Below are 57,671 nucleotides of genomic sequence, written 5' to 3'. Positions count from 1 at the left end.
ATGCAGTGGACTTTATGGAAGGTGCGCTGAGCGGCGCCAACGTCCGCAATACGCCGAAGTTCGATGTGGCAGTCGTCTACGAGCGCCAGATCGATGTGGCTGCGGAGACCGAACGCCTGAACAAGGAGCTCGCCAAGTTGAGCAAAGGCCTCGAGGCCGCGGCGAAACAGCTTGGTAATGAAGCGTTTGTCGGAAAGGCTCCGGCACACGTCGTGGAAGGTTTGAAGAAGCAACAGGCAGAGACCCAGTTGCTGTACGACAAAGCCAAAGCGGCATTGGAAGCGCTGCAATAAGCTGACAACGCGGCGTCCTCCTTCGGCGTCTTACATCGCCCAAGGAGGACGCCATGGCAATTCAGAAAACGCCCCACACCCAGCCACAGCAGAATGTCGATGTTGCGCAGAGCGAATTGGCTGAAGACCAGGCGATTGAAGACCTTGGCCTGAGCGCCGAGGAAGAGCGGCGTTACGTCACTCGGGAAGCAGGGCAAATGGGAGGAGACCGGGCCCCACTGCACACCGATCAACGGCAGATTGAACGCCACTCCGTTCAGAGTTCACAGGCCCCTGTGGGCAAACTCAATACGCGTACCCCCGAGGGGAAGAACCAGGGGATCACCTCTCACTCCGCAAGTGAGGAGTCGGCGCGCCAACATAAAGTCACCGACAAACGCGAGGATGCCCAGGCGGGCGTCAATCGTTTCCGCAAGAGTGCCTGATATCAACAACCACAAGGAACAAAGGGCCGCTGAGAGGCGGCCCTTTACGTTCTACCGGCCACACGGAATCAACCACACCTCGGCGACCTGACCGCCTCGACCACCTCCGCCAGCTCCGGTAGGCCGGTTCCATGCGAGATCCAGATCTCCGTGTGCTGTTAGCGCCGGGTTGAGATCGTATTCGACAACTTCAGGATTGGTAGCGCGCAAACGATACGGCTGAAGCTCGGTGTCCCCGTTTGCAGTAAGACGCATAGGCAGGTGGTACTCCTCGCCAGCGTAGACGATGCGGAGACGATAGGGGCAGGCTGTCTGCAGATGATCGTAGTGCATCCGCAATGGTGTCTCGTAGAGAGTCTCTGCGTAGCTCAACCACGACAGCTTCCATCCATGCTCCAGAGTCTGGTCGGCGATCCCATCGATCGCGGTCTGGTAGAGCTCAGGGTCTTGTTCCCATCCTTTGCCACGCACCAGATGCGGCTCCGCCGCGGGATTGCCGAGATCATCGTAGAGCGTTCCAACCTGTAGGCTCACGGAGTGGGCGAGTTGGTGCAGACGCTGGATGCGCTCTTCTTCAGATGCCTGCTGCAATGCTTTGCTGATCTCGGACGTAATCCAGACACGGTCGTTGAGCGGTGTATCGGCGCGGTCGAGGTTGGCCCCGCGCTCCCAGTTGGAGGCTTGATAACGGGAGACACTTAGCTGCAGTCCAGCCTCGTGAAAGAGATCGTCCGCGAGTTGAAAGAGCTGCTGGTGCAATTCTGTTTCCGTTGCCGATGGCGAGCTGGACATAAGCACGGTGCGTGCGTGATTGGCGATCTCTTCACTGCGTCCGGAGCCTGTAAGCGCTGCATAGGCTTCCTGTTCCGCAGCAGCCTCCCGCTTACGCTTCTGCTGCACGTATGCATCGTAAACAGCACGATAGAGCAGCGACTTCCAGCGCCATCCACTCTGGGCCGGCTGCGATATATGGCGGAACTCCGCGAGCGTTTTGGGGATATGCGTATTGGTAAGGAGCGGACCGCTCCAATTCCGCTCCAGATCTTCGATAGCAGAGGTAGCCTGTTCTGCCCTCTGCGCACTCCAGGCATGCAGGAAGTAGCGAGCATATTGCGTAAGCGTCTGATGCGCGGAATATGAAGACGACCAACCCCACTGCGCCCACAGGAACTTGTTCACATCATCATTGACTCCCTCGGAGTACAGCATGAACCCGGAGTGCAGCGGAGCGAAGTGACGGTAGATCGCGGCGAAGCCCGCAGGCCGCGGGCAGATAGGTTCACGCCCTTCGGTCAGTGCGAAGATCGGGTCCCACTCCGGCACCGGAAACTGCGCGTGCATCGTATGTGCAATGTCAGGATAGAACTCGAGGGTGATTTCGCGGGGAATGCGCTGACGCTGTATCGGCAGACCATCACGCGACTGCGGTCCGAAGAAAACGCCAGTCAGCCATGATGGCTTCTGCCGCAGCAGGCGATAAAAGGTCTCATAGCGTTGGGCATCGAAACCCTGCCCGGAGATCCAGATAGTGGCGGCCGGATGATAGCGATGAAGGATCTCGGCCTCCCTTTGTACAAGAGGAAAGAGAAGCTCGGGAGGCGTACGGCCAGGATCACCGCCGGGGATGTGGAGCGAATCGACCAGAGGAAGCTGACGCACCAGGGCCTCAAAGTCCTTCAGCTCATCCTCCTGGTCCTGGGTACGGCCGTAGTCTTTTCTGAGCTCCGGATAGTAGAGGTCAAAACGCAGGCCATAGGCGGCACTCATGCGCGAAAGGCCGATCACAGTCTCAAGCGCCGGAGCAGGGTAGAGGGGGCTGGTGGGAGCATCGTCTGAGACCGGAGCGACCACCTGCATGGTGTTCATCCCGAAGACAGCCAGATCGCGCAATTGCCGTTCAAACTGCGGCAGCGTCCAGGCATCGTACGTGTTGTTCTTCATCCGGTAGCCGATCTGGTAGCCGCGTACGGGTTTCTCCGGTGCGGTGAAGAAGGCTTTCGTCGCAAAGAGCGTCGCGGTGTTGTTCGTTGCGAGTTGGCGCAGAAGCCAGCCGATGCCGAAGAGCTCGCCCCGAGCATCATTCCCGGCAATCACCAGAAAAGGAGTATCGTGCCAGCGAAGCGGCGCAATCAGATAGCCTTCCGCAGCCGATGAGGGATGGAGCTGCGAGAGAGTTCCCTGCCATGAGTTCTGCAAATCGGCTGGCAGAAGTGCGGGAACCTGTTGCCGCGTCGCGATGAGGAGTAGCGGGGCGGCCGGGCGTGAAGGCGCTTGCTCAACAAACTTGAGAGGCACGCTGGTGTGTCTGGCGGCCTCCTCATGCAGCATCTCGATGGCCTTCGCCTCGACCGGCGTCTGCGGGCGGGCGAAAACGACAGTGCGGACCTGCGCCCACGCGCAGCCGGCACACACCGAAAGACAGGCGACAAGCAAAGTGATTCGTCTCATGCGCTTTTTGAGTATCCCATGAACAATTGTCGATATAAAAAATGCAAATTGTCGACAAATAATTATTGCTTTGTGACTAAACGGCGAGTTACCGTGCGTCTATGCTGCACAATTCAACGGAAATCGATCACTTTTAGTGTTTATTTCGCTGAGCCGGATGACACCGATCACCGGAATGGAGCGGCTTATCTATGGGGGTCGAATGCAACTACGAAATCGCATAAAGCTGGTGTTCCTCGCGCTGTGCTGCAGCCTGGCCGGCGCTACTGCTCTTGCGCAGTCTTCCTCAGGTTCCATTGGAGGCACGGTGACCGATGCGTCAGGGGCCGTGATTCCGAATGCCTCGGTAACTGCCATCAACCGCGATACCAATGTCGCGACCAAATCGACGACGAATCAGGAAGGTGTTTACTCCATCCGCTTCCTGCAGATCGGTTCGTATCAGGTCGTTGTCGAAGCACAGGGCTTCAATCGCTACCAGGTCGGCCCGTTCACACTGGAGACCAATCAACAACTCAAAGTGGACGGCCGTTTGACCGTCGGAGATACCTTGCAGGTGCAGGTGACGACCGAGGTTCCGCTGCTGAATGCGGAGAACGGAACCGTCAATGCCGTAGTGGACGCCACCACCGTCGACAACATTCCGGTGAACGGACGCAACTTTACCCAGTTGACGCAATTCATGCCCGGTATCGCTTTGACCAACCAGAACCAGTGGAACGGCGCTACCGGCAGCCCGAATAACTCCGGTGTCCGCCAGCAGAGCGTAGCCACGGCGCCGAGCATCAACGGCAACCGTATGATCACGAACAATTACACGCTTGACGGGATTCAGTTCTTCGACAGCGGCGCCAACTTTTCCAACGCCTTCGGCCTGCCTGGCTATAACCCTAGCCCTGACGCCATTCAACAGGTAACGGTAGTCAGCACTAATCCCGCGGCCGAGTTCGGCTTCGGTACTGGCGGCCAGATTCTGACCGTTCTGAAGAGCGGCAGCAACCGCTTCCACGGCAGCGTGTATGACTACCTGCAGAACTGGAACCAGGACGCCAACACCTGGAGCAACAAGCGTGTCACTCCCGGCACCACGCCGACGGCGCGTACCAAGTACACCCAGCAGACCTTCGGTGCCTCTCTTGGCGGACGCATTGTGCGCGACCGGCTGTTCTTCTTCGGCGACTATGCCGGATATCGCAAACCCAGCTCTTCGATTCCGATCTACAGCGTTGCTCCAGCAGCCTTCAGAACCGGTGATTTCTCTTCACTGCTTGGCACGTCCTACGGCCAGCTCTACGACTCGCAGAACAACTACGCTGCATTTACCAACAACAAGCTACCGGTCAATAATCCGGTAGCCGCATATCTCTTTGCTCATCCTGAGTTGTATCCGCTGCCGAACCGCGCCTCCACCGCTCCGGACGGCGTCTATCAGAACTACACCGGAACCGCGATCAAGGCGCTGGACCGCAACGATCAGGGCGATCTGAAGGTCGATTACAAGATCGGCGAGAAGGACGCTGTCTTTGCTCGTGTTTCGTATGGCCGCGCACGTTCGGGAAGTAACAACCAGGGCATGGGCGTAGTGTTTCCGCTGATCTCCGAGTTTCCATTTGCCAGCTATGCGGCTGCTTATACCCACACCTTCTCACCGGCGATTGTGAATGAGTTCCGCGGCGGTTTCACGCGGATGGCCTACAACAGCTACAACATCGACTACACCGGCGTCTTCGGCACCAAAGGCGACAGCCTTGTCGGCATTGCGACCTCGTTCGTGCAGACGATCCCCGGCTTCACACAACAGTCGTTCACCGGAACACAGTCGGCATCGAGCCCGACGACCTCGCTGGGCACAACCGGCAGCGGACGCCTGGCGCTGAACAACAACTTCGAATACGACGACACACTCTCCATCCAGCACGGCAGGCATCTGTTCAAGGCTGGCCTGCAGTGGGTGTGGTACCAGAACAACTTCCAGGCGAACCCCGCGGGAGCGCTGGGCAACTTTAACTACAACGGTCTCTACACAGGCAATCCGCGCATCGGCAAACCGAATGGCTATGACTACGCTGATTTCGTGCTTGGCTACAGCTCAGGATCGTCCATCAGCGTCGGCACCCTTGGACGCCGCGGCGGACGCCAGTGGCGCTCTGCCTACTTCTTCCAGGATGACTGGCGCATCACTGACAAATTGACCTTGAACCTGGGTCTGCGCTATGAGTACGACACCCCATTCCACGAAGTGCAGAACCGTATGGCTAAGGTCGATATCGCCACCGGCCAGCTTCGTCTCGCGGGACAGAACGGAAATAACCGCGCTCTATACAACCCGTTCTACGGCCAGTTCGATCCGCGCTTCGGCTTCGCCTGGCAGCTTAACAACCGTACGGTGCTTCGCGGCGGATTTGCAAGCACCACCTTCATGGACTTCAACCAGTTCGTGAGCCACCTCACCAATCGCCCCTATGTGAACACTGCGGCCGCAACGGCAACCGTGCCAACGACCACCTCGGGTGGCACTGTCGTCAATCCCGCGAGCGGCTTCGCCAATGCCTCGGCAGTCAACACAGCTACCAACTACACCACCTGGCGTGACGACCTGCGGCCCTCATTCGTGCCGTCCTTCGATCTCGCCATGGAGTACCAGATCAGCAACACGCAGACCGTGATGGTTGCCTACGTCGGCAATATCGGAAACCGCCTGCTGAACCTGCGCAACATCAACCAGTTGAAGCAGACCAACACGGGTACGACGACAGAAGTAGCTCCGTACTTCTCGCTGGCAGGACAGACGGGAACCGTTACTCTGTTCGATCACGAAGGTATGCAGAACTACAACGCCGCCGAGGCGATCTATCGTAAGCGCGCCAGCCGCGGCGTTACCTTCACCCTGAACTACACCTACTCGAAGAACCTGACGAATGCACAGGGTTATGCCGCACCGTCGAATATCTCCGGCGGCGCCAACTATCCGCAGAATGCCTATGATCTGCGTGCTGAATACGGCCCGGCGGGATTCGACATCCGCAACAACCTGACCTCGACCTGGGTCGTCGAAATGCCCTTCGGCCGTGGACAACACTTCGGCCGCAACATGAACCGCATGCTGGATCTCGCGGTTGGTGGATGGAAGGTTGCGGGCAATGCAACGCTGTACTCGGGTTTCCCGATCACGGTTCAGGCAAACAATATGGCGGGCACGAACCAGTCGACCGGACGCGCCAACCACTACCGCGCATTGAAGCGGACGAATGCCCGCTTCCTCCCGCCGAACACCGGCGCCGGTTTCTATGGCTGGTGGGGTAATGATCCGTCGGCAACGCCCTGCACCACCCCGGGTGTTGATAACGGTGTCTGCGCGTATGGTGTTCCTGCACTGGGAACCTACGGCAACGCGGGTATCGGATCGGAGCGCTCGCCCGGCTTCCGCGGAATCGATGCGGCGGGATTCAAGACCTTCCCGATCTACGAGACACATGAGCTGCAGTTCCGTGTCGACGCATATAACGTCGGCAATATCTCCAGCTACAACAACCCGGGCCGCAGTGCTTCGTCACCGGCATCGTTCGGTTTCATCCAGAGCACCCGGTCGCAGCAGCGGCAGATTCAATTCGCATTGAAATACCGCTTCTAAAACAGAGGTGGTCTCCTGACGGCGGCTGCTTTCGCAGCCGCCATTTTTTGTTCTATTTGACCTCGGTCGCGGTCAGCTCCAGTTGCATCGTGCGCTTGGAAGCGACATCGTCAGACGAGAAGAGTGTGATGGGCTTGCCAAGGGGAGCAAAGATTGGAGAGCTCCAGGAATTCTGCCGGACTACTCTGGGGAAAACGCTGTTTTCAGCGTTCGCGCTGGAATCGATGCTTGTGAATTCAGCCTTGATGAAACAGTAAAGTTTTCCATCTTCCACGCGGTCTCCCCGGATATCGATATTCACGCCGACGTCGATGTACGTGATCTGCGTTGTGGCTGGCTTCGCCGTCTCATAACTGAAGGGAATCGGCACCTTACTGCCGGTGCGGATCGATGAAGTTCCCGCGGTCTCCTTCGGACCGCCAGCCAGATACGTCGAGTACTCACGGCTGTTGATCACCTTTCCACCCTCGAGCTCCTTCACGACAAACTTCAAGAGATGGCGCGTCGCTGGCCCGGCTGGAGCTGTGTCCTTGGCCGCTGCCTCCTGAGCAGACGCGGCACAGCATAGGGTAAGAACTGCAGCAAGAAACAAGGTGCATCGTTTCAGTCGGCGAATCATCGGGTCTCCTCAGATAGTGGTGCAATGTGAATTTCAGCAATCTCGATCGGCTCTTCCTGCCGTTGCTTGAGATCGGCTGCGGCTTGGGCTACACGCGGATCTGACAAAGCGACGGCAGCACGACGTTCCGCGCCTTCTACAGGCGAGGGAAAGACATCGAGCTTGGGAAGCTTCTCATCAGTGGCGCTGGCGATAACTGGGCCTGGCTCGGGACGGTCTTTCCTGACATGGCGGGAAAGCGCGGATGGCGACGGCAACGGCTTCATCGGCAAAGGCACAGGAGTGCCTGCTATTGGCGATTGCACAATTGCAATCGCCGGCTTTTGCTCCAGCGGCTTCGGCGATCGCATCGTCCAGGTCACAACACCCGCGGCACAGGCCGCGGTTGCTCCAACTAGCCACACCCACATAGTCCGGCGGTTCCGCTGCGAGGCAACACGATGCAGGATGCGTTCTTCGAATCCGTGAAGAGGCTCGATGTTCGCTTCACAGTGAAGCAGATCGTCCAGATCTTCCATCACGCCCTTCTCCTTTCCAATCGCTTCCGAAGCTCTTCCCTGGCCCGCTGCGCGCGCGTTCTCACGGTGCCTTCGGGAATGCCGAGCATCCCGGCGACCTCGCGTGAAGTCAGCCCCTCAATCGCCGTCAGCAATAGAGGCTGCCGCAGCTCTTCCGGCAAGCCATCGATCAGGCGATGAAGCCGTCGCTGTTCACTCCATCCGGCGGCGAGCTCCTCCTGAGATACCGTTCCTGCGGGGAAATCCTCATGCTCGGCAAAAGCCCGCGTATCTTTGCGCGGCAGACGGTCGAGCGCCGATCGATACGCAGCCCGAGCCAGATACGCACGTGCATCCTGCGGATTGGGGCGAGTTCGATAGGCCTTAAGAAAGACATCCTGCACCGCGTCTTCCGCATCCTGCTGATTTCTCACCACCGCATAGGCGACGCGATACAGCAATCGCGCATGTTCCTGGACAAGCCCGGCGAAGACTGCATCCCACTCGTTCTTGCGCACCAGGACCAAGTCTTCCATAAGTTCGCGACGCATTCCGAGTTGCAGGGCGGGCGAACCCATTCGTTGTCCTTTCTACATTCATAGACCGTGAAGGCAGAAGAAGTGTTCGGATTAAAGCATTTTCTCTGTCGCTGGGTATCCCGGAAGGGGCGCGCAGCGGCGTTTTCATTGGGAAGCCTACACACCTACAGGGAAAATGCTCTATTTTCACCAACGCAAACAGAAAGGCCGCCCTGCCGGGCGGCCTTCGTGTCTTACCTGTGCGGAAAGGCTTACTCAGCCTCAACCGTCTCCGGCTCTTCCGCGGGAGCGGCGCTGGAGATAACATCTTCCGGCTTGTCGCTCTTGATGACGACCTTGACGTGGGCCGAAACCTCACGGTGCAGCTTGATCGGCACGTGGAACTCACCGATGGTCTTCAGCGGCTCGTCCAGAGCGATCTTGCGGCGATCAACGGTGAAGCCCTGCGCTTCGAGAGCGTGTGCAATGTCAGAGGAGGTAACCGAACCAAAGAGGTGGTCGCCCTCGCCAACCTTGCGCTCGAAGACGAGCTCCGCATTGTTGAGGCTGGTGGCCTGTGTCTCGGCATCGCCCTTCTCACGCGCAGACTTGCGCAGAGCGGAGCCCTTCATCTGCTCGATGACGGCCTTGTTGGCCGCGGTCGCCTCGATAGCGAGTTTCTGCGGCAGCAGGTAGTTGCGGCCATAGCCGTCGGCAACCTTCACGACGTCGCCACGGTGGCCGAGCTTGAGGATATCTTCCTTCAGAATGACTTCCATGTGAATCTCTCCTGATCTCTTTGCTTAGTAGCGAGCCGCGAACGGCAGCAGGGCGATGTTACGGGCCTGCTTGATAGCCGCGCTGAGCTTGCGCTGGTGAGTGGTGCACACGCCCGTCAGGCGGCGGGGAACAATCTTTCCGCGCTCGGCGACAAAGCCCTGCAGCAGACGCACATCGCGGTAGCTGATGGCGTCAATCTTCTCGGTGCAGAACTTGCAGACCTTCTTGCGGCGGAAGAACTTGCGGCCGCCAGGGCCACCCGGTCCGCCAGGACCGGCGCCAGGGCCGCCAGGACGTGGGCCACGAGGGCCGGAGGGACGCTCGGAGGGGCGTTCTGAGGAAGCTGCTGCTTGTGTTGTCGTAATCTCGTCAGCCATTGCTGATTATCCTTTCGATGGTTGTGGCGGCTTGTCGCCCCAGGCCTGCGAGGAGGCCTCCGGACCGGCTATGCCGGGAAGCGATCAGAACCGCATTCTTCGTCGTTCGTACGCAAAAAATCTGGCTTAGGCGGTAGCTGCCTCAGGCTCTGCAGCGGTGACGGCAGCAGCCGGGGCCGGAGCCTCAGGGCTCTGCGCCGAGCGCTTAACCTTGGTGTCGCGGATCGCCTTGATCTTGGCGAGGCGCTTGTCTTCCTCGTCCGTGCGGACGGTGATGAACTTGATGACCTGCTCCGTAACGCGGAGACGGCGCTCCAGCTCGGCAATCAGCTTTCCGTCGGCGGCGACATTCATCAGAATGTACTGGCCGTCCTGGAACTTGCGGACAACGTAGGCCAAACGGCGGCGGCCCATCTTCTCTACCGACTTCACCTCGCCACCGTTGCTGGTGACGGTGCCGGAGAAGCCTTCGATCAGCTTGTCCAGGTCCTCTTCCTGTACGTCAGGACGGACGATAAACATGACTTCATAAGTGCGATTCATTCAGTTCTTCTTTCTGCCCGGTTTTGCCGGGCACCGCCGTTTCAGGCGGTATGGAAGTTAGGTACTTTCGTTTACTGCCAGACCGCGTTGCCGCTGTCTGTCTTACTTGGGTACTGCATTGAACTTGCTCATCGCGGGGCCGACACCTTCCGTCAGTACCGCCTCGACCGCCAATTTCACACGATCGAGTACTTCATCCAGCACGGTGAGCTCGGCCTTTTTCATGGGCGCGAGCAGGTAATTCGAACCACCGGCCCTGATCTCGCGGCCGTCGGCGGCAGGCGGTTTGCCTACCCCGATCCGGATACGGATCCAATCTTCTGTCCCGAGCACGCCAGTGATGGACTTCACACCGTTGTGTCCGTTGGCGCTGCCCCGTTCGCGAATGCGGATGGTGCCCAGCGGAAGCGCCAGCTCGTCATACAGCACAATCACGTCCTTCGACGGATCGATACCGAGCTCCTGAACCAGAGCAGCCACGGAAAACCCGCTCAGGTTCATAAAGGTCTCAGGCTTCGCCAGCAGAACTTCCTGCCCTGCCAGAATCGCCTTGCCGGTGAGCGCCTTTCCCCTCCGGTTGGCCACCACCGCTCCCGCGTCTTCCGCGATGCGGTCAATGGCCAGAAACCCCGCATTATGCGGCGTGAACTGATACTCGATTCCTGGATTTCCAAGTCCGACAATCAGCTTCACGTCCCAAATCCCTTACAGAACCCACGCCGGCTGCCGGGCGATACGCTCCGGCAGCCGACGTCAGGCAGTTACTTCTTGGCAGCGTCGGCTGCGGGAGCAGCTTCCTTGCCCTTCTTAGCCACTTCCGGTTCGGCAGCGGCAACTGCCTCGACCGGAGCCTCTTCCTTCACGATGGTGACGTGAGCCACAACCGCACCCTCGTCCTCGATGAACTTGAACTTGCCGCCGTGCGGAAGGTCAGAGACGTGGATCGCCTGATGCAGACCGAGGTTGGTGACGTCGACATCGATGTGCGACGGGATATCGCCCGGCAAGCACTCGATTTCGACCTCGCGCAGTACCTGATCCAGAATGCCGCCCTGGTTCTTCACGCCGGTCGCCGTACCGATCAACATGACCGGGACGCTGACGCGCATGGCCTTATCCATCGCGATACGCTTCAGGTCGATGTGCAGCAGCTTGCCCTTGATGGGCTCGTACTGCCAGTCGACGATCATGGCCTTGATAGGAGCAGCCGAACCAACGGAAAGGTCGAAGATCGTGTTATGACCCGACTCCGAGTGCAGAATGCGGGTGATCACCTTGGGATCGAGGACGATCGCCTGCGACTCCTGTCCGGCGCCGTACACCACAGCCGGAATCTGACCGGCAGCGCGTACGCGGCGAGCCGCATTCTTGTTGAACTTCCCTTCGCGAAGGGAGGCGAGAACTGCTTCTGACATGATGTTTTCCTTTCGGGCACGTTCGGCTTGCTACTTTCAGCGCGCTGACCGCTCCCTTTGCGGCTCATCGCCGCGGTTAAGTTGAACTGCAACTACAAACTGCTAAGAGAACAGCGAACTGACGCTGGTCTCCATGTGAATACTCTCGATGGCGCGTCCCAGCAGACCGGCGATCGAAAGAACCTTGATCTTATCTCCCAGCTTTTGAGCAGCCTCATTCAGCGGGATAGTATTGGTGACCACCACCTGCTTCAGGCGGCTGGCCGCGATACGTTCGGAAGCCGGGCCGGAGAGCACAGCGTGCGAAGCGCAGGCATAGACCTCGGCAGCTCCCTGCTCCAGCAGAGCTTCGGCCGTCTTCACCAGCGTTCCGGCGGTGTCGATAATGTCGTCGAGCACCAGGCAGGTACGGCCCTTCACATCGCCGATCACATTCATCACTTCGGTGACATTGATATCGGTACGACGCTTGTCGACGATAGCCAGCGGAGCGTTGATCTTCTGCGCGAAGAAACGGGCGCGCTCCACGCCGCCCGCATCGGGCGAAACCACTGTCAGGTTCGGCAGGTTCATCTCGCGGAAGTGCGAGACCAGCACCGGCGAAGCGAACAGGTGATCGACCGGAATATTGAAGAAGCCCTGAATCTGCGCCGCATGCAGATCGACCAGCAGAGCACGATTCGCTCCAGCAGTCTGCAGCAGATCGGCAACCAGCTTGGAGCTGATGGCCACACGCGGACGATCTTTGCGGTCCTGCCGGGCATAACCGTAGTACGGAATCACCACGGTGATCCGGCCGGCAGACGCGCGCTTCAGAGCATCGATCATAATGAGCAGTTCGACCAGGTGCTGATCGACAGGAAAACTGGTGGGCTGAACCAGGAAGACATCGGCGCCGCGCACATTCTCAAGAAGCTGGAAGTGAATCTCGCCATCCGAGAAACGCTGCAAACGCGTCTCCCCCATGGCGACTCCCAGGAACTTGCATACCTCTTCACACAACGGTTTGTTGGCGGAGCCACAGAAAATCTTGAACCGCTTGTCGTCGGCGATGCGGGAGGCCCGCTTACGCTCCGCGGGTTTTACCGCGGGGGATGGCATGCTGTTCAGTTCGCTCTGCGAGAGGGTGGCGTCGGTCATGCTTCGTGGCTTCCTTCCGGGCAGGTTTGCCCTTTGAGGTGCTGCGTCCGTCCGATCTGGTCATACAGCGAGCCATGTTCGGCACACTGCGCTTCCCGCATGCCCGTTGGCATACGGCATAGATTGGCTGGGCGACTAGGATTCGAACCTAGACAAAGTGCTCCAAAGGCACTTGACCTACCATTAGTCGATCGCCCATCTACTGCGGCCTATACAAATATCGTGGCCCAGTACTCGCTCCGAGGCAAGGTGCGTGTTTGTCGCGCCTCACATCCAAGCGAACGAACTCTCTGCTGTGCAGCTTGCGCAGCCTCTTCTGTACGGTACAAACCAAACAGAGAAGAACCGGAGCCGGACAGGGCCGCGTACAAAGAACCTTCTTCTAACGCAGATTTGAGCGCACGCAGCGATGGCTGCTGGGGAAAGACGACCGTTTCAAAGTCGTTCTCAAGCCCGGTGCGGACAAGCGCGAGAAGAGGTTCCTCGGCCAGGTCTCCAGCCTTGCCGGAGACACCAGGTTGGCCGGCGAATGCCATGGCAACACGCCGACGAAACTCCCCTAGTCTATCGTTTTCAGCACTTTGGGTCAATCGTGCATCCCAGTCGCGGAAGGCCTGCGGCGTCGAAACGCCCACCCCGGGGAATGCCGTAACTATATGAAAGGAAGGCAGATCCGGCAGGGGAAAGGTTTCTTCGCCGCGTTCGATACCAAGCATCGTCCCGCCGACAAAGAACATCGGGACATCGGAACCGACCTTGCCTGCCAAAGCCAGACGGTCATTGGCGGGGAGCTGACGGCCAAGCTCGGCTTCCAGAGCCAGGATCGCGGCGGCGGCATTTGCCGATCCGGCTCCGATCCCTCCCTGCACCGGCAGGCGCTTGTTGATCGTGATCTCCACCACGGCTTTGATCTCCAGAGCATCCAGCGCCATGGCCACTGCCTTATACGCCGTGTTGCGTTCGTCGCAGGGAACGCCAGGATGCTGGCAGCGGAGAGTGATGTGGGTCTCGCCGGCGACATTTGCCGTGACTGTCACCAGATCATGGAGCTCGATGGTCTGGTAGATGGTCGCCAGGTGGTGGTAGCCATCCGGACGGGGCGGGCCGATATGCAGGCCGAGATTGATCTTCGAATAGGAACGAACTGTGGTCATGCCCGGGTTTGATTGTACGTGGCGGCAAATGCTGCGAGGGAAGGATTGCGCCTTCCCTCGCCCGCTCTCTGTAACTTACTGCGGATAGACACTTACCTCGCGCAGATTGATCTCCACACCCGGAATGCTGCGTAGGTTTACGCGTAGATAGCGTGCGGATACAGGCTTGAAGAGGAAGGTGCGTACGGAGCCGGGAAGCCCGACGCTATGGATGTCGGAGAAGTTCACTCCGTCGTCCGAAGATTGGAGCCTGACAGGCTGCAAAAATCCCAGCAGTGTCGACGGCTTCACAACAACCCGCTGGAAGCTGATAGAGCTGCCAAGGTCCACCGTCAGCCACTCCTCCGAGCTGCCACCCGACTTCCAGCCGGTGAAGGCCAGGCCATCGACCGCATTTGCCGGGTCAGAGCCCGTTGCCGTCGATGAGACCGTTACCGGCCGGCTGAGCGCCAGGTCGATTGCGGACATCGGATTGAAGAAGTCCGGTGGCGCCGCACCATTGGTGTTCTGCTGGCTGAGGTTGTTCTTGTTACCCGAAAGAACTGTCTGCGAAAGATAGTTCTCGACGCTTCGCGGAAACTGTGTGTCGAAGAGAATGGCATTTCCACCGTTGTTGGTGGCGACGTTGTTGAAGAAGAAGGTGTGCGCCGACTCCGCAACTCCTCCAGCCGCGGTCGCGATAGAGCCAATGCGCAGACCATTGCTGACCACATCGTTCACATTGCTGAAGGCAACATTTCCATCCGTTACTGCGCGGGTTGAGCTAGAGGTGGCATTGTTGTAGACCCCGATGCCGTGACCGGTCGGCGAGGCATAGTCGCGGGTTGTGGTGTAGTTGCCGTAGATCTTATTGAACGAGTCAGACTGCTCGATAAAGACGCCATAGCGCACGTTATCGATGTTGCTGTTATCGATCGCGAAGCTGTTGGAGGTGGCGGCGTCCAGATCGACCCCGTCCATATTGCAGTTGCTCACCTTGTTTTCCATCACCACGTAATGGGCATTCGAATGTTCGGTCCAGATGCAACGTCCACCGCTCATGTTGACCGTGTTGCGATAGAGGATGTTGTACCCGCCTCCACGCTGCAACTGGATCATGCCGCCACTGGTGCGCACCGTCGGGATACCGCCATTGATTACCGTTACGTGATCGATGTTTGCATTCGTCGTTGAGGGGAAGAGGATTCCAGTGATCTTCCCCTGGCCATGGAGGTCAATCGTGCCCCCGGAGATAGAGACAAACGATGCGGGATTCGTGGCCGTAATGACCTGAGCGGGTTTCGAGGTCACATTGATGGTGCCGTTAAGCACCACAGCAGTATTCGAGCTGAGCGTGAGAGGGGAGGTCCCATCCATAGTGAACGTTCCATTCATGTGCAGGACGATATAGCTTCCCGGATTGGCCGCCAGCGCCGCGTTGTAGGCCGCCTGCACATCGTTGAGATTGCCGCCATTGACCGTAATATCGGCGCGGCCAACACCATGAAGGATCGGATCGTTGTGCTGGTTATCGATCGTAGGCGGATAGAAATAAGTACTCGCCGGTGCGTTCAGCGGAGCTCCATGAGCAACAACATAGTTTGCCGAGGAGCGGTCGGTGAGATCGTTCTGGTTGGCAAGTACGTTATCAAAGATGAAGTTGCCGGTACCGTCAAAGTCGATGCCGCTGACGCCATTATGACGAATCACATTCCGCATAATCGAGGTCACGGAGCTGAGGGATGCGAGCTGAACGCCTATCTGACTGTTATCGCTGAGATCGTTATCCGAGATGAGGTTGTTGTTGGCGTCGGCAAAGACACCGATCCTGTTTCCGCTGATCTCGTTGTTCGTCACGGAAGAGTGAGCGCCACTCAACTGCACGCCGGTTCCCCTGTTGGAGTGAACGAAGTTATCCAGCAGCAGCGTCTGGGTAATGTTTTCGACCGTGAGGCCATTTGCTGCTGATCCAGCGATATCACAGCGTGTAATGGCCGAACCGCTATCAAAGACCGTATTGCCATTGCCGGAGAGCACAATGGCATCACGGCCGGTGTTGCGGATGGTGACGGAGTCGATATTGATCTTGGTGGAAGTTTCAGCGTCAATGCCGGAGAGATTGGCGAAGTTCCCTTCGAGCACGCCGCCTGCAATCGCAACCTTGCTCTGACCGGAGATGGAGATCAGGCTGCCTGCCGTCGCATTGGGAAATGCAGCAATCGTGCCATAGAGAACCAGAGAAGTCTTTGATGGCAAAACCAATGGAGCGGAGTGCACCCAGTACGTTCCGGTAAGCGTCAGCACAATAGGCGAATCAGGATTGGCGGTTCGCGCAGCATCGAGCTGGGTTTGCACCGTTGCCAGCGGCACGGTGCCGAACTGAAGCTGTACTGCGGTCTCCGATGGATCGAGCACATAGCTCGAAGGGGGAGGAAGATAGAGGCCGGGATGACGTGGCCCCTGCGCAAGCATCAATGCTGGGGAAAACAAAAGAACGGCCAGGGCTTTCAGTCCAGTTTTAGCCCTGTGTATCGAACGAAACGACGATGGGGTTTGCATGCATGTCTCCGTTTGAGGTGTAACCGGGGAGGGAGAGAAACATTGCTGGTGCAAAAATGTACACGTATACATTTGCGCAAATATGCGCAATATCTTAGCCGTTCTCTGATGTGTGTCTCTTGAGCATGAGATCGGTCGCCAGCCACTCTATACATGCATGGAGAGAGCATGCAAGTTAATTTTTCACTGGCTGAAATGACTATTCATTGGCGAGATGCTACCTTTTTTTGTCATTTCGCCGCGTAGCGGAGAAATCTGCTTCTCTACCGATACCTTTCGGTTATCCCAGCGCTCTTAAATTCGTGGCCGCCTTACCCACCTTAGCGTTGCGAGGGTGGGTAAGGCGGGCTGGGAGAAATCGATAGAAAAGCAGCAGATTTCTCCGCTACACTTCACCCTGCCAGCTTTGCTGGCAGGGGAATCCGGGCGCTGCGAAATGACAAAAAAGGGCTCCACTTACGTGGAGCCCAACTTTGATTCACGTGGGCACCGCCCAGAGAAACCTACTTCAGGTTCTTGTTCTTCCCCACACTCAACAGATTCGCCATAATGCGGAAGCTACCCGGCACGCCGTCCGGCATCTGCCGGAAGAATGCATACGCCATATAGACATACACACCCTTGCCATACCGCGCATAAATCAAACCGCCCTTCTGCGGATCCATCTGCGTGTCATGCATCTCGGTCGGCGCAGTGTACTTCGCATCCCAGCTCTGCAGGAAACCGTGGCCGCGCTCTTCCACCCAGCCATCGAAGTCAGCAGTCGTGATCTTGTTCGGCCAGCTCAGGACAGGATCTTTGTCGTCGAGGATCGTCACCTTGCAATCCTCTTCCACGACGCGCTCCCCTTCCCCGCCCAGCGTAATGGGGTACGGGCCAAAGTTATGGTCGAACTCGTTGCTCTGGTACTGCGAGATCAACACGCCACCCTGCTGTACATAATCGAGCAGACGATTGTTGAAGGTGCGCAGCTCGGGACGAGCCGCATAAGAACGGATGCCCAGCAGAATGACGTCGTAGACCGAGAGATCGGCCTTGGCAATGTCCTGCGGAGAAAGGAACGTGGGATGGATGCCCAAGTCCGCCAATGTCTGCGGCACCTCATCGCCAGTACCCGTCACATAAGCCACCTTGAGACCTGGCACGATCTTCACATCCGTGCCTGTCGTGCGATACGCCGCATCCCTATACGACGGATAGGGGCGAAGCCCCGTATATCCCGTCGTGACGTAGCCATTCTCATATTGTTTGCCGTTATAGGTAGCGACTGCCGTAAGCGTGTACGCCTTTGGCTCAACCGACTTCGGTGTGACCTGGAAACTGATACTCTGCTCATCGCCGTCGCGCATGGTGCTGAACGTAGCCTTCGCCGGAGATGAGATCCAGCCTGCGGGCAGGTTGAGCGCGAGTTCGCCCTTCGCCGGTCCCTTCCCGTTCGAGCGCACGTTCACGTTCAACGTAAAGCTCGTCGCCGTCATGGGGACGATACCCGCATATGGTGAGACCGTAACCGAGATCGCGGGAGCAATCAGCAACGGCTCATAAACAATGCCATAGCCGAGATACCGATGCTGTGTCTGTACCGTCGCGGTGACTGGAAACGTAACGCCGTCATACTGCACATGAATCACGGCGCTGAGCGGGTACGGCTCAATCGGCATACCGAGTGCGGCTGGATTATTCACGTCATAGACCGCCTGTTCCAGGCTGCTGCGCGAAAAGTATGGCTTGGTATATGGCTGCGTCTCCGGCACCTGAATACTGACAGGACGGTCGATCACCTTACCCCCGCTGAGCTTCTCCAGATCGGCAGCGCCGGCGCCAATCTCCTGCACCATCTTGCCGTCATAGAGGTTGAGCGGAGCAACATGTACCGCCACCTCCTGCGAACCCATGTTGGCGACATGCAGATTCACCTCGACCGTCTGGCCGGGAATAGCGGTCTGAGAGAAGTCCGTCGGACGCACAGGTCCCCCCGGGCCTCCAGGACCAGTTGCCGGCGGGCGGCCGGTGAAGGCCGTAAGCGAGATACCGAGGGCGGCAGCCAGCGTGGTCTGAAACTGCTGCTGCTTCACCCGCAGTTCGTGCTTCATGTTGTACGCCGCTTCCTCCGGAAGCTTGGCCGCGTCGAGATCGGCAAGCAGCTTATTCGTCTGCTGCAGCCCCTTGGCGAGCATGGGCGCAACCTTACCCGGATCGGCCGGATCGAAGTGCGTCTCCGCATCCCCAACCGTCGTGGCAAGGCGGATCAGTTGCTGCTGCCAGGGGCTGCGCTCCGCTGCCGGAAGATAATCGGCAATCGCCGGCAGGGTCGTGTCGATACCTTCGAAGAAGTCACTCTCCTTCTCCGGGATTGTCGCCGTTGCCCGTGTAGCCCACAGATGATAGGCCGAGTTCTGCGGGGCGGGCAGAGCGGGGCCGATACCGCCGTTCTGCGAGCGCTGCTGCGCCAATCCCTCACGGGCGATCGCCGAGTAGTTGTTGGCCAGTACATAACTGTAGTCGCCCACAGGCACCTGCACCGTTGTCGGAGGCAGTGTCTTGATATCCGTGTTGTTGACGTAATTATGGAAGACCACCGGTTCCCAGCGCGTGGTGGCGTAGTCGAAGATACCTTTCTCGGTCACGCGGGCAAACGGCACGCGCGCATAAACCTTCTGCACCTTCCAAGGCAGGAGGCCTTCCTTGATCTGCTCCGGGAACATGTTGGGATCGGCGGCGGCGTTGAAGACCTCCTGCGCCATCTCGCCGGAGACCTGGTGCTGTCCATGTCCGTCGGCGAAGTTGCCATTGAAGCTCGATGTCACCACCATGGGCCGCAGGATACGCACGATGCGGACTGCATCGCGCAGCACCGTCTCATGACCCCACTGCTTGTGCGCCTCCTCCAGCGTCTTCGAGAAGCCATAGTCGGCGAAGCGCCCGAAATAGAGATGAATGCCCTCGTAGCCGGTGCTGGCCAGAAGCTCCTGCGTACGGACGAGACCGAGCTGATCCCAGTAGTCGCCCGACATCACATTCTGGCCACCCTCGCCGCGCGTCAGCACGAAGAGCGAGGCATCGACTCCCTTGCCGCGCGCTTCGTAGGCCATCATGGCGCCGTCCTCGTCATCGGGATGGGCGTTGATGGTCAGCAGGCTGGCGCGGGTTCTGAGCTTCTGCAGGCCCTGCCAGACAGCAGCCGAGCCGCGGTCGTACGGCAACGGTATCGCCGAGGCCGGAGGCAGCGGAGTGCCAGCCAGAGGCGGTGGCGGCGCACTCTGCGCCACCAGGGCGGCGGTGAGAAGCAAAGACAAAGCAGGGTGCAGCAGGGCGTTCCGTCGCATCAGGAATGAAGGCCTTTCAGATAGACGCTTTACCTGAAAGTCTCACCGAGCGGACCCATCAAACGCAACCCTCGATTCAAGATCCAGGCCTGCTTTTCAAGCGCTGAAGGCCGGGTCCCCCAATGAACTTGTTCATCGGGGTGGAAAGGCGCGTTCCATATCAGCCTGGGCACCCCCCGGTCTCGAGTACCTAGGGCGTATCGACAAATTCATTTGATCTGATACAGCATGACTGAAGCTGGTGGGAGCAGCCGGGCTTCAGCCCGCTGAGAAAGGCATAAAAGTAGACAGGCTTTAGCCTTGGGCCTCCTCTGTCTGTGAGGAAAAGCCCAAAGCTAAAGCCCATTTCTATATTGAGCCGATAGACCGTGGGCTGAAAGCCCACGGCTCCCACCGGTTCGAGCACGGCTCGAATATCCCACTCACGCTCCGCGTGAATGGGGCACGGGCATTAACCGCTAAAAGCGATCCCTCAATACTGACCCCACAATCGCTCCTATCGCACCGGCTTCGCCGCTCTCGCGCACTCGTTCCACGGTGATGTACTCCTGCAGCGCATGTGCCAGGCGTGGAAGCGGCAGCGTCTGCAGCCATACACGTCCGGGACCGGTGAGCTGGGCCAGGAAGATGCCGTCACCGCCAAAGAGCATGTTTTTGATGCCCGGGACCGTGGTGATCTGGAAGTTCACATTTGCGTGGAAGGCCCCGACGTGACCGGGATGAACGCGCAGGATCTCTCCCGGCTGAAGGTCTTTGATCACGAGCTCGCCCGAAAGCTCCAACCAGGCCGTGCCTTGGCCACTCACGCGCTGCAGAATGAAGCCGCTGCCACCAAAGATGCCCGCTCCAAGTGACTGCTGGAAGCCGACGCCGAGCTGTATCTGCGAGGTCGCGCAGAGGAAGCCGTGGCGATGAATAAGATATTCGTGACCGGGAGAGACCTCCACCGGAACGATGTGTCCCGGGACCTTGGTCGCAAAGGCGACCTCGCCCGGATAGTTAAAGGCCCGGTACTCGGTCATAAAGAGCGAGCCACCGCCGGCCATACGCTTGATCGCACCGAAGAAACCGCCTCCGCCCCCGAACTGCGTGTGAGTCTGCATCTGGATGCTTTGCGACATCCAGGAGAGTTCTCCAGCTTCAGAGATGATGGTCTCGCCGGGCTCGAGCAGAAACTCGAGAACGGGCATGGTGGTTCCGGTAATACGGCTTTGCATGGCGATGGGTCGCTCCTTCGAGTGGATTCTACGCTGCAGGCTTGAAGCCGGTTCCCCAAACCCGATTTCCATAAGATATTGGTGCCATGCCGGAGCTGCCTGATATCGCCGCCTATCTCCATGCCCTCGCACCCCGGGTCGTTGGCAAGCGCCTGCTGCAGGTCCGGATCCAGGGACCATCGCTTCTGCGGACAGCCGATCCACCCATCTATAAAACTGAGGGCAAGACCGTCCTCGCACTGCGGCGTGTGGGTAAACGCATCGTCTTCGTTCTGGGGGACGATCTCTTCCTGGTGCTGCACCTGATGATCGCCGGCCGGCTGCACTGGAAGCCCGCAGGCGCCAAACTCGGCGGCAGGATCAACTTGGCAGCCTTCGACTTCGAGGATGGAACACTCCTATTAACGGAAGCCGGAACCAAACGGCGAGCCTCACTGCACCTGGTACGGGGCGAGGCTGCCCTGATAGAGATGGATCCCGGGGGCATCGATGTAATGAACGCAACACCGGAGCAGTTCCGCACCGCACTGAGCGTTGAGAACCGGACGCTGAAACGCGCCTTGACCGATCCGCGTATCGTTAGCGGCATCGGCAATGCTTACTCCGACGAGATTCTGTGGACGGCCCGGCTCTCACCCATCCTTCAAACGGGCAAGCTGAGCGACGACGAGTGGCAGCGGCTCTATGAAGCAACACGCACGGCGCTTCAGCAATGGATCGACCGGCTGCAGGCAGAGGCAGAGGAGAAGTTTCCGGAGAAGGTCACCGCTTTTCGGCCGGAGATGGCCGTGCATGGACGCTTCGGTAAACCCTGCCCGCGGTGCGGGTCGCCGGTGCAGCGCATCCGCTATGCGGATAACGAGACCAACTACTGCGCCACCTGTCAGACTGAGGGCCGGGTGCTGGCCGACCGCAGCCTCTCCCGCCTGCTCGGCAAAGACTGGCCGCGTACCCTGGATGAGCTGGACGCATTGAAGCGAAGGTAACTCCCGGAAAATTTTGCTCTTGCACCTAACCGTGCGGCGGCCGAGCTGTCCAAGGAAACACATCGAGGAAATTTCATGAACCGTCTTCCTGCTCTCCTTCTCTGTACGGTTACGTGCTTCGCTGCGGCCCAGCAGGCCGTCAAGCCAGAGCCTGCCTTTGAAGTCGCCACCATCAAACCCAGCGATCCGGCAGAACGGCGCATCATGATGCAGCTGGGCGATGGAGGGCTGCATGCAAAGAACATGCCCCTGGTGGAGCTCATCAACTTCGCCTATGAGATTAAGTCCTCCTCTTTATTGACTGGCCTGCCGGAGTGGGCCAAGCAGGAGCACTACGACATTGAGGCCAAGCAGGACGAGGAAGAGGCCCGAGCCTTGCGAAAGCTTCCCGAGGAAGAGCGCGGCTATGCCACTCGGCGCATGGTGCAGAAGCTGCTGGAAGACAGGCTGCATCTGAAGTTGGCCAAAGAACAGAAAGAGCAGCCTGTCTACGCGCTGGTGGTGGCCAAGGGCGGCGTGAAGATGAAGCCGTCGGCCGCTCCGCCGGCAGACGAGAATACCGGACCTGGCTCCGGTGGTGGTTCCGGGCCAGACGCGAAAACAGGTGCCGGACCGGGCGGCGGAGACCCCAAACGCATGCGGCGGGGCATGATGATGAACAGTCGTGGCGAGCTGACCGGGACCGATTCCACAACCGGCATGATTGCGAATGTGATCTCTCACATGCCTGAGGCGAGCGAACGCGTGGTCGTCGACAAGACCGGCCTGACCGGACACTATGACTTCACCCTGAAGTGGACACCCGAGATGCCGGCGCCCGCCTTCCGCGGAGCCGACGCCGGAGCCCCACCGCCGCCGGCGGCGGACAATGGTCCGACCCTCTTTACTGCCCTGGAAGAGCAGCTTGGGCTGAAGCTGGAGGCCGCCAAAGACCTGGTGACGAGCTATCGTGTTGAGAGTCTGGATCACCCAACCGCGAACTAAATCATGGCCGCCCACGTATCCATCGCCATGCATCGACTTCTTACGGTTGCCGTGCTGGGCGGCGCCCTGGCCGCCCATGGCCAGAGCCTGCCTCAGACTGGGCAGCAGAAGCATAGCTTCGAAGTCGTCTCTGTAAAACCGTCGGCAGCAGCAAACGATAGTACGAACGTCGACACTACACCGTATCGCGTGCACTGCGAAAACGTCCTGGTGCGGCAGCTTCTCATGATGGCCTTTGCCATCCGGTCTGAATCGCAGATCGAGAGTATGCCCGACTGGGCAAAGTCGGAGCGCTTCAATATCGATGCCAAGGTGGATGAAGAGACCGCCGCCGCAATGAAAGGTCTCTCCCGCGACGAACGCCAGAGGTGGCAGCAGGAGATGATGCAGTCGCTGCTCGAAGACCGCTTCCACTTGAAGTTCCATTGGGACAAGAAGGAGCTGCCGGTCTACATCCTTACGGTTGCCCGGAACGGTGCCAGGAACGGCAGCAAGCTGAAAGCAACCGTCCCTCCCCCGTCGGGTACCGACCGCAACGCTAAGCCCCGGGACTCCGGAACCAGCTTCAGCACCAACAACGGGCACATGGTCGTCGCCAACGGCAGCATGGAGATGTTCGCCAATCAGCTCTCGCACATGACCGAGATGGATAGCCGCGTCGTGTTGGACCGGACTAATCTTCCCGGCAGATTCGATTGGACACTGGACTGGTCGCCTGAGAGACAGCAGAATAGTTTCCGGGGAGCGGACGGGGGCAATCCCGCTCCGGCAGCCGACACTTCAAAACCAACTCTCTTTACCGCATTGCAGGAACAGCTCGGTCTGAAAGTGGAGCAGGATAAAGCTCCGGTGGACCTGCTGGTGATTGATGATCTGGAACGTCCGACGGAGAACTGAGCATCATGAGTCGACGCCACATCCTGATGGGTTGCCTGCTGCTTGCCTCGATAGCAGCCGATGGGCAGACACGCTATGTATACGAGGTAGCGTCGATAAAACCTTCGACCTCCGGGAATTTCAATTCGAAAACTAATATCGGACCGCACGGCATTCGCGTGGTCAATGAAACTCTCCATGACATCATTAAAACGGCCTTCGATCTTCGTTCCGACTCCCAGCTCGATAACCTCCCCGAATGGGCAAAGTCGGCGCGGTACACCATTGAGGCAAAGCCAGACGAGGCGACGGTTGCGCTACTCAAGACCTTATCCAATGAAAAAAGTGAGGATCTCTGCAGGGCAGAGATGCAACACCTCCTGGAAGATCGGTTTCATCTTAAGGTCACTCACGGCCGTCGCGAACGCCCAGTCTACGCTCTGACCATTGCGAAGGGCGGGCCAAAGCTGAAAGAGTCAGTTCCCAGACCACGGACAGAAGGCACATCTGTTTCATCCAGCGACACGGGCGGCAGCGTCTCCTTCACTGGAACTCACATAACAGCGACGGATGCCACCATGGATCTGTTTGCCCCGTTGCTGTCACACCTCGTCGATGTTGACGGGCGAGTCGTCGTTGATAAGACCGGTCTGACGAAACATTATGACTGGGAGTTGAGCTGGTCGCCGGACGCGGCACAGGATACGTCGAAGCCCTCTCTCTTCACGGCACTCCAGGAACAGCTTGGCCTGAAGCTGGAGCAAGACAAGGCTCCGATTGACACTATCGTCATCGATCATCTGGAACGTCCGACGGAGAACTGAACATGAAGCGCTCCTTATCTCTCCTTACAAGCATGGTTGTCCTCGCGGCCTCTCTTTGCAGCGCACAGACGCAGCAGCCAATCGCAAATGCAAAGTTCGAGGTTGTTGTCATCAAGCCCACAGAGCCCGGCGCGATGGGCTACTCGCTGAACTTCGGCGAGGGCAAGATGAAGGTCCATAACATGCCAATCAAGAACCTCATTAAATTTGCCTACGATCTGAAGTCCGACTCGCAGCTGCTGAACGCTCCCAGTTGGGTGAACACAGACCCGTATGAGATCGATGCCAAGGAAGAGGAGGCTGAAAGCGCAGCGCTGCAGAAAATGGCGATGGAGGGCCGCAATGAAACGATGCGGGAGTTGGTCCGGCAGATGCTGGTGGAGCGCTTCCACCTCGAAACCACACCGCAGACTGTCGAAGTGCCCATCTATGCGCTGGTCGTCGCAAAGGGCGGAGCAAAGGTAACCCCCACACCTCCACCCGCTCCCGGAGAACAACGGAACCGTGGATGGCGAGGACATGGGCCCGGCGAAGCCGAGGGTAGCTCCATCACCATGGACCTGGTGGCCAGGGTCATCTCCAACATGCCGGAGGCCGACGGGCGCGTTGTCGTAGATAAGACCAATATGCCAGGGCAGTATGACTGGAAGCTGCACTGGGCTCCACAGTCTAACTCCGCAGCTGGAACCAGCACGCCCGCCTCGGAGGCGGGTCCAACCCTCTTCACAGCGTTGCAGGAGCAACTCGGCTTGAAGCTCGAATCACAAAAAGGTACTGTCCCGGCGATTGCCATCAACCATATCGAACGTCCTACAGAAAACTAAACCTGACGTTCCGCAGCACAAGAAAGCCATTGGATGACTCTGATACGTACACTCCGCTCGCTCTGCGCATACGTTCTCTTCCCCTGCGCCGCCTTCGCCGCTGAACAGCGGGGACAGGTTCTCTATGGTGGGTTCCCTGTTCCGGGCGCCGTCATCACCGCCACTCACGCAGGCACAACGGTCACAGCCGTAACAGACGAGCAGGGCTTCTATACGCTCTCAAATATCGCCGATGGCGCATGGTCCATACGTATCAGCAAGCCTGCCTTTACCATCATTACGCAGGAGGTGAACGTCAACACCACAGCCGCGGGTGCAACGAAGTTCGAACTGAAACTTCTACCTCTGGCAGAGATTCATGCGCAACCCGCCGATCAGCCGATCGCCCCGGTACTGACTGCCACCGCGGCGCCCGCAAAGAAAGGCTCCGACACCAAAGAGGATGCCTCTGCGGCGCCGCCACCTCCTGCAACGCAGGAAGCGCGTAACAACAACGATGGCCTGCTGATCAATGGCAGCGTGAACAATGGAGCGTCTTCTCCCTTCGCTCAGTTTGCCGCCATCGGTAATCGCCGTAACAACCGCCGCTCGCTCTACAACGGCGGCATTGGCATCATGAGTGTCGGCAGTTCCATCTTCGATGCGAAGTCGTACTCGATCACAGGCCTGGATGTGCCCAAGCCGTCGTACTACCGCTTCACCGGCCTTGCCACACTCGGTGGGCCATTGCGCATTCCGCATCTGACCAACCGCAACAATGCACCCACGTTCTTCCTTGCGTACCAATGGACACGGAACAGCACCGCCAACTCTTCCTCAGCACTGGTGCCGACGCAGGCGCAACGCAACGGCGATCTCTCTTCGGTCTCCACGCCGATCATCAATCCGGCAACCGGACTTCCCTACACCAACAACCAGGTCCCGGTATCACCGCAGGCGGCGTCTCTGCTGCAGTTTTATCCGCTGCCGAATCTCTCCGGAAGCACACGCTATAACTATCAGACAACATTGCTAAGCGGTTCACATCAGGATGCCCTCCAAGCGCGCGTTGACAAGACCGTCAATCGAAAGAACCAGGTCTACGGAAGCTTCAACTTCCAGTCGATCCGCAGTTCGTCGAACACGATCTTCCAGTTCACTGATCACCAGAAGGACTTCGGCCTTGCCGGAGGCGTGAACTGGTCGCACCGGATCAACGGCCGCTGGTCCTTCAACGTCGGCTATAAATTTGCGCGGCGGGTCCAGCGCACCACTACCTTCTTTCAGGACGGCACCAACGTGTCCGGCAATGCGGGTATCTCCGGCAATAACCAGGATCCATTCAACTACGGCCCCCCGACGCTTTCCTTCGCCAGCGGCATCGCCGGTTTAACTGATGGAATTCCCGCATACAACCGCAACCAGACGCAGACCGTCACCGGCGCCGTGCAGTGGAACCGCGGGCGCCATAACGTCACCTTCGGCGGGGAGTACCGCCGCCAGCAGTTCAACTACTTCACCCAGGAGAATCCTCGCGGCTCGTTCAGCTTTACCGGAACGGCTACCGGCAACGATCTCGCAGGCTTCCTGATCGGAGTGCCCGATACCAGTGCGCTTGCCACCGGCAACCCCGACAAGTACTTCCGCGAGAACGTCATCAGGGCCTATGCCGACGACGACTTCCGCATGACACCGACCTTCACTGTCAAGGCTGGTCTCAGCTGGGAGTACGGAGCGCCCATCACCGAGCTGAAAGATCGCATGGTGAATCTCGATATCCTGCCGGACTTCTCGGCTGTCTCGCAGGTGCTGGCCTCTTCGCCGACCGGCAGCCTGACCGGACAGCACTATCCTGATTCGCTCGTCCGTCCCTTCCGCAAGGCCTTCCAGCCGCGTGTCGGCGTCGCATGGCGGCCTATCCCTGCATCCTCTGTTGTCGTGCGTGCAGGCTACGGTATCTACTTCGATAGCTCTGTCTATCAGACCACCGCGCTGAAACTTGCTCAGCAGGCGCCGCTCTCGCGTTCCTTGTCTGTACAGCGATCGAGCACCTGCCCCATCACGCTGGCCAATGGCTTCCAAAACTGCGCCGGCATCACATCAAATACCTTCGCCGTCGATCCAAGGTTCCGCGCGGGCTATGTACAGGACTGGCAGCTCGCCATCCAGCGCGACCTTCCTTTCTCGCTACAGATGACCGCAACCTACAACGGTCTGAAAGGAACACACGCGGCCCAGCAGATCCTGCCGAACACCTATGCCTATGGCGGCACGGACCTGTGCCCCTCATGCCCGAACGGCTTCACCTATCTGACCTCGGGCGGCAACTCGACACGTCACGCGGGACAGGTACAACTTCGCCGCCGTCTGCATAACGGATTTACTGCATCGCTGGATTACACCTACGCCAACACCATCGACAATGCGTCCTTCCTCGGCGGACAGAACGCATCTTCGGGCGCCGGCGCCACCTCGCAGAATCCCTTCGCTGTACCTACACCCACCACCAAGAACGACACAACCGTTGCCCAGAACTGGCGCGACCTCCAGGCAGAACGCGGACGCTCTGCCTTCAACCAGCGTCACACCCTCTCGCTGACAGCGCAGTACACCACTGGCATGGGCATCGGTGGCGGCACGCTGATGAGTGGCAAAGCAGGCACGGCGCTCAAGGAATGGACGGTGCTTGGACAGATTCTGCTCAACAGCGGACAACCGCAGACACCGATCTATCCCGTCGCAACACCCGGCACAGGCATTACCGGCAATCTGCGTGCACAACTGACAGGAGCAGATGTTTACGCCGCGCCTTCCGGGCTGCATCTGAATCCCGCGGCATTCACGACGCCTGCCGCCGGCACCTTCGGCAACGCGGGCCGCAACTCCATCACCGGCCCTGGCCAGTTCGGCCTGAACGCTTCGCTCGCCCGCACTTTCCGCCTGAAGAAGAGCGATATGAACCTGGATATCCGTGCCGACGTGACCAATGCGCTGAATCATGTCGCTTTCACCCGTTGGAACACAACGCTTACATCCACCCAGTTCGGCCTCCCCTCGGCCGTCAATGGAATGCGCACCGTGCAATTCGTCTCGAGGCTTCGTTTCTAATGCGCAAATTTCTGCCACTATTGCTCGCAACGACGCTCACCGCCCAACAGACCGGCACCAATAAGCCGCAGGGCGATGGGCAGGACCAGGTCTTCACCATGAAGGTGACGTCGAACCTGGTCGTCGAAACCGTGACCGTGAAAGACAAAAAAGGCAACACCATCCCAGGACTGACGGCGAAGGACTTCACCATCACGGAGAACGGAACAGAGCAGAACATCAAGCTCTTCGAGTTCCAGAAGCTCTCAGACCCATCCGCGGTTGTGCCACTGGAGCAGGCAAAGAACGACGAGAAGGTAAAGATCTACGACAGGCTCAGCCGTACGCAGATCGCCGGTGAGTCTGCAGCGACGCCAAAGTATCGCGACCATCGTCTGCTGGCGATGTACTTCGATATGACATCGATGCCTCCACCGGACCAATTGCGCGCCTTGCAGGCTGCAGAGAAGTTCATTCGCACCCAGATGCTTCCCGAGGACCTGGTAGCGATCCTGCGATATGGTGGCGGCTCTGTGGATGTGCTGCAGGACTTCTCCGCGGACCGCAACCGTCTGCTCTCCATCCTCAGCACCATGGTCGTTGGTGAAGGTCAGGGCATGGCGGGCGATAACTCCGGCGACGATACCTCTGATCCCGGAGCGGCCTTCGGACAGGACGATGCTGAGTTCAACATCTTCAACACCGACCGCCAGCTTGCCGCATTGCAGACAGCCGCGGACATGCTGGGCCGGTTGAGTGAGAAGAAATCACTGCTCTACTTCGGCTCTGGCCTCAACCTGAATGGCTTGAACAATCAGGCGCAGTTGCATGCCACCACCAACGCAGCTATCCGCGCAGGTGTTTCGTTCTGGCCGATCGATGCACGCGGCCTGGTAGCTACGCCGCCGATGGGTGATGCGACGCAGAGCTCTCCCGGCGGACTGGCCATGTATACGGGAGCGTCCGCAACATCTGTCACCAATATGCGCGCCCAGTCGCAGGACACTCTCTACGCCCTGGCGTCAGATACCGGAGGAAAGGCGCTGCTGGACAACAACGATCTCACTCGCGGCATCCGCAATGCGCAGGAGTCCATGTCCAGCTACTATCTCCTCGGCTATTACACGACCAATGGAGAAAAGGATGGCAAGTTCCGCCGCATCAAGATCACACTGAATAACGGCCAGGAAGCAACGCTCGAATACCGCCAAGGCTATTACGCCGGCAAAGACTACGCCAAATTCAATACTGCGGACAAAGAGCGCCAGCTTGAGGATGCGCTCATGCAGCCTGATCCCGTCACAGATCTCACGATCGCGATGGAGGTGAATTACTTCCAGCTCAACCGCGCCGAGTACTTTGTGCCCATCGCCGTAAAGATTCCAGGACGTGAGCTGGCGCTGGCCAAGAAGCGTGGATCGCAGCATACGCTGATCGACTTCATCGGCGAAGTGAAGGACAGCTACGGCTCCACCGTGCAGAACCTGCGCGATTCCGTCGACATCAAAATCTCCGACTCCACCGCACAGGAGCTGGCTCGTCGCCCGATCCAATACGATGCCGGCTTCACGCTGCTACCCGGTAAGTACGTTATCAAGTTCCTCGCTCGCGACAATGAGACCGGACGCATTGGCACTTACCAGGCCAATTTCACAGTGCCGAACCTCAACAAGCAGGTCGAACGCCTCGCCATAAGTTCCGTGGTGTTGAGCAGCCAGCGTGTGGCGGCATCCCAGGCTCTGTTCAATGTAGAGAAGCAGAAGCAGCAGGCGAAAAACGATGCGGTCAATCCGTTGATGCTGGGCGGAGAGAAGCTGATTCCCTCTGTCACGCGAGTCTTCCATCACGCACGACCCGCCACTATCTTTCTGCAGGCATACCAGCAGGGCACCACTCCACCAGAGCCCCTGCTGGCATATGCCACCTTCTTCCGTACGCATGATGGGAAGCAGGAGGTTGCCATGCAGACACCGACGGTCATCGCATCGAACGCCGGCAGCACGCAACTGCACATTACCCCAATCGCCATGACGATTCCGCTGGACCAGCTTGAGCCTGGCGAGTACCAGTGCCAGGTGACCGTTCTGGGTGCAACAGACCAGAAGAGCTTCTTCTGGTCAGCCAAGGTTGAAGTGCAGTAACTGAAACACTATTGAGAACCGGTACACCACACGTTTCGACCGGGTGGTAGCCGTGGGCTTTTAGCCCACGGTTTATTGCTCAATATAGAAATGGGCTTTAGCCCTGGGACTTTTTCCTGACAGATAGAGAAGGCCCAGGGCTTAAAGCCCATTTACTTCTATGCCTTTGTCAGCGGGCTCAAGCCCGCTGCTCCCATTTGAGCCCCATGCCATTCGGGACATGGGGCTCCTCTTATCCCCTAGAAGGTCAGCTTCAGCGCCGTCTGTATATTCCTCGGAGAGTTCGCCTGCGATGTGATGTTGCCGAACGTCGATGATCCGAACTGCGTATTTGGCACGCCAAACTGGACCTTATTGAGAAGGTTGAAAGCTTCAAAGCGGAACTGTAGTCCAAGACGCTCGTGGATAGTGAAATCCTTCAACAGCGACAGGTCATCCTGGAAACCGGCCGCGCTGCGCATGCGTCCGGAACTCCGAGGTACATCGCCCAACTCGAAAGCAGTTGCTTTGCGGAAGGCATTGGGATTGAGATAACCCTGCGTCTGTCCATTACCGCCAAGGCGTTGATGGACATCGCCCGAGGTAAGCGGATCAGCGCCGGAGACGAAGAAGGGACGAGAGCCAGAGTAGGCCTGACCACCCGTCTGGGTGATACCCAACGCGTAACCTGACTGCACCGAGACGATGCTATTAAGCTTCCATCCGCCGACGATCTGGTTCAACCAACCGCTGACATTGCCACCAAGTGCCTGTCCGCGTCCGAAGGGCAGCGAATAATTGGCATTGGCAACGATACGATGTGGGATATCGGTAGCCATCACAGACCACTCCTTATCCTGGATGTGATAGCTGTTCTGGAAGCCTGGCGTTCCATTGACATTGAGGAAGCCCGTCAACAGGGGCGACGTATTCCCCATCAGCTTCGAGAAAGTGTAGCTGACGGTAGCCGAAAGATTTTTGGTGCGCTGGATGGTGATGAACGCCTGCACCGCATGGAAGATAGAGGCGCCGATTCCCATCTGGGCAACTGTGATGGAACCGTTCGACATACCGGTATTCGGTGTGTACTGCGGATAGAGCGAAAGTAACTGCACCCGCTGCACGGCTGCAGGAGTCGCAAGCGGCCCGGCCAGGGAATTGCCGTAGAACGGGTTTGTTACCGATGCGTTGAGGTAGTCAATCTGCGACTGGCTACCAGGAACTCCCCAGTACTGATCGCGCAGATCGTTAGGCCGGTAGTTGATGGGAAGGTGCACACCGTGGCTGCCGACGTAGTTGAGGTGAACCACGACGCCATTGGCGATCTGCTCCTCAACACCTGCGTTGAACTGCTGGAAGTATGGCAGTGGATTGTTATAAATCGCGCCGCTGACAGAAGTACCCGTTCCGGCAGTCACACCGGCACTCGGTCCTGCTGGCAGCAACACACCCGACGGGAATGGATTCGCGATCGTAGTGGTGGGGACGCTCGTGCTGGTGAAGTTCGTTTGCGTCTGCTGCGAGTAGCCAAGCGTACCTGTACCGTAGAAGCGCTGCGATGTAGGCAGATACATCAGACCGTAGCCCGCGCGCAGCACAGTCTTGTTGGTTGCCTGGAAGGCAAGGCCGATGCGAGGAGCGAATTTATTGTAGTACGTCTTCCACGTGCGATTGGGGAAATTGCTGCCGAGATAACGTGCTCCGCCCGTGAACGGCAACGCCGAACTCGACAACGGATTCGCTGCCGACAAGTCCAGATCTGCCCACTGGTTATGCCGCTCACGATATCCGGTCTCGATGTCATAACGCAGGCCGAAGTTCATCGTCAGCTTCGAATTTGCACGCCAGTCTTCCTGCACATACATGGCGTGATACCAGGAGTCATATGCCGGCTTCACCTGACGCACGATCGAGGCACTGGTGAAGGTTCCCATCAGGAAGGCCGCAAAGGAGTCGAACTGGGCCTGATTGGAAGCCGCCGCGCTGGTAACATTCGGTCCATTGGTCAGCGTGGTGTCGAACGATAGTGAACCCGGACCGTTGCCGGCGCTCTGCTGGTGCTCGATGATGAGACGGCCATCGTAACCGAAGGTCAGGGTGTGCTTGCCGTGCTGCCACACTGCTGTCGATTCGAGGAAGTGGCTGTAGTGCTCCCAACGATTGGTATTGGTGGCATATGACATATTGGCGTAGCCGCTGATACCGATGTACGGCAAACCAGGAAGCTGCTGCTGTGAATCAAGGTTGGTGAAGCCGTAGTCAGAAGCTTTGTAGCCGGTGTAGTTCTGGGGGATCTGGAAGTTCTTCTGGTAAGCAAAACCGTAGTTGGTCTGCAGCAGAAGATTCGGCGTGATGGTCCATGTATCACCCAAGGCAAAGAGATACGCGCGAAGCGTCTGATTGATGCCGCTAGGACCATTGGCCTGATTAAAAAGGTCGTTCTCGTGATGCGTATTGGTGTCACGAGTGCCGCGTACGAAGACACGCTGCGATGGGGAGAAGTTATGATCAACGCGGAAATTGAACTGATCTACCTGATCGCTGGTGCGGTTGGCATACACGTAGTTGTTGCTTGTACCAGACAGGTTGGGCAGCGGAAGAAACTGCAGCAGCTTCTGTGAAACAGGGTTGATGTTCTGCACGAGCTTACCGGCGCCATAGCACCCGGTGGAGTTGCAGCCCGCAGGCAAAGGCTGACGGGTGTTGCCGCTGGTGCTGTAGGGGTCGTAGATCATTCCGGGAGCTTCACTAAACACACCTTGACGCTGCAACGCCGTCGGCACAGTTGTCGTCACCGCGTTATACAGCACGTTACGCGCCGCCTCCCACCCAAAGGTAAAGAAGGTCTTCTCGCGGCCGTTATAGATCTTCGGCAGCCATACCGGACCGTTCAGGAAGAAGCCATACTGGTTGAACTTGTGGGGTGCGCGGAAGTCATTGCGTCCGCGGATAGGCGGTGTGTTGTTGTACTTCAGAAAGTATGGCGCTGCATCCAACTTCTCGTTGCGCAGATAGTCATAGGCCGTGCCGTGGATCTGATTGGTGCCGGTCTTCGAAACGATATTCAGAATTCCACCCGAAGAGCGTCCAAATTGCGCCGAAGGCACTGAGGTGATGACCTTGAACTGGTCGACAACCTCAACTGAAGGGGTTAGCGCTGGTTGTCCCTGGCAGCAGACCGTTACCGGCACACCGTCAAAGAAGATCTCGTTCGAACCGGCAGCGCCGCCATTGGATTCAAAGTTGTTCGTGCCCGCGGCCACCACGGCGCCACGTGTCTGGCTCACACCCTGTCCGAAACCGCCGCCAGGAGCAATACCGGGTGACAGCGCTGCAAGACCATAGGGGTTGCGGCCATTCAGCGGGAGGTCGCTGACCTGCCTGGTTCGCACCGTGTAACTGATGGTCGCATCGCTGACCTCAAGGTCGGCCATGCCGGCAGACTCGACATTGATGGTCTCGGTGCTGGAGCCGATCTCAAGCGCGAGATCGATATTGGCGGTCTGACCAACGCTGAGGGTCAGCGTAGTCTCCGCCGACTTGAAACCTGACTGCGAAACCTGCACCTTGTAGGGACCGGTCTGGAGCGAGAGGAAAGAGTAGATGCCATCACTGTTGGTCTGGGTCGTCAACGTGAGGCCGGTATCGGTCTTGGTAAGCGTCACCTGAGCGTTGGCGACAACGGCGCCGGTACTGTCGGTCAGGCGTCCGGTGATGACACCGTTCGCAACCTGCGCTCGCAACATAGACGAAACGAGAAGGAGTAGAACGAGAAGAAGGCCAAAGCAACGACCTTGCGTCTTGAGAATTTGCTTCATAGGTTAGGCCTCATAAGCACTGCAGTTTGTCCTGCGTCCAAGGGAGGCGATTCCCGAGAAAAGGAATCGCCGGTTCTCCCTTATGGCTTGCTAACTATTCGTTCCCGGGTCGATGCCGGTGAAGTTCCAAGCTGTTACGTTACGTAACAGCTACTTTGTTTTCAGTGAGTTAGCACATCAGAGACTATCGCCGGATTCTTCCTGATCGAGATGGAGAATGGCCTTCTGCTCACGCAGACGCTTTTGCAGAGCCTTCAAATCGATCTCCTGCACAGCCGTCTTCCCCCGAACCGCCATCGCAGCCGTCACGCCCGCAGCCTGACCGAGCATCATGTACTGCGGCTCCATACGGACCGAGGAATAGGCGACATGCGACGCTGACAAACAGACCGGGACAAGCAGATTCACCGTCTCCTCCTTCTTGGGAAGAATGGTTCCGAAGGCGATCTCATAGGGCTTAACCGGAACCTGTACATCTCCCTCGTTCCGGACACCGCCGTCGGGCATAGCGACGCGCTGAATGTTGTGTGAGTCGCTGTTGTAGGAACCCATGGCAATGGAGTCAGGCTTGGTACGATCGGTCTGCAGGTCAGCCTGTTTCATGACATACATACCGATCATGCGGCGCCCCTCGCGGATGTAGAGCTGGTTCGGCCAGCCGTCCGTATCGACAAACTCGTCCTTCGCCCGGCCCCAACTGTTGACCTCAGCCTGCAGTTGCTTCGGCACCCGAGGATCGGAAGCCAGGAACCAGAGGAACGACTTGGTATAGAGCAGGTGGTCGTCCCAGATTTTCTTGCGTTCGTCATAACCGGCGTCGGGATAGGTCCAGCTTTTGCCGATGTAATCGCTGGAGAAGGCGCCGTTGTTGTTGAAGTCGGCCTCATGGTTGGGAATCATTACCGGGTTCATCACATCACGGAAGGTCGGCTCGCGATGCATGTGCTCTTTCCACTCGCCCAGGTACTTCGCCAGTAGCGCAAAGCGGGCAGCGTCATAGCCTGCCGGCTTCGTCCATGGCAGCTTGTTTTGAGGATCGTTGGTCAGGATCATGCGGAAGTTATAGGCCTGCACCTTCTTGTCCCCCGCGCCGTTTGCCCCCATCGGCCCGGGATCCACCTCAGGCATCAGCTTCCCCTTCTCATCGAAAGGTGAGATCTTCCACAGGAACTGGTGCTTGGGGGTGTCGACGCGAACTCCGGCAAGATCTTCGTGATACACCTCGATCCCCTCGCGGCCGACGGTATAGTGCACACCCGCCTGCGCCATCAGGTCACCCTCATAGGAGCAGTCAGCAAAGGTCTTTGCCTTCCACACCTTGCCATCTTCCGTCGTGATGGAGACAACGGTTGTTCCCGACTTCGAAACACCGCCGTGCTCCTTCAGGCGCTCGTGAAACTGAACCTCGACGCCCGCCTGCTTGAGCCACTGCTGGAAGATCGCCTCTCCCACCTTCGGCTCCGAGAGCCAGTCATCGTGCTTGTTCAGGGTGTGCACGCCGTAGTGGGCAGCAGCCTGCCGGTAGAACTCGCGGGCGTAGCCGCCGATGATCTGAAAGTGCGCGACATCCGTCGCCGAAAGACCACCGGTCACCATGCCGCCAAGGTGTGTGCCAGGCTCGAGCAGCACAACATGCAGCCCCTCCTTCGCGGCAGCATAGGCCGTCATGACTCCTGAGGCCGTACCACCATAGACCACAAGGTCAGCGGGCGGTGGAGTATTTTGCGAAATGCCTGGTAGGGCGAAAAGAAGAAGAGCAGCAGTAAGGGGGAATATGCGATGCAGCAATCCAGTCATGAAATGCATACTGCCATCCCGGAGACATGGCTGACACGTTTCGAGCCGTATGTTACGCGCTGTTACATTGAATTTGCAGGGGCTTGCGAGGTGAAGACGTGCATTGCCACAGGCCACGTACGGAGCGCCCGATTGCTCTCCACCTCGGTATAGGTCACCATTTCAAAGTATTTCGGTGAACCGTTTTTCCTCCACATCTCCTCAATCGAGTTCGAGCCGGCCGAAGACGAGATCAGCGCAACCAGAGCTCTCGTATCGCCTGACTGCATCAGCAGGACCTTAAGTCCCGGTGCACGGCCCGGGAGGATGGAAATAATGGAGGGACGCACCTCGCGATCCCTCGACTTATGGATGATCTCGTAGGTCGCCTGCTCTCCCTTGGCGGGATGAGCATTGGTCACCCGTCGCTCCGACTGCGACAACGAAAAGTTCATCGCCTGCAGGTAGTCATGGAGCGGCTGGAGCGTCTGGTGAGTCCCAAGGGTAATCACATTTGCCTGTTCAAGGACCATCGGGGACAAGTCCCGGGTCACATCGAACGAGACGCGCTGTTTGGCGCCGACCGAGTCCAGGTAGCGCGCCATATCGATGGCGGCGAGGGTGTCCCAGGAGACGGTGTAGGGTTGCTCCAACAACGGCTTCCCCAGATCCTTCGTCAACGCCTCGAACTGGGGGTCCTTGGGGATATCGTTGTAATCGTTAACTTGAGTGGAGCGGAAGCGGAAGGTCGGGGCATTCGCAAACGAAAACAGGATCGGCGTCGGCAGAATGATGCGAATCGGGGCTGAACCCTCCAGGAACGAGGCCCAGAAGGCATTCGGCGCATGGCGGTCATTCGTCGCGCGCAAAACATGGTTGCTCCAGGCCAGCCATACGACAGCCATGACCAGGAGAACGATAGCTCCGCACAGAAACGGCACCGCCGACCGCTTCACTTCCTCTATGGCCACGGGATCGAGATCCGCCGCCCGAAGCGGCTCCGTAACCGAAGGTGCCGGATGGTCGAGCACCATCAGTTGATGCGTACCGGTGGGAATGACCAGGAGCTCGGGCTCGTCCGTCTCCTGCTGGTAGTAGTCCTTCAGCTTGCGGCGCAGGCGAGAGATATGGACACGGACCGAAGCGTCTGTCGTGGAGTCGAAGTTGCTGTGCCGGCCGAGCGCCTCTGTGGCGATGGCATACTCGCTCACATTCTCGGAGCGATGCTCCCAGAGGTATTGCAACAACTTGCGTTGCGTTTCAGCCCGGGCGAAGTGCGGACTGTGCAGCACCCGCTGCACATGCGCTTCGATGGCGCCGGAGGTCTCCGAAGATTCCTGAACCGGCGGAGGGAGAGTCGTTGCCATGGAGGGAATTCTACGCAGAGCCAAGCCGCTTTGTCGTCACCGAAGAAGAGCGCTTAACTGCGCGGGGTAAGTTTCGGCGGTTTCTGGCGTGCCATCGGGGCGAACACCAATGCCATAGGTCAGGCTGTCGCCCATACATAAAATCGAAACATTCGGAGGCATCTGCTGTGGAAGCTTTGCCCGCACCGCCGCTGCGAGCATGCCGTAACCCTTTACCGTGAGGTGAACGCCGTCGGTGCTGAGCTCGGCACTGGCTCCGCCGGCCTGCTGCAGAATGTCGTGAAATGGGACAACCGCGGCATGGTGGACTCCGGCGACCTCTTCGATCACGGCATTAACCTGGGCTACCCGCTCCAGCGGCGGCACAGCACCGTATGCCTCCGGCCGATGGCGTTTCAGCAGCCGCGTGAGATCTGGATCATGCACGGTCACCAGAACCACGGACGCTCCGGCAGCCTGGGCCTGTCGGACCATAGCGGTGAGATTCTCTCTGGTCTGCGATGGAGTGAGAAACTTGGTGTCGTTCAATGCATCGTTGGTACCGGTAAAGAGCACGACGTAGGCGGGTTTGGCTTCCGCCAACTCATGCGCGAAACGTTTTTCGAGCTCGGCGGTGTTTCTGCCGCCAAAGCCGGCGTTCACCACACGTGTCTGCCCATGCATCATTACCGCCATCAAAACAGTGAGCAAAAAAGAAAGGCCTCGCATCGCGAAGCCGATTCTTACATAAAGCGAAGCGGACCTCATCCTGAAAAAGAACAAGGTCCGCTTCGGTAGGTGTTCGTTAGAACTTGATGCGTCCGCTGAAGCGCAGCGTCCGGTTGCTGGTTGAGAGAACGCTGGTGATCTGACCGAAGCCGGCGTCATTCACATTGGCAGTGGGATTGCTCCACTGCGGCGTGTTGGTGACGTCAAACGACTCAGCCTTCAGCACAACAGAAATCTCTCTCCAGATGGGGATATTGCGCGTGAGTCCCACATCCAGATTGAAGTAGCCGGGGCCGCGGACAGAGTTGCGACCCATGTTGCCGTTGGAAGTCGCATTCGGCAGCTTGGTGATGTTGCCGTTGTTGACGAAGTAATACGGATACGTGGTGGATCCGCTGGTGTACTTCGTTCCGGTGAGCTGTAGCGGGCTTACCTGGTTGGGTACGACGGTATCTCCGTTACCGGCCTGCGAGTTATCCGTAATCTGGAACGGGCGCCCGCTGTAGTAGGTCATGATGGTATTCAGATCCCATCCACCGACGAGGTTGGCGACGATCCCTTGGTTCAGGAAGCGACGTCCGCGACCGACAGGCATCTGCCACACGGTCCACAGTACGTTGAGGTGTTTACGATCGAACTGCGAGTTGGCGAAATTACGCTTCTGCAGCGCCGGAGTATTGAAGGCAACCGCTCCGAGCGTGCTGTCCGCGTCGTAGTTATTCATATAGTGCGACCAGGTATAGGCATAGCCGTACTGCAACTGTGAAGAGCTACGATTGCTCAACTGCAGTTGCATACCGGAATACTTTTCATCGGCCCAAGGAAGAACATTCAGAATGGTTCCGGTATAGCGTTTCGCGCCGCCAGGAGCGTTTGCGTTGGCAAAAAGAGGACGGCTGCTGGCGCCCAGCGTGCTGACGCCGCCCGCGTTGATGTCGATACCGACGACCTGACGGACGTGATGCGTGCCGACGTAGCCGAGGTTCAGAACCAGCCCCTTGAACAGGTCACGATCGACGAACAGGTTCCAGGTTTCGATATAACCGCGACGCCACTTCTGCGGAGCGGTCTGCGTGGTGTAGTTGTACGGTAGAGACACAATACCGGAAGAGATATCCGGTACACCCACTGTTGGCACCCCTGCGGCCAATGTACCGCTCGGCAGTGTATTCATGTTCGGCGCCGACGAGTTCGGAGCCGTGAGCGCCCCCGCGGGAACGTAGTTATTCGCGCCCGTGTTGTTCAGCGTAATCAGAGCAGGATAAGAGTCGCGGAAGAAGCGGAAGTTTTCCGGATCGACCGTGAGGCCTCCACCGGAGCGAACCACAGTCTTGTCATTGATGCGATAGTTGATTCCGAGACGAGGCACCAGCATGCCGTGCCCTACATCTTCGCCCGTGTCGGTCGGCACATTGCCACGACCGCCGATCAGCACATTGCTGGTTGCAGGGTCGAAGCGGAAGACACCGGTATGATCGCGATTCGCGAACGGATAGTACTCATAGCGGACGCCGTAGTTGAGGGTCAGGTTTGCCGTAGCCTTCCATGTATCCTGCGCAAAAAAGCTGAAGCTCGAAAAGCGCGGGCCGTTTGGCTGAAAGAGCTGTACCGTTTTGCCGATAGCCTGCGGCATACCGAGAAGAAGATCGGCAACCGCGCGATAGTAGGTCGGACCATCCGCAGTAGCACCGCTGTTATTGCCGGTCACACCGCCAGAGAACGTGAACTGCCCACGCGGGCCGGCGTTGTTCGCCTGAAGATGGTTGATAGCCGAGTGAACATACTCACCGCCAAAACGCATCGTGTGGCGTCCTCGAGTCCAGGACGCATTGAGGTTGCTGACATACTGCATGTCGCGGAATTGGAACGGATTCGACTGAATGTAGTTTCCGAAGCTTGAGTTGTTGGCGACGATGAAGCCGGGCGTACCGGACTGGAAAGGTGTAGAACCATTGGTACCAGAGATACCCAACGTATCGAGACCGACGTTCTTTCCATAGTCCGGAGCGCGCGCTGCCAGATTGATGCGCACAAAACCGACGTTGCCGTCGATCACGAAGTTCGGCGTAACGATATACGAGGCGCCGATACCAATGTTCTGGATTGTTCCGGGTGCGGAGCCAGGCTGACCTCCGTCCCAGGTGTTGCCAATGGCATTACCGAGCGCGGGCGGATCAGTGATCTGCGAACGCTGTACAGAATAGCGGCCGAAGACAGTAGCTTTCGTGGTGGGATTGTAGGTCACCTTTGTGTCATAGGCTGCGCGATCGAACTGCAGAATCGCACCTCCGGGATAGTTACCCGAAGTGGCATTGATCTTTTCTGTAGGCAGCAGGGCAAGAATCTTCTGCGATGCCGTGCTCAGCCGCGAGCTCGGAATCACATTCCCCGCAAATGCCGTACGGCCGGAACCGTCCGCATTGCCCGTCGTGGGATCGTAGATCGTCACTCCGGTACCGGCGAAGTTGCCTCCACGTACCGCAGCAAGCGGCACATTCATCGCATTGCCTGTCTTGAACTGGCGCAGAGAAACCTTGTTGTAGCCGAAGAAGAAGAAGAGCTTATCCTTAATGATCGGACCGCCGATGTTCCCGCCGTACTCGTTGTAGATGTTCTTCGGGGTTACCGGCGTCGTCGAAACACGCGTGAAGTACTGACGTGCATTGAATTGTGAAATGGAGTTGTACTCCCAGGCACTGCCGTGGAAGTTATTCGTACCACTCTTGACGATCAGGTTTGCCGCGATACCACCCGCTGCGCCCTGCTCGGCGTTGAAGCTGTTGGTCACAATGTTGGCTGATTCGATCGAGTCCGTCGGTGGAATATACGCGACGATCGATTGAAGCCACGGATATCCCACAGCCGCGCCGTCAATCTTGGTGGAGTTGATGGTGTTCGCAATGCCGTTTGCCGTCACTGCCTGGGTACGGCCCGGATTACCTGCCTGTGAGTTGTTCTCCGTCGGCGGCGGCACACCAGGAATCAGGCGATACAGCCCCTGGAAGTTACGGCCTGCGGTGGAGGTCGTCGGCAGCTCCTGCACCTGGGTGCTGGTGATCTCGTAGTTCACATCGGCGCGATCGGTCTGCAGTGCCGGCGGAGCCGTGGTGACTTCAATCTTGTCGGAGACCGCGCCCAGTGACATCGTCGTGTCGATACGGCGGGTCTGATTGGCGCTGACAGCAACACCTTTGCTGACACTCTGCGTGAAGTTCGGCGCGGAGAAGGTTACATCGTAGGAGCCCGGCGGCAGGTCCGTGAACTGATAGTTGCCTGAAGCGTCGGTCGTGGTGGTGCGGGTAAGACCGGTGGATGGGTTGGTTGCGGTGATCTGTGCGTTGGGAAGAACGGAACCGGTCGCATCGCTGACAACACCGGTCAACGTTCCATAGAGTGTCTGCCCGAAAGCGTTGTACCCCCAAAAACACCCGACCCACAACAAGAACTGCAAGAGAAGAAGGCTACGTCTTTTTGACATCAGTGCATCTCCAGTACATCTTTTGGAAGAGGACCGAACTATATGGTCGACTTCGAAGAAGTGTCAAGGCATTTAATGAGGAGTGATTTCTGTGACTACCGAATAAAATCGATAAACCCAGAGTTTGTTTGCACAAATAACATTGGTATGTTCTGTACGCCTCAAAACACCACAATTTGTGATTTATGGCGGATTTATGAAATAAATACACGCGCTCCTTTGACGTACCTTTCTCTGCTCGCATGACACGCCTTCCGTCTCCCGCTCCCAGCACCCGCACTGCTGCGCCAATTCGTGACCACAACCGTGATCTGGTTCTGGAGGTCTTGCGCTGCAACCAACCCATCTCCCGTGTCGATATCGCGCGGCGGTCAGGTCTGCAGCGCTCCACCGTTTCGGCCATCGTCGACGGGCTGATCGAGGAGCGCTGGATCCGCGAAGGACAGGTCTTGAAGACAGCGCGAGGCCGCAGGCCAACCATGCTGACCATGAATGACGATCTCGTCATTCTGGTCGCGGATGTGCGCCCGACACAGACGATTCTCGCTGTTGTCGATCTGAATGGAAGGTTCCTCGACCGCACGCTCGTACCGGTGATCACCAATGCCAAACAAGGTGTCGATGCCATTGCCGAAGGGATGAAGCGCCTACAGGCACAGTTCCCTGACAAGACGTGTGAGGGAGTGGGCATCAGCCTTCCCGGCCGCGTCGACAAGCGATCGCACCGGCTGGCCCTGGCGCCCAACCTTCCCTGGGTGGGGTTCGATATCCGCGGCGCTCTGCAAAAACGCCTTGGTCTCCAGGTGGAACTGGAGAACGCAGCCAACGCCTGCATGCTCTCAGAGCAATGGTTCGGACGACTTCAGGGAATCCGCAACGCGGTACTGGTCACCATTTCAGAAGGCGTCGGCGCTGCATTGCTGGTAAATGGCAATCTTGTTGAAGGCGCCACCGGCATGGCCGGAGAGCTGGGACATATTCCCATCGCCGATTCCGGCCCCCAATGCGCATGCGGACAGGTGGGCTGCTGGGAGATGTTCGCTTCTTCACGAGCAGCCTTGCGCTACTTCCACGAAAGCGCCGGTCCGAGCCAGACTCCAACGATTCAGCAGCTTCTCAATATGGAAGCCAGCGGCAACGAGAAAGCGCGGATCGCGCTGGAGAAGCAAGCCAGAGGGATCGGACGGGGGCTGCGTATTGTGACGGCAACCTTCGATCCTGAGGTGATTCTGTTTGCCGGAGACATCACCTTGCGCTGGGATACGGTAGGGCCGATCGTCGCCTCAGAACTCTCCAACCGCATGTTGACCGGAGCTCCGCCGAAGCTGATCGCGCTGGCCGACGGCGAAGCAGCGCGGTTGCGTGGCGCCGCAGCGGTGGTGCTGCAACGGCATACAGGCTTCAAACGCTTGACGGTGCTCCGTTAGCACTCGTGCATTTTGCTTTGTCATTTCGCAGCGACCGGGGTCCCCGGCCTGCTTTGCTGGCTGGGGTGGGTCGACCGAAGGGAGCGGAGAAATCTGCTTCTCCACCTTGAATTCAGAGGTAGAAAAGCGAATTTCTCCGCTCAGCTTCGCCCCCAGCCAGCAAAGCTGACTGGGGCCCCTGATCGCTACGAGATGACAAACAAAAAGAGGTTCGAGCTTCGCTCGAATACCCAGGTCCGTAAGGGGACCTAGGGCACCCACTTTATTCACCCACTAAACCGGCAACGTATACGGTGCACGCTGTGTACGGCTGAGATACCGGTTGGCATCATCATCCTTCACAAAGCGCTCTTTCACCGGATCCCAGTGCAGACGACGCTTCGTCTTCATCGCAATGTGATGCAGCAGGCAAGTCGAGCAGGCACGATGTCCGATCTCAGCCGGAGCAATGGGTTCCTTGCGCGAACGGATACAGTCGAGCCAGTTTCCATGCTGATCTTCGCTGTAGTAGAGATGGGTCTCATTCGGGCCAATGACGCTGTCGAGGATCTTCGGATCACTCGCTACCAGCGGCTCGATCTTTGCCTTTTCACCTGCTGCAGCCGTAGGCGAAGCCTGTTCATCACGGCAGACAAAGATCCATCCCTTGGTGCCATAAAACTTGATGCCGTTCTGGAACTCCCCGCTGATGGTCATCGTCATGCCGTTGGCGTAGACAGCGTGGGTTTTGAAAGGTCCATGGACATCCCACAAACCTGACGTCGGAAACTCCGCCGTTCCCCAGATCTCCACCGGGCCCGTTAGTTCGGTATTCATACCCCAGTGCGCGGTATCGACGTGATGGGCGCCCCAGCCCGTAATCATGCCGGCGCCGAACTGCTCGCAACGCAACCAGCCGGGACGATCGAAACCGTGAGTCGGCATGACACGGTCGAGCGTATAAGGCACCTCCGGAGTAGATCCAAGCCAGGCATCGTAGTTGAAGCCCGCAGGCACAGGCATAGGTGTCGGGTTGCCTCCCGAAGGATCCCCCGGCAGACCGATCTCGACATGCTTGATATCTCCAATGCGTCCGTTCCGCACCAACTCGCAGGCGCGGCGGAACTGCTTCCACGATCGCTGCTGCGAACCGATCTGCAGGATGCGGCCTGACTTCTTGACCTCGTCTGCCATGCGCCTGCCCTCCGCGATGGTGAGCGAAGCCGGCTTCTGCAAATACACATCCTTACCGGCACGCACGGCATAGACAGCGAGGATGGCATGCTGATGATCAGGTGTGGAGATCACAACCGCATCGATGTCCTTGTTGGCCAGCAGCTCGTGATAGTTGCTGTATCCCAACGTCCCTTGATAGGGCTTGCCCGTCTTCTTGGCATAGACGCCATCAATCAGCTCCCTGCCTGCCTGAACACGGCCCGCATCCAGATCGCAGACGGCGAGGATGCGCGCCTGGTCATACTTCCAGAGACCAGGCAGATCGTGCGTGCGAGAGATGCGGCCGACACCGATGGCGCCGATATTGATGCGGTTCGAAGGAGCGTTCTGTCCGAAGACAGAACTTGGAACAATCGCCGGGAATCCGGCTGCGACCGCGGCCCCCGCTGATGTCTTCAGGAACCGTCTGCGCGAGTAGGTCGTGTTCATCTCTGCTTCCATGACTCATCCCTCTTACTGGTTGCGGCCGCACTGGCAGCCTGATTCGTTTGCGGAAGGAACAATTGCCGATATCCGATCTCAAGCCAACGAATTTCGGTCAGCCAGAGAAGCGCGACAATCTTACACACTTCCGGTAGAATTCGGCATCTCCTTCTCCAATTCCGGTACAAAATGATGGTTGCCGAATTTATGATGATGGCTTGAATTAATCCTGTGTCGAAGACCTCTTCTCACTGCAAATCGCCGCAGCGAATACGGTTTTCACCGTGAACAGCGGGCTCTTCACGGTGAAGGGTTGTTTACGTAACAGAAGAGCATGCCCTACATTGCTGGTATGGCCCAGCACGATCGTCGTTCCTTCCTGAAGATGACCGCCCTTGCCGGCGCATTTTCATCGAACAGCTTTTTCCAGCAGGCGCATGCGGAGGAGTGGCAGGCGGCGGCAGGCGCTGTCAATCATCACGATGCGGCGACGGTGGCGCAGAACGAGGACTTCTGGAGCGTGATCCAGCGCGGCTATTCCGTTAGCCCGCTAATTCTGAACCTTAATAATGGCGGCGTCTCTCCCGCCCCGATTGTCGTGCAGGAAGCAGTCGCCCGCTATAACCAGATGACGAACGAGGGGCCTTCGTACTTCATGTGGCAGATCCTGGATCAGGGCCGCGAGCCTCTCCGCCAGAAGCTTGCGAGGCTGGCCGGCGCCTCCGCTGAAGAGATCGCCATCAACCGCAATGCGACCGAGGCGCTGAACACCATCATCTATGGCCTGCCGCTCAAGGCAGGCGACGAGGTGGTCGGCTGCAAGTTCGACTACCCCAACATGATGAATGCCTACCGCCAGCGGGCAGAACGCGACGGCATCGTCTACAAGCAGGTCACCTTCAAGTTCCCGGTAGAAGACGTAGACGCCATCGTGAAGACCTACGAGCAGGCAATGACTCCGCGGACGAAGCTGGTGCACATTACCCATGTCGTCAACTGGGTTGGCCAGATCATGCCCGTGCAGCAGATCGCCGATATGGGACATGCCCACGGCGCCGAGGTGATCGTTGACGGAGCACACTCCTTTGGCCTGTTGGACTTCAAGATTCCTGATCTGCACTGCGAGTACTTCGGCACCAGCCTGCATAAGTTCCTCTCGGCGCCGATCGGGTCAGGCATGATGTGGGTGAAGCAGGAGAAGATCGCCAAATTGTGGCCGCTGACCTGCTACGGCGATCCGCACAGCCCCAACATCCGCAAGTTTGAGGCCCTGGGAACACGCAGCTTCCCGATCGAACAGGGCATCGGCGAGGCCATCAACTTTCATGAGGGCATTGGACCGCGCCGCAAACAGGAGCGCATCCATTACCTGAAGAGCTACTGGGCAACCCGTGTACGCGAGATCAAGGGCGTAACGCTTCATACATCTCTCGATCCGCGCTTCTCCTGCGCCATTTGTGGTGTCAGCGTTGAAGGGTATACCCCCACAGAATTAATGAATGCGTTGTTCGATCGCTACAAGATCCATACGGTCGGTATCGACTATGAGGGAGTGCGCTGCATCCGCGTAACGCCCCACGTTTACACGACGCTTGCGGACCTGGATCGATTCGTCAATGCCATCGGCGAACTCGCCGCGGGCAAAAAAGCTTAGGCCCTTCCGTCGGGGCGGGCAGGTTCCCGACCTGCCCGCCTTGCCATGTACTCTTTCTTACCGATCCTGATCCTGAAGCCATTGTGATACCTATGTCCCGACTGATCCCACTCGTTGTTGCCTCCCTGCTTAGCCTTCCCTCTCTTGCCCAGACCACACCGGAAGACCTGGTGCATCCGCTCACCGGAACACAGAACGAAGGCCAGACCTATCCCGCCGTCGGGGTCCCTTTCGCGATGACGCACTGGACGCCGCAGACGCGTGCGGGAGAGATCAAGTGCGTCGCGCCCTACTACTTCCCCGACACACGGATCCAGGGAATTCGCGCAACCCATTTTCTAAGTGGGAGCTGTGTTCCTGACTACGGGAGCGTGACGCTGATGCCCGGCACTGGCGCCTTGAAGACAGACGCGGTGGGACGCTCTTCCAGCTTTGCGCGCACCAGCGAGCACGCGACCCCCTATGCGTACACGGTCGATCTGCCCGATGCTCACGCAACCGCATACGTCACCGCCACTTCGCGCGCGGGTATTCTGCGTTTCACCTTCACCGAAGATGCCGCCGATGGATGGGTGGTCTTTGAGAACAATGCCCGCGCCGGTGAGGGCTCGGTCAATGTCAGCGCTGCCGGCAAAGAGGTGACGGCAGAGGTGCCAGTCCGTCGCGAGTATGCAGGCTCCGGCAAACCGGCAGGATACAGCGCCTGGTACGTAGCCGAATTCGATCATCCGGTGACTTCGGTAGGAACGTATATCGGCGCGCAGGCGCACGACGGCATTACGAAGCAGGTCGGGGACGACAAGCCCGCAGGCGTTGTTGTCGTTCCAAAGATGATGACCTCCACTGGTGGAGCTTCAGCGGCTGCCGCCACCAATCCGGTCTCGGCGCCCCGGCCCGGCTTCGGTGCATATCTGCACTTTGGCGCCGTACACAAGGGCGAGACCATCACCGTCCGCGTAGGCAGCTCCTTCGTCTCCGAAGCAGAGGCGCGACGCAACCTTCGCGTAGAGATTACCGACTGGGATGCGAAGCGTGTCGAGGCCACGGCGCATAAGGCCTGGCACGATGCTCTGGGCCGCATTCAGATCGGCGGCAATGATCCCGCGAAGACAGTCTTCTATACCTCGCTGTATCACGCCATGCTGCAACCCCGTACCTATAGCGACGTCAGCGGCACCTATCCGCGCTTTCACGATCACGGCACAGCGGAACACGCGGCGGCCGGTCAGACGCAGTTCGATGACTTCTCGGTGTGGGATATCTTCCGCGCCCAGGCGCCGCTGATGATGATCCTCGATCCGAAGCTTGAAGCCTCGATGCTGCAGTCGATCATCACCAAGGGAGAACAGGGCGGCTACTTGCCGATCTTCCCGGCTTGGAACAGCTACACCTCGGAGATGGTCGGCGATCACTCGATCTCCATGATCATCGATGCATGGCAGAAGGGCATCCGCGGCTTCGACACTGAAAGCGCCTACAAGCTGATGCGCAAGAATGCGTTGACCATTCCGCAGGATCGCGCCGAGTATCTCGACGGCAAAGGCCGCCGTGGCCTGGACTCGTATCTGAAGTACGGCTACATTCCGCTTGAAGATCACATCGATGACGCCTTCCACAAGAACGAGCAGGTCTCCCGCACGCTGGAGTATGCCTACGACGATGCGATGCTGGCTCGCTTTGCCAAGGTTCTGGGACATACCGAAGACGCAGCTCTCTTTGCAAAACGCGGAGAGAACTGGCGAAATGTGATCGATCCCAAAACAGGTTTCGCGCGCGGACGCAACAGCGATGGATCGTGGGCTGAACCGTTCGATCCCGCAGCACATGTCTCGTGGATCACCGAAGGTCTGCCATGGCAGTACACCTTCTTCGTTCCGCAGAATGTACCCGGACTAATGGAGTATCTCGGCGGCCGGGAAAAATTTGTCGCCAAGCTCGACGAGCTCTTCGCGAAGAACTACTACGAGCACGGCAACGAGCCCAGCCACCACATCGCCTATCTGTACGCATTCGCAGGCGCTCCGGAGAAGACGCAGCAGCACGTGCGCGCCATCCTGGACAGCCAGTACAAAGACGGTCCCGACGGTCTCGCAGGGAATGATGATGCAGGGCAGATGAGCGCATGGTACGTAATGAGCGCACTCGGCCTTTACCAGGTATGCCCTGGTATCCCGGTCTACACGCTGGGCGTTCCACGCTTTGACGACGCAACTATCTCCTTACCCAATGGACAGAAGCTGCACGTCATCGCCAAAGGAGCCGAGGCCGGAAAGTTCACCGTCCGCGAAGTGACCTGGAACGGCAAGAAGATCACGGACTCTCAACTCACACACGACGCTCTAAAGCAGGGCGGAACATTGCGGTTCGATCTCGCACAATAGGTAGAGCATCGTCCTTGCCTTACGGTGGGAGCCGTGGGCTTCAGCCCACGGTCTTCCGACTCAATCATGAATAGGCTTTAGCCCTGGGTCTTTAGCAATCAAAGCCCAGGGCTAAAAGCCCATTTTTCTACGTAACCTTAATCAGCGGGCTGAAGCCCGCTGCTCCCACCCATCTCGGCGAATGTCCAGTCTTTTTGTTTGTCATTTCGTAGCGACCGGAGGGAGTGAAGAAATCTGCTTCTCTACCATCGATTTAAAGGTGCCTACACCGCAGCCCTCTACCCCAACCCATTCCGCCGAATCACCTCGGCATAAAACTGGGAACTCAGCTTCGGAATCCTCTTTTGCGTGGCGAAGTCCACATACACAATGCCAAAGCGTTTGCTGTATCCATCAGCCCACTCGAAGTTATCCAACAGGCTCCAGAGAAAGTACCCCTTCACCGGGACACCCTGACTGACGGCACGCTGCAGATGCATCAGATAGTTGCGGAGATACATCACCCGGTCAGTGTCATAGACATGACCATCAGTAGCGACTACATCATCCGAAGAAGCACCATTCTCGGTGATGTACATCTCCTTCACCTTCCAGAGATCGTGAATCAGCTTCGGCGCCCAATACAAGCTCTCCGGACCAACGGTTAGCCACGGGCTGGCCATCTTCGGAAACGAGGAGGGCGGAGATATCATCACATATCCTCGCTCGCCGGCATCGGCACGGACATACGTAGGCGCGTAGACGTTGATACCGAGAAAGTCCAATGGACTCGCAATCGTGCGTAGCTCCTCCGGCGTGAACTTCGGCGCATCGGCACCGAGCTGCTTCAGATACAGATCTGTATAACGGCCTTCCATAATGACCGAGAGATACATCGCATTCTCTTCGCGGAAGGCCTTATGTGCCGCAGCGATATGTTCTTCTGTCTCAAGCGCAGGATTGGTAACGGTAGGATTCTCCGCCAGACCGACACGTGTATCACGCACTGCCTTCGCGCGGATGGCCTGTACGGCCAGTCCATGTCCCAGCACTGCATGATGCGCAATCTGCGTGACCTTCGCCCTGCTCAGGCGCAGTCCGGGAGCATGAATCCCCTCACGATAACCGAGCTCCACAAAACTGCGGATCTCGTTGGTCGTCATAAAGTGCTTCACACGGTCAGAGAGCCTGGAAGCCACATATCCCGCGTAATCTGCAAATGCCTGCGCGGTGTCACGATTTTCCCATCCACCCTTGTCCTGTAATGTCTGCGGCAGATCCCAGTGATACAGCGTGCCGTAGGGCTTGATCCCGGCCTCGAGCATGGCATCCACCATCTGCTTATAGAAATCAACACCCTTTTGGTTTGGGGAGCCTGTCCCATCTGGAAAGATGCGTGACCACGACACCGAAAACCGGCAAACAGTAAGCCCAAGATCTTTCATCAGGCGGATGTCATCACGATAGCGGTGATAGTAATCGTCGGCTACGTCGCCGGTGTCACCGTTATGTGTCTTTCCCGCGGTATGCGAGAAGGTGTCCCAGATGGATGGCCCGCGCCCATCTTCCTTTGCGGCGCCCTCGACTTGGTAGGAGGCAGTCGCGGAACCCCAGAGAAATCCCTTTGGAAAAGGCAATGGCCGGACAGCAGCGTCACCAGGAGCCGCTGCGAGTGCATCCACTCCACGAAACGGAAGCGCTGCGGTGGCGGCGCCTAAGAGTTGCGCAAATCTGCGCCGGGAAAAAGAAAGCAACATCTCAGCAAACTCCTTTTAGAGCATTTTCCTGTTGCAGGGTATCCCGGAATGGGAGTCCCGTGGCGTTTTCATTGCGGAAAACGCCCATAGATGCGGAAGCCCTACTCCACACCTACAGGGAAAATGCTCCAGCGGTTCTGCACATAAGTATGAATTACCGAGCCTGATAGACGCGAACGTAGTCCACAAGCATCCGCTGCGGAAACTGAGTCGTCACATCCGGACTCTTCGGCCAGTCGCCACCAACCGCAAGGTTCAGCAACAGATAGAAAGGATGATCGAAAACCCAGCGTTTATTTCCCATACACTGGGTGCCCTAGGTCCCTTAAGGGACCTGGGGGTTCGAGCGAAGCTCGAATCTCTTTGTCATTTCGTAGCGATCGGGTCCCCAGTCAGCTTTGCTGGCTGGGGTGAAGCTGAGCGGAGAAATCTGCTTTTCTACCTATGGCGAGCGTCAGGGCAATAACAAATACGATCGGGTGATGCGCGATACCCCACGCTACACCCCACGCTTCGGGATAAAACCGCAAAGAATGGGGCAACGAGTGTCTACTGCTCCCGAATTATCCACGCGCCTTAGCTATCGAATGCTGAAGATCGTGGCCGACTCCGCTGGAAGCTTGAGCTCAAGGTGCTCACCGGAAGAGTCGGCGGATCCATTCCCAAGCAGCATCTCAACAGTCTTACCACCGGCAAGACTGGTATCGGACGTTGCGATCTGTATCGACCGGCTCTCCTGCGACCGGTTGATCGCTACGACCACTCTGCGTTTGCCATCTGCTGCAAGGTTGAGAGCGTCGCCACGAACGTAAACAATCGCGTCTTTGTCAGCAAGCAAAACCTGCTCTTCTCCGCGTTGCAGCTCTTCGCATTTGCCACGGAGGGTTGCCAACTTACGAACCCAGTCATGCGCCTCCGCCTGCTCCGCGCTCCGTCCGTCTTTGGTGAATGCATTCTGGCTATCGTCCGCCCAGCCGCCGGGAAAATCTCTGCGATTGTCAGGATCCTCTCCACCGGTCATTGCAATCTCATCGCCGGAGTAGATCTGCGGCATACCGCGCATAGTCAACAACACGGCAAAGGCAAGCTTCAGTCGAGGCAGCGTCGCGCCCTTCTCCCAGAGGAACCGTGTAGTGTCGTGATTGCCAAGAAAAGGCGTTAGCCTTTCCGGGTGAGGATAGAGCGCGTCCATGCGTAGCGTCTCCGCCAGCCTGCTCATGGGCTCTCCTTTCACGAAGGCATCACGTAACGCGAAGTAGCTTGGAAAGTCGAAAGGCGTGTCGAGACCGGTGTCGAGACCGGTGCGCGTCACTCCTCCTGCAAACGACGAGACGATCGTCGCATCAGGATTGAAGACCTCACCAACGGTCGTCAGCTTTGGATACAAGCCGTGCAACTGCGCATGAAAGCCCTGCCAGAAGCTGCGGCCAACATATGGGAAAGTATCGATACGAAGGCCATCAGCTCCCGCCATCTCCGTCCACCAGAGAGCGTTCTGTGTCAGATACTGTGCGACCGCCGGGTTCTCCTGATTCATGTCGGGCAGAATGTCAGCAAACCATCCCTCGGTGACATTCTTCTGATCGCGCCAGGAAGCATGCGGATCGACCAGCGGCTTGAAGTCTCCCTGGGCCACTGTATGCTTTGCGCGCGTCCCATGGAACCAGTCAGGCTCAGGCTCATCTTCCACCCATGGATGTTTTGGACCCACGTGATTCGGCACCGTATCGAGCACCAGCTTCATGCCACGCTGATGCAGCGCAGCGCTGAGCGCCTTGAGATCGTCCATCGAACCATAGTGCTCGTCGACAGCGTACATATCGGTCGCGCCATAGCCGTGATAGCTGTCGGCCTCGTGGTTCTGATAGACCGGCGTCAACCACAGCGTCGTGATGCCAAGATCCTGCAGATAGTCGAGGTGTTGCATCACGCCGCGCAGATCTCCGCCATGCCAGCCCCGGATCTTCTCACGATCGCCGGCTGTATCGTTCGAGATATCCCCATCGGCAAACCGGTCGGTCATGATGAGGTACATCACGTCTTTCGACGAGAAACCGGCGAAGCCATCGGTCGCAGCACGTCGTGCAAGAAACTTGAATGTCGCGCTTCTTTTTCCTGCTTCATTGCGGGCTGAGATAGTGACCTCTTCCGCCTTCTGCGGGGAAGCATTCAGCCAGAGCTCTGCCCAATGGCCATTGGGCGATGTCTTGATCTGCGTAATGCGCAGATGGAGGTCGCTCAGGGTGAACGTCGCCTGGTTGAGATTCTCACCCTTCACCAGCAGCATGGCTTTGGGCATATTCACCCACCAATTGGGCGGATCGATCTTCTCGATCTTGGGTGCGCCCTGCGCGTGGGCCGTAGCAGCAGCACTCAAGACGATGCCTGCAGCCCATGCACGTATCTTCCAATTCACTTCCGCCTCCAGCTCTCGTACGAGAAACGAATGGCACCGCTCTCTCGCGGTGCCATTCCAGTTACATCAAGGTTGATTAGAAGTTGATGTGTCCCGCGAGCTCGAACTGGCGCTCGGAGTATTGACGAATGCTGTTGATCGTTCCGAAGTCCGCCTGCGCTGCATTCGTCTGCGGATTGCTGAACTGCGGGTGATTGAAGACGTTGTATGCCTGGGCCCGGAACTCTGCCTTTACCCGCTCTGTAATGGAGAAGTTCTTGAAGACCGAGAAGTCCACCTTGTTATAGCCAGGTCCGGTGAACTTATTACGGCTCAGGGTTCCGATGCGGGTGTACATGTTGGAAGCATTGATGGGAGGCGCTTTCACCACGGCATTGAAATAGGTCTGGTTGCCGGTATTGACTGCACCGGTAATCCGTGACCGAGCCACCTTCTGGAATGAGATCAGGTCAGGGCGGATATCAATTGTTCCGCCATTTAAGTTGATATCGATCGGCGTGCCGCTGGCGAACGACGTGATCGTATTCGTCTGCCATCCACCGATCACCTCGTCGAGCGCACGATTCATATTGCGGCCGAAGGTGCGCCCACGTCCGAACGGAAGCTGATAGAGAGCGCTCGCGGTGAAGACATGACGCTGGTCCTGGTCGCTATTGCCGTAATTCGCCCGCAGGTTCGGACCGCTGGGCATGATGAAGATACGTGCGCCGGCATCCGAGGTACCGCTTTTGAACGCGCCGTTTGAGTTATCGAGCGTATGCGACCAGGTATAGGCAACGGTCGCAAGCAGGCCGGCCGACATCTGCCGATTCACGAAGATCTGCAGGCCATTGTAGTTTCCAGAACCCCCTGCCAGACCGTAGGTAATGGTGCCGCGGTTCGGATACAAACCGCTTCCCGTACCACCGATCACAGGCGAGTTCAGGTTGAACCACGTCATCAGGTGATCGCTCTTGGTGCCGACGTAGGCCAGGTTGACGCTGGTGGCACGGTCAAGCTGCTGCTGGATCTGCAGATTCCAGCTCTGCGCCATGCTGTTCTGACTGTTCTTCGGCTGCGCGATCAGACCGACGTTGGTTGGATTATTCAGATTCACCGAGCCAGGCCCGAACTGCGGCAGCGGCAGGGCATTCGTCGCATGCGTGCTGTTGTTATCCCGCAGCGCGCCCTGTCCCATGAAGGTGATGCGATAGCCATCGGTCGCACGATATTCGCTGAAGCCGTTGTAGCCGGGATTGTTGCTCAACTGATTACCGACTCCGCCACGATCAACAAAGTAGAAGATGCCGTAACCGCCACGCAACGAGGTGCGGCCATTGCCGAAGAGGTCATAAGCGAAGCCGAACCGGGGAGCGAAGTTGTTTTTGTCCGTATCGATCAGGCTGCGCGAGTTGCCGTTGGTTCCGGCGACACGCAGAATGCCTGCCGCAACATCGTAGTTGGACTGGTTGTTGTCCTGCTCGTACGGATAGGTATAGAGGTCGTAACGAAGACCGAGGTTCAGCGTCAGGCGGCGATTTACCTTCCAGTCGTCCTGGGCAAAGTAACCGGTCTCCCAGCTGAAAGTCTTGAAGTAGGTGCTGGCCGAACCGATGCGGTAGTCGGTAAAGCCGGCGACCAGTTCGCTGGTTTCGTAACCGGTAAAGCGGCCCGTTCCCGGATAGTTCACGCCGCCAATGATGAAGTAACCCTTGGCGTTGTTGCCCTGGAAGAAGTCCACTCGACGGCGAATGACATTCGCGCCGAACTTGAAGGCATGATTGCCATGAGTCCAGCTCAGAGAATCAGCATACTGGTAGGTCTTCTCAGGGACGTTATACGGTCCACCGTCACCGGTGTACTCAATCTGTGTATTGCTGCCGCCGATCAGAGCTCCACCACCGAGCAGCGCATTGCGGTTCGCATTCACGATTCCCAGATTCTGCGAGACCGGCGTTCCAAACATCGGAGGGATGTAGCCAAACTGCGGACGAACATATCCGAAGCGGAATTCATTGACGAGGTTCGCGGTAAAGATACGCGTGTACCCTGCGGCAACACCGCGCGGATGGCTGACATTCGCACCTGATGCAAAGCCTGCCGGCAGATTGGTGAACTCGCTGTTGACGTCGAAGTTGTCCTGCCCATAACTGTAGCGGGCAAAGACCGAGTCCTTCTGTGAGATACGGAAGTCGATACGTCCGTCGAAGTCGTTGAAGTTACGGATCTGATTGCGCACCACGTAGTAGTTATTGATCAGGCCGCCACGTGAAGGCAGCGGATACGCATTCAGATAGTTGATCGCGGCCTTGGTCTGGCGTGCCGTTGGAATCACGTTATTCGTGAAGGGAAGGCAGGTGGTTGGGTCATAGATCGCGCCGACAACCTTTACCGCCGTACAACCGGTCAACGTTGCATCCGGAACCGTAGTGACATTCTGCCCCAATAGTTCACCGAAGTCGCCGGTACGCATACGCGCTGTTGGCACCGTGTGATAACCGGTATCCTGCGGCTGCCGCAAACGCAGTGCCTGGTAGTCGCCGAAGAGGAAGATCTTGTCCTTCCAGATCGGTCCGCCGGCAGCAAAGCCGAGTTGCTTCCGTTGGAAGGAAGGCTTCGCCGCGGTCGGGTTGAAGTAGTTCGGGTTGGCATCGAAGGCGGCGCTGCGGTAGTAGCCGAAGAGAGAGCCGTGAATCGCATTCGTGCCTGACTTCACCGAGGTGTTGATGATCGCTCCGCCGGCGCGGCCAAACTCAGCAGGAGCCACCGAAGTATCGACGCGGAACTCCTGAATCGCCTCCGGCGGAGTGAAGAAGACAATGCCGTTGACCAGTGACTCATTGTTGTCCGTACCGTCGAGCAGGAAGTTGTTCGCCTGCTGACGCATGCCATTGGCGGAGATTGCGGCGCCGCCGCTGTCGCTGTATCGGAAGGTCTCAGAGTTGCCATTGCGTCCGGAGGCATCACTCGAAAACGCGCCGCGCGTCACACCTGGAACCAACGTGGCCAACTGGGTAAAGTTGCGTCCGTTGATCGGAAGCTCCGTCACCTGGCGGCCTTCGACTACCGCCCCGGTAGAGGAAGTAGAGAGATTCACAACCGGAGCAGCCGAAGTGACATCGATCGTGGTGCTTTGCTCGCCGGGAGCGAGATGGAAGTCGGCGGTCTCCACCTGAGAGACCTGGAGGACGAAAGTCTGCGTGTTCTTGGCGAACCCGGTCATCGCGGCATCGACGCGGTAGTTACCGCGAACCACGGCCGAGAAGTTATAGAAGCCCTCTCCGTTGGTGGTCGCCGTCTGGGTGGCGCCGGTGTCAGTGTTGACCAGGGTTACGGTCGCCCCGGGAATCACAGCTCCAGTCGCGTCGGTTACCGTTCCGGTCACACGTCCTGTGTCGGATTGTGCCGGAAGTTGACCGGGGAACAGTATCGCCAGGCAGAGAGCCATGGCAATCCAAACTCCGGCAAACCCTCTTCTTATCTCAGGGCGGGAGCATTTTCCCTGTAGGTGTAGAGTAGGGCTTCCGCATCTATGGGCGTTTTCCGCAAAGAAAACGCCGCTGCACTCCTCTTCCGGCATACCCAGCAACAGGGAAAATGCTCTATTCGTCTTCATAAACGTGCCTCCAAAAGGCCGCCTGTTCCTCCGCGCGGATGGGTGTCCGCAAAAATGGGGAAATTCAGGCTGCGATGCGAACCATGTCGCCTTCGCACGACTCATCGCAATCCACACCCCGCCTTTTTTCGTTCAATTCTTCTTCACCAGATAACTCTTTATTTCTGAGCTGCTTGTATGGATGCAATCAACCACTGCCGGGGTTCGCACCGCGTCCGTTTCACATCGGTGATACAGTCATTGGCGCGAGGTTAAGTAAGATGTCACCCACGGTCCAGAGCCCATCCCGGGTATCCTTCGGGCTCTATGAGGCCGATCTGCAATCGGGCGAGCTCTGGAAGGCTGGCCACCGAATCAAAATCCAGAGTCAGCCCTTCAAAGTGCTCAGCATCTTGCTCGAGCGCCCGGGTGAGGTTGTGTCCCGGGAAGAGTTGCAGCAGCGGCTGTGGGGCAAAGACACAATCGTCGACTTCGATCATTCGCTGGGCACAGCTATTAATAAAATCCGCGAAGCCCTGAGCGACTCCGCTGACAATCCAAGGTTTGTAGAGACCCTCGCTCGCCGCGGCTACCGGTTCATCGCCCCGGTTACCTATCCTGTCCAAGCCGTGGCGCAGGCTCCGTCAGCGCCGGCAACCGCTCTTTCTGAAGAACAGGCATCTCCTGCACCTGCGGAGAGCGTTGGCAAACGAGTCTTCTCTCTACGCACCATTCGCTTCGTCCTCTCCGGCGTCGGATTGATGGCTGTTCTGGCAGCCGCGGGCGTGGGCTTCTATCTTGGCCAGTCCCATGGACGGCACGAGCCCGACCGCATCACCCAGTTAACCCATCACGGCCGCATCTCCCCCGGGGCTCCAGCGATGGAAAGCTTTCCCTCGGCCGTCACCGATGGCGTGCGCATCTTCACCGGGCAGATCGAAAACGGACGCACAATTCTGTCACAGGTCTTCGTGAATACCGGCGACACCATGCCGTTGCCGGTACCCAGCGAGATCGCCGCTCCGTCGCTCGGCGACCTCTCACCGGATGGCTCCAAATTATTGCTGCGCAGCCATTTGTCTCCTGAATCCGAACAA

At 58.1% G+C, this 57,671-nt stretch carries 38 protein-coding genes and 1 tRNA gene (2 of these 39 cut by a window edge); 14 read left to right on the top strand and 25 right to left on the bottom strand.

Annotated elements, in window-relative coordinates; translation table 11 throughout:
- Both OHL21_RS10360 and OHL21_RS10355 read left to right on the top strand, forming a co-directional pair.
- Positions 1 to 293, top strand: the end of a protein-coding gene (locus OHL21_RS10360; protein ID WP_263417192.1) for a valine--tRNA ligase. It extends 2,443 nt beyond the left edge of the window; the window shows 293 of its 2,736 coding nt (coding positions 2,444–2,736); its start codon lies beyond the left edge, outside the window; it ends in the stop codon at positions 291 to 293.
- Positions 294 to 346: 53 nt separating this feature from the next.
- On the top strand, positions 347 to 718 hold the full coding sequence (locus OHL21_RS10355; protein ID WP_263417191.1) for a hypothetical protein: 372 nt from the start codon (positions 347 to 349) through the stop codon (positions 716 to 718).
- Positions 719 to 769: 51 nt separating this feature from the next.
- Here OHL21_RS10355 and OHL21_RS10350 read toward each other — a convergent pair whose 3' ends face one another.
- On the bottom strand, positions 770 to 3,166 hold the full coding sequence (locus tag OHL21_RS10350) for a hypothetical protein (protein WP_263417190.1): 2,397 nt from the start codon (positions 3,164 to 3,166) through the stop codon (positions 770 to 772).
- Between the two features lie 202 nt (positions 3,167 to 3,368).
- Between OHL21_RS10350 and OHL21_RS10345 the strand changes: the two genes are divergently transcribed.
- Positions 3,369 to 6,797 (top strand): TonB-dependent receptor, encoded by a 3,429-nt coding sequence (locus OHL21_RS10345; RefSeq protein ID WP_263417189.1) that lies wholly within the window; start codon positions 3,369 to 3,371, stop codon positions 6,795 to 6,797.
- Between the two features lie 52 nt (positions 6,798 to 6,849).
- Here the strand turns inward: OHL21_RS10345 and OHL21_RS10340 are convergent, their stop codons facing one another.
- The 14 genes from OHL21_RS10340 to OHL21_RS10275 all read right to left on the bottom strand — a co-directional run bounded on the left by OHL21_RS10340 (position 6,850) and on the right by OHL21_RS10275 (position 20,921).
- On the bottom strand, positions 6,850 to 7,416 hold the full coding sequence (locus OHL21_RS10340) for a type II and III secretion system protein (RefSeq protein WP_263417188.1): 567 nt from the start codon (positions 7,414 to 7,416) through the stop codon (positions 6,850 to 6,852).
- Positions 7,413 to 7,937: a hypothetical protein gene (locus OHL21_RS10335; RefSeq protein WP_263417187.1), complete on the bottom strand. Its 525-nt coding sequence runs from the start codon at positions 7,935 to 7,937 to the stop codon at positions 7,413 to 7,415. The genes OHL21_RS10340 and OHL21_RS10335 overlap by 4 nt, the downstream gene beginning before the upstream one ends.
- A complete protein-coding gene (locus OHL21_RS10330; RefSeq protein ID WP_263417186.1) occupies positions 7,934 to 8,449 on the bottom strand; it encodes an RNA polymerase sigma factor in 516 nt (171 codons plus the stop codon). Before OHL21_RS10330 ends, OHL21_RS10335 begins: the two co-directional genes overlap by 4 nt.
- Before the next feature lie 254 nt (positions 8,450 to 8,703).
- On the bottom strand, positions 8,704 to 9,210 hold the full coding sequence (gene rplI / locus OHL21_RS10325; protein WP_263417185.1) for a 50S ribosomal protein L9: 507 nt from the start codon (positions 9,208 to 9,210) through the stop codon (positions 8,704 to 8,706).
- Between the two features lie 24 nt (positions 9,211 to 9,234).
- A complete protein-coding gene (gene rpsR / locus OHL21_RS10320) occupies positions 9,235 to 9,588 on the bottom strand; it encodes a 30S ribosomal protein S18 (RefSeq protein WP_263417184.1) in 354 nt (117 codons plus the stop codon).
- A gap of 126 nt (positions 9,589 to 9,714) precedes the next feature.
- A complete protein-coding gene (rpsF, locus tag OHL21_RS10315) occupies positions 9,715 to 10,131 on the bottom strand; it encodes a 30S ribosomal protein S6 (protein WP_263417183.1) in 417 nt (138 codons plus the stop codon).
- A gap of 102 nt (positions 10,132 to 10,233) precedes the next feature.
- The gene (gene pth, locus OHL21_RS10310; RefSeq protein WP_263417182.1) at positions 10,234 to 10,824 is read right to left on the bottom strand and encodes an aminoacyl-tRNA hydrolase; all 591 of its coding nucleotides are present in this window, start codon (positions 10,822 to 10,824) and stop codon (positions 10,234 to 10,236) included.
- 68 nt (positions 10,825 to 10,892) lie between these two features.
- A complete protein-coding gene (locus OHL21_RS10305; protein ID WP_263417181.1) occupies positions 10,893 to 11,546 on the bottom strand; it encodes a 50S ribosomal protein L25 in 654 nt (217 codons plus the stop codon).
- Positions 11,547 to 11,648: 102 nt separating this feature from the next.
- Entirely contained in the window at positions 11,649 to 12,686 is a 1,038-nt protein-coding gene (locus OHL21_RS10300; protein ID WP_449649503.1) for a ribose-phosphate diphosphokinase, read from the bottom strand.
- Positions 12,687 to 12,810: 124 nt separating this feature from the next.
- Positions 12,811 to 12,884, bottom strand: a tRNA-Gln gene (locus tag OHL21_RS10295).
- Positions 12,885 to 12,895: 11 nt separating this feature from the next.
- The gene (gene ispE / locus OHL21_RS10290) at positions 12,896 to 13,840 is read right to left on the bottom strand and encodes a 4-(cytidine 5'-diphospho)-2-C-methyl-D-erythritol kinase (protein ID WP_263417180.1); all 945 of its coding nucleotides are present in this window, start codon (positions 13,838 to 13,840) and stop codon (positions 12,896 to 12,898) included.
- A 75-nt stretch (positions 13,841 to 13,915) separates the two neighbouring features.
- Positions 13,916 to 16,291 carry a right-handed parallel beta-helix repeat-containing protein gene (locus tag OHL21_RS10285; RefSeq protein ID WP_263417179.1) on the bottom strand — a complete coding sequence of 792 codons (2,376 nt, stop codon included), beginning with the start codon at positions 16,289 to 16,291 and terminating at the stop codon, positions 13,916 to 13,918.
- A 590-nt stretch (positions 16,292 to 16,881) separates the two neighbouring features.
- Entirely contained in the window at positions 16,882 to 19,704 is a 2,823-nt protein-coding gene (locus OHL21_RS10280) for a PIG-L family deacetylase (protein WP_263417178.1), read from the bottom strand.
- Positions 19,705 to 20,162: 458 nt separating this feature from the next.
- Positions 20,163 to 20,921, bottom strand: a complete 759-nt coding sequence (locus OHL21_RS10275; protein WP_263417177.1) for a TIGR00266 family protein — start codon at positions 20,919 to 20,921, stop codon at positions 20,163 to 20,165.
- Between the two features lie 86 nt (positions 20,922 to 21,007).
- On the opposite strand from OHL21_RS10275, the gene OHL21_RS10270 reads away from it, so the two are divergent.
- The 7 genes from OHL21_RS10270 to OHL21_RS10240 all read left to right on the top strand — a co-directional run bounded on the left by OHL21_RS10270 (position 21,008) and on the right by OHL21_RS10240 (position 30,622).
- Complete coding sequence (locus OHL21_RS10270) at positions 21,008 to 21,907, top strand: Fpg/Nei family DNA glycosylase (RefSeq protein WP_263417176.1); 900 nt, start codon at positions 21,008 to 21,010, stop codon at positions 21,905 to 21,907.
- 75 nt (positions 21,908 to 21,982) lie between these two features.
- Positions 21,983 to 22,891, top strand: coding sequence for a TIGR03435 family protein (locus OHL21_RS10265; RefSeq protein ID WP_263417175.1), 909 nt, complete (start codon positions 21,983 to 21,985; stop codon positions 22,889 to 22,891).
- A 3-nt stretch (positions 22,892 to 22,894) separates the two neighbouring features.
- A complete protein-coding gene (locus OHL21_RS10260; protein WP_263417174.1) occupies positions 22,895 to 23,788 on the top strand; it encodes a TIGR03435 family protein in 894 nt (297 codons plus the stop codon).
- Positions 23,789 to 23,793: 5 nt separating this feature from the next.
- A complete protein-coding gene (locus OHL21_RS10255) occupies positions 23,794 to 24,591 on the top strand; it encodes a TIGR03435 family protein (RefSeq protein ID WP_263417173.1) in 798 nt (265 codons plus the stop codon).
- Between the two features lie 2 nt (positions 24,592 to 24,593).
- Entirely contained in the window at positions 24,594 to 25,415 is an 822-nt protein-coding gene (locus tag OHL21_RS10250; protein WP_263417172.1) for a TIGR03435 family protein, read from the top strand.
- Between the two features lie 33 nt (positions 25,416 to 25,448).
- Positions 25,449 to 28,502, top strand: coding sequence for a carboxypeptidase regulatory-like domain-containing protein (locus tag OHL21_RS10245; RefSeq protein WP_263417171.1), 3,054 nt, complete (start codon positions 25,449 to 25,451; stop codon positions 28,500 to 28,502).
- Complete coding sequence (locus tag OHL21_RS10240; RefSeq protein ID WP_263417170.1) at positions 28,502 to 30,622, top strand: VWA domain-containing protein; 2,121 nt, start codon at positions 28,502 to 28,504, stop codon at positions 30,620 to 30,622. Before OHL21_RS10245 ends, OHL21_RS10240 begins: the two co-directional genes overlap by 1 nt.
- 239 nt (positions 30,623 to 30,861) lie before the next feature.
- Here OHL21_RS10240 and OHL21_RS10235 read toward each other — a convergent pair whose 3' ends face one another.
- The 5 genes from OHL21_RS10235 to OHL21_RS10215 all read right to left on the bottom strand — a co-directional run bounded on the left by OHL21_RS10235 (position 30,862) and on the right by OHL21_RS10215 (position 41,748).
- A complete protein-coding gene (locus tag OHL21_RS10235; protein WP_263417169.1) occupies positions 30,862 to 34,419 on the bottom strand; it encodes a TonB-dependent receptor in 3,558 nt (1,185 codons plus the stop codon).
- Between the two features lie 177 nt (positions 34,420 to 34,596).
- On the bottom strand, positions 34,597 to 36,216 hold the full coding sequence (locus OHL21_RS10230) for an FAD-dependent oxidoreductase (RefSeq protein ID WP_263417210.1): 1,620 nt from the start codon (positions 36,214 to 36,216) through the stop codon (positions 34,597 to 34,599).
- A 62-nt stretch (positions 36,217 to 36,278) separates the two neighbouring features.
- Positions 36,279 to 37,562 carry a helix-turn-helix domain-containing protein gene (locus OHL21_RS10225; protein ID WP_263417168.1) on the bottom strand — a complete coding sequence of 428 codons (1,284 nt, stop codon included), beginning with the start codon at positions 37,560 to 37,562 and terminating at the stop codon, positions 36,279 to 36,281.
- 36 nt (positions 37,563 to 37,598) lie between these two features.
- Positions 37,599 to 38,270, bottom strand: a complete 672-nt coding sequence (locus OHL21_RS10220; RefSeq protein WP_263417167.1) for an SGNH/GDSL hydrolase family protein — start codon at positions 38,268 to 38,270, stop codon at positions 37,599 to 37,601.
- A gap of 76 nt (positions 38,271 to 38,346) precedes the next feature.
- Positions 38,347 to 41,748 carry a TonB-dependent receptor gene (locus OHL21_RS10215; RefSeq protein WP_263417166.1) on the bottom strand — a complete coding sequence of 1,134 codons (3,402 nt, stop codon included), beginning with the start codon at positions 41,746 to 41,748 and terminating at the stop codon, positions 38,347 to 38,349.
- Positions 41,749 to 41,990: 242 nt separating this feature from the next.
- On the opposite strand from OHL21_RS10215, the gene OHL21_RS10210 reads away from it, so the two are divergent.
- Positions 41,991 to 43,175, top strand: a complete 1,185-nt coding sequence (locus OHL21_RS10210) for an ROK family transcriptional regulator (RefSeq protein ID WP_263417165.1) — start codon at positions 41,991 to 41,993, stop codon at positions 43,173 to 43,175.
- Positions 43,176 to 43,448: 273 nt separating this feature from the next.
- Here OHL21_RS10210 and OHL21_RS10205 read toward each other — a convergent pair whose 3' ends face one another.
- The gene (locus OHL21_RS10205) at positions 43,449 to 44,831 is read right to left on the bottom strand and encodes a Gfo/Idh/MocA family oxidoreductase (RefSeq protein WP_263417164.1); all 1,383 of its coding nucleotides are present in this window, start codon (positions 44,829 to 44,831) and stop codon (positions 43,449 to 43,451) included.
- A gap of 316 nt (positions 44,832 to 45,147) precedes the next feature.
- Here OHL21_RS10205 and OHL21_RS10200 point away from each other — a divergent pair, with 316 nt between their 5' ends.
- Positions 45,148 to 46,467 (top strand): aminotransferase class V-fold PLP-dependent enzyme, encoded by a 1,320-nt coding sequence (locus OHL21_RS10200; protein ID WP_263417163.1) that lies wholly within the window; start codon positions 45,148 to 45,150, stop codon positions 46,465 to 46,467.
- A 92-nt stretch (positions 46,468 to 46,559) separates the two neighbouring features.
- Entirely contained in the window at positions 46,560 to 48,848 is a 2,289-nt protein-coding gene (locus tag OHL21_RS10195) for a GH92 family glycosyl hydrolase (protein WP_263417162.1), read from the top strand.
- Between the two features lie 278 nt (positions 48,849 to 49,126).
- Here OHL21_RS10195 and OHL21_RS10190 read toward each other — a convergent pair whose 3' ends face one another.
- The 4 genes from OHL21_RS10190 to OHL21_RS10175 form a co-directional block, all read right to left on the bottom strand.
- Positions 49,127 to 50,584 carry a GH1 family beta-glucosidase gene (locus OHL21_RS10190; RefSeq protein WP_263417161.1) on the bottom strand — a complete coding sequence of 486 codons (1,458 nt, stop codon included), beginning with the start codon at positions 50,582 to 50,584 and terminating at the stop codon, positions 49,127 to 49,129.
- 154 nt (positions 50,585 to 50,738) lie between these two features.
- A complete protein-coding gene (locus OHL21_RS10185; RefSeq protein WP_263417160.1) occupies positions 50,739 to 50,888 on the bottom strand; it encodes a hypothetical protein in 150 nt (49 codons plus the stop codon).
- 276 nt (positions 50,889 to 51,164) lie between these two features.
- Positions 51,165 to 53,000 (bottom strand): alpha-amylase family glycosyl hydrolase, encoded by a 1,836-nt coding sequence (locus OHL21_RS10180; RefSeq protein WP_263417159.1) that lies wholly within the window; start codon positions 52,998 to 53,000, stop codon positions 51,165 to 51,167.
- Positions 53,001 to 53,076: 76 nt separating this feature from the next.
- The gene (locus OHL21_RS10175) at positions 53,077 to 56,427 is read right to left on the bottom strand and encodes a TonB-dependent receptor (RefSeq protein ID WP_263417158.1); all 3,351 of its coding nucleotides are present in this window, start codon (positions 56,425 to 56,427) and stop codon (positions 53,077 to 53,079) included.
- A 428-nt stretch (positions 56,428 to 56,855) separates the two neighbouring features.
- On the opposite strand from OHL21_RS10175, the gene OHL21_RS10170 reads away from it, so the two are divergent.
- On the top strand, positions 56,856 to 57,671 hold the 5' end (the start) of the coding sequence (locus OHL21_RS10170) for a winged helix-turn-helix domain-containing protein (protein ID WP_263417157.1). It continues 1,359 nt past the right edge of the window; only the first 816 of its 2,175 coding nucleotides appear in the window; its start codon is at positions 56,856 to 56,858; the stop codon falls past the right edge of the window.

Origin of the sequence: Terriglobus albidus (assembly GCF_025685425.1) — a bacterium.
Classification (GTDB): Bacteria; Acidobacteriota; Terriglobia; order Terriglobales; family Acidobacteriaceae; genus Terriglobus; species Terriglobus albidus.
The sequence above is the reverse complement of the archived record's forward strand: the minus strand, read 5'-3'. Positions and strand labels throughout refer to the sequence as shown.

Coding starts and splice junctions, on each gene's coding strand:
- rpsF (WP_263417183.1), bottom strand. CDS start 10,131: ATGAATCGCACTTATGAAGTCATGTTTATCGTCCGTCCTGACGTACAG.
- OHL21_RS10280 (WP_263417178.1), bottom strand. CDS start 19,704: ATGCGACGGAACGCCCTGCTGCACCCTGCTTTGTCTTTGCTTCTCACC.
- OHL21_RS10245 (WP_263417171.1), top strand. CDS start 25,449: ATGACTCTGATACGTACACTCCGCTCGCTCTGCGCATACGTTCTCTTC.
- OHL21_RS10355 (WP_263417191.1), top strand. CDS start 347: ATGGCAATTCAGAAAACGCCCCACACCCAGCCACAGCAGAATGTCGAT.
- OHL21_RS10235 (WP_263417169.1), bottom strand. CDS start 34,419: ATGAAGCAAATTCTCAAGACGCAAGGTCGTTGCTTTGGCCTTCTTCTC.
- OHL21_RS10195 (WP_263417162.1), top strand. CDS start 46,560: ATGTCCCGACTGATCCCACTCGTTGTTGCCTCCCTGCTTAGCCTTCCC.
- OHL21_RS10225 (WP_263417168.1), bottom strand. CDS start 37,562: ATGGCAACGACTCTCCCTCCGCCGGTTCAGGAATCTTCGGAGACCTCC.
- OHL21_RS10255 (WP_263417173.1), top strand. CDS start 23,794: ATGAGTCGACGCCACATCCTGATGGGTTGCCTGCTGCTTGCCTCGATA.
- OHL21_RS10340 (WP_263417188.1), bottom strand. CDS start 7,416: ATGATTCGCCGACTGAAACGATGCACCTTGTTTCTTGCTGCAGTTCTT.
- OHL21_RS10330 (WP_263417186.1), bottom strand. CDS start 8,449: ATGGAAGACTTGGTCCTGGTGCGCAAGAACGAGTGGGATGCAGTCTTC.
- rplI (WP_263417185.1), bottom strand. CDS start 9,210: ATGGAAGTCATTCTGAAGGAAGATATCCTCAAGCTCGGCCACCGTGGC.
- OHL21_RS10240 (WP_263417170.1), top strand. CDS start 28,502: ATGCGCAAATTTCTGCCACTATTGCTCGCAACGACGCTCACCGCCCAA.
- OHL21_RS10185 (WP_263417160.1), bottom strand. CDS start 50,888: ATGGGAAATAAACGCTGGGTTTTCGATCATCCTTTCTATCTGTTGCTG.
- OHL21_RS10270 (WP_263417176.1), top strand. CDS start 21,008: ATGCCGGAGCTGCCTGATATCGCCGCCTATCTCCATGCCCTCGCACCC.
- OHL21_RS10200 (WP_263417163.1), top strand. CDS start 45,148: ATGCCCTACATTGCTGGTATGGCCCAGCACGATCGTCGTTCCTTCCTG.
- OHL21_RS10260 (WP_263417174.1), top strand. CDS start 22,895: ATGGCCGCCCACGTATCCATCGCCATGCATCGACTTCTTACGGTTGCC.
- OHL21_RS10190 (WP_263417161.1), bottom strand. CDS start 50,584: ATGTTGCTTTCTTTTTCCCGGCGCAGATTTGCGCAACTCTTAGGCGCC.
- OHL21_RS10220 (WP_263417167.1), bottom strand. CDS start 38,270: ATGCGAGGCCTTTCTTTTTTGCTCACTGTTTTGATGGCGGTAATGATG.
- ispE (WP_263417180.1), bottom strand. CDS start 13,840: ATGACCACAGTTCGTTCCTATTCGAAGATCAATCTCGGCCTGCATATC.
- OHL21_RS10345 (WP_263417189.1), top strand. CDS start 3,369: ATGCAACTACGAAATCGCATAAAGCTGGTGTTCCTCGCGCTGTGCTGC.
- OHL21_RS10210 (WP_263417165.1), top strand. CDS start 41,991: ATGACACGCCTTCCGTCTCCCGCTCCCAGCACCCGCACTGCTGCGCCA.
- OHL21_RS10275 (WP_263417177.1), bottom strand. CDS start 20,921: ATGCAAAGCCGTATTACCGGAACCACCATGCCCGTTCTCGAGTTTCTG.
- OHL21_RS10285 (WP_263417179.1), bottom strand. CDS start 16,291: ATGCTTGCGCAGGGGCCACGTCATCCCGGCCTCTATCTTCCTCCCCCT.
- OHL21_RS10305 (WP_263417181.1), bottom strand. CDS start 11,546: ATGTCAGAAGCAGTTCTCGCCTCCCTTCGCGAAGGGAAGTTCAACAAG.
- OHL21_RS10175 (WP_263417158.1), bottom strand. CDS start 56,427: ATGGCTCTCTGCCTGGCGATACTGTTCCCCGGTCAACTTCCGGCACAA.
- OHL21_RS10300 (WP_449649503.1), bottom strand. CDS start 12,686: ATGACCGACGCCACCCTCTCGCAGAGCGAACTGAACAGCATGCCATCC.
- OHL21_RS10215 (WP_263417166.1), bottom strand. CDS start 41,748: ATGTCAAAAAGACGTAGCCTTCTTCTCTTGCAGTTCTTGTTGTGGGTC.
- OHL21_RS10205 (WP_263417164.1), bottom strand. CDS start 44,831: ATGGAAGCAGAGATGAACACGACCTACTCGCGCAGACGGTTCCTGAAG.
- OHL21_RS10250 (WP_263417172.1), top strand. CDS start 24,594: ATGAAGCGCTCCTTATCTCTCCTTACAAGCATGGTTGTCCTCGCGGCC.
- OHL21_RS10265 (WP_263417175.1), top strand. CDS start 21,983: ATGAACCGTCTTCCTGCTCTCCTTCTCTGTACGGTTACGTGCTTCGCT.
- OHL21_RS10350 (WP_263417190.1), bottom strand. CDS start 3,166: ATGAGACGAATCACTTTGCTTGTCGCCTGTCTTTCGGTGTGTGCCGGC.
- OHL21_RS10230 (WP_263417210.1), bottom strand. CDS start 36,216: ATGACTGGATTGCTGCATCGCATATTCCCCCTTACTGCTGCTCTTCTT.
- rpsR (WP_263417184.1), bottom strand. CDS start 9,588: ATGGCTGACGAGATTACGACAACACAAGCAGCAGCTTCCTCAGAACGC.